47 protein-coding genes and 1 pseudogene (2 of these 48 cut by a window edge) are annotated in these 57,671 nt (G+C 72.4%); 27 read left to right on the top strand and 21 right to left on the bottom strand.

What is annotated here, in order from left to right; translation table 11 throughout:
• Window positions 1-532 carry the 3' portion of a helix-turn-helix transcriptional regulator gene (locus tag AB0N90_RS00500; protein WP_361669462.1) on the top strand. Its footprint begins 347 nt before the window's first position, so 532 of the gene's 879 nt are visible here — the last part of the coding sequence; its start codon lies off the left edge, out of view; the stop codon is at window positions 530-532.
• 21 nt (window positions 533-553) lie between these two features.
• On the opposite strand, the gene AB0N90_RS00495 is transcribed toward AB0N90_RS00500, so the two are convergent.
• A complete protein-coding gene (locus AB0N90_RS00495; protein ID WP_361669459.1) occupies window positions 554-1,339 on the bottom strand; it encodes an SAM-dependent methyltransferase in 786 nt (261 codons plus the stop codon).
• Between the two features lie 245 nt (window positions 1,340-1,584).
• A complete protein-coding gene (locus tag AB0N90_RS00490) occupies window positions 1,585-1,809 on the bottom strand; it encodes a DUF397 domain-containing protein (RefSeq protein WP_365192067.1) in 225 nt (74 codons plus the stop codon).
• Window positions 1,810-2,333: 524 nt separating this feature from the next.
• Here AB0N90_RS00490 and AB0N90_RS00485 point away from each other — a divergent pair.
• Entirely contained in the window at window positions 2,334-2,654 is a 321-nt protein-coding gene (locus AB0N90_RS00485; RefSeq protein WP_365192066.1) for a helix-turn-helix transcriptional regulator, read from the top strand.
• A 386-nt stretch (window positions 2,655-3,040) separates the two neighbouring features.
• Here the strand turns inward: AB0N90_RS00485 and AB0N90_RS00480 are convergent, their stop codons facing one another.
• Window positions 3,041-4,258: an MFS transporter gene (locus AB0N90_RS00480; RefSeq protein ID WP_365192065.1), complete on the bottom strand. Its 1,218-nt coding sequence runs from the start codon at window positions 4,256-4,258 to the stop codon at window positions 3,041-3,043.
• A gap of 46 nt (window positions 4,259-4,304) precedes the next feature.
• Here AB0N90_RS00480 and AB0N90_RS00475 point away from each other — a divergent pair, with 46 nt between their 5' ends.
• A complete protein-coding gene (locus AB0N90_RS00475; protein WP_365192064.1) occupies window positions 4,305-5,720 on the top strand; it encodes a PLP-dependent aminotransferase family protein in 1,416 nt (471 codons plus the stop codon).
• Here AB0N90_RS00475 and AB0N90_RS00470 read toward each other — a convergent pair whose 3' ends face one another.
• From AB0N90_RS00470 to folP, 3 genes are all read right to left on the bottom strand, one after another.
• Window positions 5,721-6,689: a lyase family protein gene (locus AB0N90_RS00470; protein WP_365192063.1), complete on the bottom strand. Its 969-nt coding sequence runs from the start codon at window positions 6,687-6,689 to the stop codon at window positions 5,721-5,723. It lies immediately after the preceding gene.
• Window positions 6,690-6,790: 101 nt separating this feature from the next.
• Entirely contained in the window at window positions 6,791-8,896 is a 2,106-nt protein-coding gene (gene pabB, locus AB0N90_RS00465) for an aminodeoxychorismate synthase component I (RefSeq protein WP_365192062.1), read from the bottom strand.
• On the bottom strand, window positions 8,893-9,750 hold the full coding sequence (gene folP, locus AB0N90_RS00460; protein WP_365192758.1) for a dihydropteroate synthase: 858 nt from the start codon (window positions 9,748-9,750) through the stop codon (window positions 8,893-8,895). Before folP ends, pabB begins: the two co-directional genes overlap by 4 nt.
• A gap of 338 nt (window positions 9,751-10,088) precedes the next feature.
• On the opposite strand from folP, the gene AB0N90_RS00455 reads away from it, so the two are divergent.
• The 11 genes from AB0N90_RS00455 to AB0N90_RS00405 all read left to right on the top strand — a co-directional run bounded on the left by AB0N90_RS00455 (window position 10,089) and on the right by AB0N90_RS00405 (window position 20,615).
• Window positions 10,089-11,555: an AMP-binding protein gene (locus AB0N90_RS00455; RefSeq protein ID WP_365192061.1), complete on the top strand. Its 1,467-nt coding sequence runs from the start codon at window positions 10,089-10,091 to the stop codon at window positions 11,553-11,555.
• Window positions 11,552-11,827: an acyl carrier protein gene (locus tag AB0N90_RS00450; RefSeq protein WP_365192060.1), complete on the top strand. Its 276-nt coding sequence runs from the start codon at window positions 11,552-11,554 to the stop codon at window positions 11,825-11,827. Before AB0N90_RS00455 ends, AB0N90_RS00450 begins: the two co-directional genes overlap by 4 nt.
• A 25-nt stretch (window positions 11,828-11,852) precedes the next feature.
• Window positions 11,853-12,230, top strand: coding sequence for an ectoine synthase (locus AB0N90_RS00445; RefSeq protein WP_365192059.1), 378 nt, complete (start codon window positions 11,853-11,855; stop codon window positions 12,228-12,230).
• Window position 12,231: 1 nt separating this feature from the next.
• Entirely contained in the window at window positions 12,232-13,407 is a 1,176-nt protein-coding gene (locus AB0N90_RS00440) for an acyl-CoA dehydrogenase family protein (protein ID WP_365192058.1), read from the top strand.
• Window positions 13,404-14,117: a transglutaminase-like domain-containing protein gene (locus AB0N90_RS00435; RefSeq protein WP_365192057.1), complete on the top strand. Its 714-nt coding sequence runs from the start codon at window positions 13,404-13,406 to the stop codon at window positions 14,115-14,117. The genes AB0N90_RS00440 and AB0N90_RS00435 overlap by 4 nt, the downstream gene beginning before the upstream one ends.
• Window positions 14,118-14,131: 14 nt before the next feature.
• Window positions 14,132-15,499, top strand: coding sequence for a TrpB-like pyridoxal phosphate-dependent enzyme (locus tag AB0N90_RS00430; RefSeq protein WP_365192056.1), 1,368 nt, complete (start codon window positions 14,132-14,134; stop codon window positions 15,497-15,499).
• Window positions 15,496-16,755: an ATP-grasp domain-containing protein gene (locus tag AB0N90_RS00425; RefSeq protein ID WP_365192055.1), complete on the top strand. Its 1,260-nt coding sequence runs from the start codon at window positions 15,496-15,498 to the stop codon at window positions 16,753-16,755. Before AB0N90_RS00430 ends, AB0N90_RS00425 begins: the two co-directional genes overlap by 4 nt.
• Before the next feature lie 52 nt (window positions 16,756-16,807).
• Entirely contained in the window at window positions 16,808-17,326 is a 519-nt protein-coding gene (locus tag AB0N90_RS00420) for a hypothetical protein (RefSeq protein WP_365192054.1), read from the top strand.
• Window positions 17,327-17,402: 76 nt separating this feature from the next.
• Window positions 17,403-17,894, top strand: a complete 492-nt coding sequence (locus AB0N90_RS00415) for a cobalamin-dependent protein (RefSeq protein WP_365192053.1) — start codon at window positions 17,403-17,405, stop codon at window positions 17,892-17,894.
• Window positions 17,891-19,258, top strand: coding sequence for a methylaspartate mutase (locus AB0N90_RS00410; protein WP_365192052.1), 1,368 nt, complete (start codon window positions 17,891-17,893; stop codon window positions 19,256-19,258). The genes AB0N90_RS00415 and AB0N90_RS00410 overlap by 4 nt, the downstream gene beginning before the upstream one ends.
• Before the next feature lie 121 nt (window positions 19,259-19,379).
• The gene (locus tag AB0N90_RS00405) at window positions 19,380-20,615 is read left to right on the top strand and encodes an ATP-grasp domain-containing protein (protein ID WP_365192051.1); all 1,236 of its coding nucleotides are present in this window, start codon (window positions 19,380-19,382) and stop codon (window positions 20,613-20,615) included.
• Here the strand turns inward: AB0N90_RS00405 and AB0N90_RS00400 are convergent.
• On the bottom strand, window positions 20,605-21,342 hold the full coding sequence (locus tag AB0N90_RS00400) for a response regulator transcription factor (RefSeq protein ID WP_361669420.1): 738 nt from the start codon (window positions 21,340-21,342) through the stop codon (window positions 20,605-20,607). The two genes, AB0N90_RS00405 and AB0N90_RS00400, sit on opposite strands and share 11 nt — an antisense overlap.
• A gap of 523 nt (window positions 21,343-21,865) precedes the next feature.
• Here AB0N90_RS00400 and AB0N90_RS00395 point away from each other — a divergent pair.
• From AB0N90_RS00395 to AB0N90_RS00380, 4 genes are read left to right on the top strand one after another with little or no spacing between them, the layout of a single operon-like run.
• A complete protein-coding gene (locus AB0N90_RS00395; protein ID WP_365192050.1) occupies window positions 21,866-23,536 on the top strand; it encodes an aromatic amino acid ammonia-lyase in 1,671 nt (556 codons plus the stop codon).
• Entirely contained in the window at window positions 23,520-24,980 is a 1,461-nt protein-coding gene (locus AB0N90_RS00390) for an AMP-binding protein (protein WP_365192049.1), read from the top strand. Before AB0N90_RS00395 ends, AB0N90_RS00390 begins: the two co-directional genes overlap by 17 nt.
• Window positions 24,980-26,815, top strand: a complete 1,836-nt coding sequence (gene asnB, locus AB0N90_RS00385) for an asparagine synthase (glutamine-hydrolyzing) (RefSeq protein ID WP_365192048.1) — start codon at window positions 24,980-24,982, stop codon at window positions 26,813-26,815. The genes AB0N90_RS00390 and asnB overlap by 1 nt, the downstream gene beginning before the upstream one ends.
• 29 nt (window positions 26,816-26,844) lie before the next feature.
• Window positions 26,845-27,546 (top strand): alpha/beta fold hydrolase, encoded by a 702-nt coding sequence (locus AB0N90_RS00380; RefSeq protein WP_365192047.1) that lies wholly within the window; start codon window positions 26,845-26,847, stop codon window positions 27,544-27,546.
• 77 nt (window positions 27,547-27,623) lie between these two features.
• Here the strand turns inward: AB0N90_RS00380 and AB0N90_RS00375 are convergent, their stop codons facing one another.
• Window positions 27,624-28,670 (bottom strand): NADPH:quinone reductase, encoded by a 1,047-nt coding sequence (locus tag AB0N90_RS00375; protein ID WP_365192046.1) that lies wholly within the window; start codon window positions 28,668-28,670, stop codon window positions 27,624-27,626.
• 112 nt (window positions 28,671-28,782) lie between these two features.
• Entirely contained in the window at window positions 28,783-29,760 is a 978-nt protein-coding gene (locus AB0N90_RS00370; protein WP_365192045.1) for an LLM class F420-dependent oxidoreductase, read from the bottom strand.
• A gap of 225 nt (window positions 29,761-29,985) precedes the next feature.
• Here AB0N90_RS00370 and AB0N90_RS00365 point away from each other — a divergent pair, with 225 nt between their 5' ends.
• The 3 genes from AB0N90_RS00365 (at window position 29,986) to AB0N90_RS00355 (ending at window position 33,468) form a co-directional block, all read left to right on the top strand.
• Complete coding sequence (locus AB0N90_RS00365; RefSeq protein ID WP_365192044.1) at window positions 29,986-31,191, top strand: cytochrome P450; 1,206 nt, start codon at window positions 29,986-29,988, stop codon at window positions 31,189-31,191.
• Window positions 31,192-31,245: 54 nt separating this feature from the next.
• Window positions 31,246-32,604, top strand: a complete 1,359-nt coding sequence (locus AB0N90_RS00360) for an MFS transporter (protein ID WP_365192043.1) — start codon at window positions 31,246-31,248, stop codon at window positions 32,602-32,604.
• A 147-nt stretch (window positions 32,605-32,751) separates the two neighbouring features.
• The gene (locus AB0N90_RS00355) at window positions 32,752-33,468 is read left to right on the top strand and encodes a methyltransferase domain-containing protein (protein ID WP_365192042.1); all 717 of its coding nucleotides are present in this window, start codon (window positions 32,752-32,754) and stop codon (window positions 33,466-33,468) included.
• Between the two features lie 69 nt (window positions 33,469-33,537).
• On the opposite strand, the gene AB0N90_RS00350 is transcribed toward AB0N90_RS00355, so the two are convergent.
• The 4 genes from AB0N90_RS00350 to AB0N90_RS00335 form a co-directional block, all read right to left on the bottom strand.
• Complete coding sequence (locus tag AB0N90_RS00350; protein WP_365192041.1) at window positions 33,538-34,779, bottom strand: MFS transporter; 1,242 nt, start codon at window positions 34,777-34,779, stop codon at window positions 33,538-33,540.
• Window positions 34,780-34,927: 148 nt separating this feature from the next.
• Window positions 34,928-35,551, bottom strand: a complete 624-nt coding sequence (locus AB0N90_RS00345) for an SIS domain-containing protein (protein ID WP_361669395.1) — start codon at window positions 35,549-35,551, stop codon at window positions 34,928-34,930.
• Between the two features lie 86 nt (window positions 35,552-35,637).
• Window positions 35,638-36,876, bottom strand: coding sequence for a glycogen/starch synthase (locus tag AB0N90_RS00340; RefSeq protein WP_365192040.1), 1,239 nt, complete (start codon window positions 36,874-36,876; stop codon window positions 35,638-35,640).
• Window positions 36,877-37,078: 202 nt separating this feature from the next.
• Entirely contained in the window at window positions 37,079-37,399 is a 321-nt protein-coding gene (locus tag AB0N90_RS00335; protein ID WP_365192039.1) for a hypothetical protein, read from the bottom strand.
• Between the two features lie 68 nt (window positions 37,400-37,467).
• Here AB0N90_RS00335 and AB0N90_RS00330 point away from each other — a divergent pair.
• Window positions 37,468-38,841: pseudogene (locus tag AB0N90_RS00330) on the top strand (carbamoyltransferase C-terminal domain-containing protein).
• A 339-nt stretch (window positions 38,842-39,180) separates the two neighbouring features.
• Here AB0N90_RS00330 and dnaK read toward each other — a convergent pair.
• The 6 genes from dnaK to AB0N90_RS00300 all read right to left on the bottom strand — a co-directional run bounded on the left by dnaK (window position 39,181) and on the right by AB0N90_RS00300 (window position 45,542).
• A complete protein-coding gene (gene dnaK, locus AB0N90_RS00325; protein WP_365192038.1) occupies window positions 39,181-41,088 on the bottom strand; it encodes a molecular chaperone DnaK in 1,908 nt (635 codons plus the stop codon).
• 90 nt (window positions 41,089-41,178) lie between these two features.
• Window positions 41,179-42,402, bottom strand: a complete 1,224-nt coding sequence (locus AB0N90_RS00320) for an FAD-dependent oxidoreductase (RefSeq protein WP_365192037.1) — start codon at window positions 42,400-42,402, stop codon at window positions 41,179-41,181.
• Window positions 42,399-42,593: a ferredoxin gene (locus tag AB0N90_RS00315; RefSeq protein WP_361669351.1), complete on the bottom strand. Its 195-nt coding sequence runs from the start codon at window positions 42,591-42,593 to the stop codon at window positions 42,399-42,401. The genes AB0N90_RS00320 and AB0N90_RS00315 overlap by 4 nt, the downstream gene beginning before the upstream one ends.
• Before the next feature lie 62 nt (window positions 42,594-42,655).
• On the bottom strand, window positions 42,656-43,885 hold the full coding sequence (locus tag AB0N90_RS00310) for a cytochrome P450 (RefSeq protein ID WP_365192036.1): 1,230 nt from the start codon (window positions 43,883-43,885) through the stop codon (window positions 42,656-42,658).
• A 111-nt stretch (window positions 43,886-43,996) separates the two neighbouring features.
• Window positions 43,997-44,650 (bottom strand): TetR/AcrR family transcriptional regulator, encoded by a 654-nt coding sequence (locus AB0N90_RS00305; protein WP_365192035.1) that lies wholly within the window; start codon window positions 44,648-44,650, stop codon window positions 43,997-43,999.
• Window positions 44,651-44,762: 112 nt separating this feature from the next.
• Window positions 44,763-45,542 (bottom strand): alpha/beta hydrolase, encoded by a 780-nt coding sequence (locus AB0N90_RS00300; RefSeq protein WP_365192034.1) that lies wholly within the window; start codon window positions 45,540-45,542, stop codon window positions 44,763-44,765.
• Window positions 45,543-45,909: 367 nt separating this feature from the next.
• On the opposite strand from AB0N90_RS00300, the gene AB0N90_RS00295 reads away from it, so the two are divergent.
• Entirely contained in the window at window positions 45,910-47,709 is a 1,800-nt protein-coding gene (locus AB0N90_RS00295) for a hypothetical protein (protein WP_365192756.1), read from the top strand.
• A 10-nt stretch (window positions 47,710-47,719) separates the two neighbouring features.
• Here the strand turns inward: AB0N90_RS00295 and AB0N90_RS00290 are convergent, their stop codons facing one another.
• Both AB0N90_RS00290 and AB0N90_RS00285 read right to left on the bottom strand, forming a co-directional pair.
• Window positions 47,720-50,119 (bottom strand): NB-ARC domain-containing protein, encoded by a 2,400-nt coding sequence (locus AB0N90_RS00290; protein ID WP_365192033.1) that lies wholly within the window; start codon window positions 50,117-50,119, stop codon window positions 47,720-47,722.
• A 129-nt stretch (window positions 50,120-50,248) separates the two neighbouring features.
• Complete coding sequence (locus AB0N90_RS00285) at window positions 50,249-50,584, bottom strand: hypothetical protein (RefSeq protein WP_361669339.1); 336 nt, start codon at window positions 50,582-50,584, stop codon at window positions 50,249-50,251.
• Between the two features lie 245 nt (window positions 50,585-50,829).
• On the opposite strand from AB0N90_RS00285, the gene AB0N90_RS00280 reads away from it, so the two are divergent.
• The 4 genes from AB0N90_RS00280 to AB0N90_RS00265 form a co-directional block, all read left to right on the top strand.
• A complete protein-coding gene (locus tag AB0N90_RS00280) occupies window positions 50,830-51,321 on the top strand; it encodes a hypothetical protein (protein WP_365192032.1) in 492 nt (163 codons plus the stop codon).
• A gap of 272 nt (window positions 51,322-51,593) precedes the next feature.
• Window positions 51,594-54,191 (top strand): Pls/PosA family non-ribosomal peptide synthetase, encoded by a 2,598-nt coding sequence (locus AB0N90_RS00275; RefSeq protein WP_365192031.1) that lies wholly within the window; start codon window positions 51,594-51,596, stop codon window positions 54,189-54,191.
• A 13-nt stretch (window positions 54,192-54,204) separates the two neighbouring features.
• Complete coding sequence (locus tag AB0N90_RS00270; protein WP_365192030.1) at window positions 54,205-57,456, top strand: amino acid adenylation domain-containing protein; 3,252 nt, start codon at window positions 54,205-54,207, stop codon at window positions 57,454-57,456.
• A gap of 42 nt (window positions 57,457-57,498) precedes the next feature.
• Window positions 57,499-57,671, top strand: partial view of a TauD/TfdA family dioxygenase gene (locus tag AB0N90_RS00265; protein WP_365192029.1) — the start only. The gene runs 832 nt beyond the window's last position; the window shows 173 of its 1,005 coding nt (coding positions 1-173); its start codon is at window positions 57,499-57,501; the stop codon falls past the right edge of the window.

Here is a 57,671-nt window from a genome sequence, read left to right as displayed (position 1 = left end):
CAAGGCGTACAGCAGCGATCTGCTGCACGGACTGGCGCAGACGCCGGCGTACGCCGAGGCCCTGATCAGACGTGGCCGCGGTGAGCGCGGCACCCATGACGCGCTGCTGGGGCTGCGCAAGGAGCGCCGGGCGCGGTTCGAGGCCGCGCCGGGCAAGAAGCTGATCATCGTGGTCCACACCGCCGCGCTGCTCAATCGGGTGGGCTCCCCGGAGATCATGGCCGACCAGATGGAGCATCTGGCCGGTCTGTCCGAGCGGCGCAACTACCAGCTGCGGCTGGTCGATCCGGCGCATCACTACGATCTGCCGGTCGAGCTGGGCACCACGACGATCTTCGACTTCGAGGGCCGGGTGCCCAAGGTCGCCTACGCGGAGAACCTGGACGGCGTTCTGTTCATCCAGGACGAGGATCTGGTGGACCACCGTGAGGTCGTCTTCGACGAACTGCGCTTCAAGGGGCTGGGTCCGGACGCGGCGCGGCGCAAGCTCAATGATCTGGCGCGCATGTACCGGAAGTTCCAGGCCCCTTGATGTGCGCTCGCGCCGCGTCGGTCACGGTTTGCGGGCGACTCCGGTGTAGAGGGACACCTGTCGCTCACTGAGGACACCGGGTCCGCTGCCGAGCCGCGGATGCCACTGATGGGCGAGGACCACGCCCGGGTCGACCAGTTCGAGCCCGTCGAAGAAGCGCCGCACCTCCGTCCGGCCGCGCACCTGGACGGAGGTGCCGGCCTCCGCGTAGGTGTCGATGATGGCCTGCCAGGCTTCGGGGTCGAACTCCCCGGTGCAGTGGCTCAGGCTCAAGTACGAGCCGGGCGGCAGCGGTTCCAGAAGCCTCCTGACGATCTCGTACGGCTCCTGGGAGTCCGTGACGAAGTGCATCAGGGCGTGCAGGCTGAGGGCGACCGGGAGTTCGGGGTCGAGGATGTTCCGTTCCCGTACGGCGGCCCAGACTTCGTCCGGCTCGGTCGCGTTGGCCTGGACATAGGCCGTCCGCCCCTGCGGGGTTCCGTCGAGGAGTTCGTCGGCGTAGACGAGGACGATCGGGTCGTTGTCGACGTAGACGACCCGGCAGTCCGGGGCGACCTCCTGTGCCACGTCGTGGAGGTTGGGCGAGGTGGGAATGCCGGTCCCCACGTCGATGAACTGCCGGATCCCCTGCTCGGCGAGATAGCGGACGGCCCGGTGCATATAGGCCCGGTTGACCTTCGCGACGGTCTCGATCGCCGGGAAGACCCGGATCACTTCCTCGGCGGCCTCCCGGTCCACGACGTAATTCGTCTTCCCGCCGAGGTAGTAGTCGTACATGCGTGCACTGTGGGCCCTGTCCTGCCCCAAGTCCGTGTTCGTACCGCCCTGTCCTTGTGCAGGCACAGGCTGTTCCGCCACGGCACACCCCCAGGTATCCGCTGATCATCCGTCCCCGCCGGAGACGGAATGCACTTGCATTGTCCCTATGCATACTGGCCGGTCACCGGCGCTGTCCAGAGCTGCTCGATTTCTTTGACGGAGCATCAAGTCTCTTTCACGGCCGGGCGCGTCGTCCGCTGTCGCGGACGGCACGCCCGGCGGTGGTCGTCGCCTCAGATGTCACCGCGGCGCACGGCGGTCACGAAGGCGACCGCGGCGGCCGTGGAGACCTCCACCACTCGGCCCTTACGGACCTTCGAGTCGTCGAAGAGCACCTGCGCACCCGACGGCTGTGCGACTTCGACGCACTCCCCTTCCGGATAACTGTGCGAACTCTTGCGCCACATCACTCCGGCGTCGTCCGCGTCCTGCCGTGACACATACATCGACTTCCGCACCGAACTTCCTCCCGCGGTGAACGAACACCCCGTCGTCGAGATGCAATTGCATCTCACCCGGCCAGGTCAGGATCGCCCCGGAGCCGGTGATGTATGCGTGCTTAAGGCAACAATGTCTCGATTCAACCCTTGCCCGCGCATGCAAGTGCAGCCGTCGGACCACCGGTTCATCGCACCGCCGGATCGCGGCGCGGCCGGGGTGGCGCGTCGGCGCCGTCCATTCGCACGCGGGCTGCGGCGCGTTTACCGCGTGGCGGCCCAAGTAAGCCTTTCAGCAGGGATGATCGATAAAGTCCGCCGGTCCATGGACCCGTCAGGTGAATCGAACGGCGGGCAAGCGGTCGAGTGCAACTGAAGGCCGCTGAACAGGCGTTGCCGAGGCACTGCGCCGGATCCGGGTGGAGAAAAAGGAAGATGTGACGCCTTTCCGCGCCTAGCGTCATTCCCGCACCAGTCCGAACACCTCCCCTGACCGAGCTCCAGGCATGAACCAGCACGTCCCCAGAGCCCAGCGGAGCCCAGCAATGTCCGATACACGCAACCGCCCGCTGACGGGTCCCACGCACATCGGTGTCGTTCTCGAACGAGTGCGCCGGCAAGCGGGCATCCAGCACGAGATCCTGGCGCACCGGACCGGAGTCGGCGTCGACTACCTCGCCAGAGTCCTCGGCGGCACCCGCTTCCCGCCCCGCCGCTTCATCCTCCTGTACGCGCGCACCTGCGGCGCCGACCCCCAAGTCCTGCTGAGGGTCTGGGAGGACGAGCACGAACGGCTCTCCGCGGGGCCGGGGCAAGGAGGCGGGGAGCGTCCGTCCCCGGACCGTCCGTCCCCGGGCGGCGGCTGACCGCCGCGCTCTCGGCCGCCGCTACGGCGAGCATCCCGCGGCTTCGGCCGGATCGCGGCGGCGAAGGGCGCCGGACCGGGGCAACCGCGGTCTGTACGGCCTCGGCGGCATCGCCCGCGAGGCCGTCCGCGACGGCTCCGCGCCGCACCGGCCCCCGCGCGTCGGTCCCGCGCGCCGTATCGCCCGTGCCGTATCGCCCGTGCGGCGAGCTTCCGGTCCGGCGGGACCTCGTCCCGGCACCGCCCCGCCGGGGACGAGAGTTCATGCGGGCGCCGGACGACCGACCGGCCCGCGACGCCGCGTCCGACCCGGCACCAACGCCGGCCCCGACCCCGCGGCCGGGTCTCGGCCTCTACCCGTCCATCAGGAGAAAGCGCCCGCCGGCCTCAAACCGCCGCCTCCTCGGCCTCCCGTCCCCGCGCCCCCGGCCGGTCCCGCCATGCCGACGGGAGGGCGACGACGATGAGGGCGGCGGTGCAGACGAAGCCCCAGGGGTAGCCGACCTGTTGGGCGAGGACGCCGAAGCAGACGGCGCCGATGCCCATTCCGGCGTCGTAGGCGATGTTCCACAGGGCGCTCACGGTGCCGTAGCCGGAGGCGGGGACGCGGGAGTACATCAGGGTGATCGTGGAGTTCTGGGCGATGCCGAAGCCGATGCCGAAGACGGCGACGCCGACGACGACCGCGACGGCACTGCTGGTGTACGCGGTGATGAACATGCCGGCGGCGGACACCAGGAGTCCCGGGAAGACCAGCCGGGAGGAGCCCTTGCGGTCGCCCAGACGGCCGGCCACCAGGCGGGCCACGGCCGCTCCGGCGGGCTGTACGAACAGGGCCACGGCCACCAGGCCCGTGGACGCCGAGGGCACGGCGAGCGGCAGGAAGGTCACCACGATCCCGGCGGCCAGCGCCGTGACCGCGAAGAGGACCGCGGGCCGGGCTATCGCGCGGTCGCGGATGCCGTCCAGGATGCCGATCCGCCGTCCGGCGATGTACTCCTTCTCCGGCAGCCCGGGTATGGACAGGATCGGGGCCAGCGCGCACACCCCGGCGGCCACGCCGACCGGCGCGTACCCCACCTCGGAGACCAGCCAGACGCCGAGCGGCAGCCCCAGCAGCGAGGGCACGCCCGAGACGATGCCGACCAACGCCAGCCCCTCGCCCCGGCGTTCGGAGGGTATGAAGGAGGCGGTGAGCGCCCCGCCCGCGACGACGGTCAGGGCGAAGCCCGCGCCGCGCAGCAGGCAGACCACCGTGATCCAGGCGACGCCGGAGAACATCGTCAGCGCCAGCGACGGCACGCCCATCAGCAGCAGGCCCGCGCCCAGGGTGACCCGGTGGCCGAAGCGTTCGATGAAGCGGGGTGCCACGATCTCGCCGGCGACCGTGGCCAGCATCAGGGCGCCCGTGGTCGCTCCGGCGCCGTTGCCGCCGGCCCCGGAGTGCTTGGCGTAGAGCGGGACGACCGACAGCAGCAGGTAGAAGCTCGCCGAGGCGCCGAACACGCTGACGAAGCGCAGCAGCAGCGGACGCGACACCAGCGGGGGCCGGTCCTTGGGCCCGGTCGTGGGCGGCGGGGAATTCCGCGGATCAGTGGTGGTCATGGTCGCACCCTAGGGAGCGATCAGCTCACCGGTAAGCTCCAATTCCATGTCTTCCCAGTGGTCCAATGCGTCGTCGGACCTGCTCTTCGCGATCGACCGCGACCGCGACGAGCCCCTGCGGTCCCAGCTGGAACGGCAGGTCCGCGAGGCGATCCGCACCGGCCGGCTGCGGGTGGGCGAGCGGCTGCCGCCCTCGCGCGAACTCGCGGGCGCGCTCGGCCTGTCCAGGGGCCTGGTCCAGGACGCGTATGCGCAACTGCTCGCCGAGGGGTATCTGGTGGCGCGGGTGGGTTCGGGCACCCGGGTGGCCGCCGGTGCGTGCCCGCCGGCCGCGCCGCCGGTGCCGCGACGGCCCGCCGGACGGCCGCCGCTGCTGGCCGATTTCCGGTGGGGCGTACCCGACTTGGGCGCGTTTCCGATGCCGGACTGGCTGTGGGCGGTGCGGGAGGCGGCGCGCCGGATGCCGGTGGCCGAGCTGGACTACGGCGATCCCCGGGGCAGCGCGGTGCTGCGCGAGGTGGTCGCCGGGTACGCGCGCCGGGTACGCGCGGCGGCGGCCGACCCCGAGCACATCGTCATCTGCTCGGGGTACGCCCAGGGCCTGTCCCTGACCCTGGCCGCGCTCGCCCGCAGCGGGGTGCGTCGCGTCGCGTACGAGGATCCCGGTTCGCCCGCCTCGGTCCGGGCGGCGGCGGCCGCGGCGGGCCTCGCGGCGGTGCCCGTGCCGGTGGACGAACAGGGCATCGACGTGGGCGAGTTGACGGCGAGCGGGGCGCGGGCGGTCGTCGTCACCCCGGCGCACCAGTGGCCGACCGGGGTGGTGCTCGGACCCGAGCGGCGGCTGGCGCTGATCGCGTGGGCGGCCGCACACGACGCGGTGGTCATCGAGGACGACTACGACGCCGAGTTCCGCTACGACCGGGAGCCGGTCGGCGCCCTCCAGGGGCTCGCCGCGGACCGGGTCGTCTCGATAAGCACCGTCAGCAAGTCCCTGGCACCGGCGCTGCGCATCGGCTGGCTGCTGTGCCCGCCGGCGCTCGCGGACGCCCTGGTGTCGGTCAAGCACATCAGCGACCGCGGCTCGCCCGTCCTCGATCAGCTCGCCCTCGCCAGGCTGATCGAGTCGGGCCGCTTCGACCGGCATCTGCGCCGGATGCGCGGCACCTACGCGGCCCGGCGCACCGCCCTGCTGGCCGCGCTCGCGGAGCACGCCCCGGGCATCGCCGTGAGCGGTCTCGCCGCCGGCTTCCACGCGGTCGCCCAGCTGCGGGAGACGGCGGACGAACGGGATCTCGTGGCCGCCGCCCGCGCCCGCTCGGTCGGCCTGTACGGGATGAGTACCTGCCGTACCTCGCAGGCGACCGCGCCGCCCCGGCTCGTGCTCGGGTTCGGCAATGTCGGGGAACGCGCCGTCACCGCCGGGATCTCCGCGATCGGCGACCTGCTGCGGGAGCGGGGCTGATCACCGGGTGGAGGCCCGCGCCGGGGTGGTGGTCGGGGGCGTCGCGGCCAGGTCCTCGGTGAGCCGGGCCGCCGTGTGGGCCGCGCCGCCGGTCAGCCGGATCGCCTCCCGGAGCGGCTGCCATACGGCGTACCGGGCACCCGACGTGGAAGGCGGTGGCTCCAGGATGGTGCAGAGCGCGGGGACTTGGAGCGCGGCGCCATGGATCAGCTCCGCGGGTCCGCTCGTCCGCGCGCGGAAGCCGGCCAGGGCGGAGCCGGTCCCCGCTGCCGCGAACGCGTCGACGGCGGTGGCCAGTTCGGCCAGGGCGCGGACCGTGCGGGTCAGGGCCCGCCCGACCTCGGGGAGCGAGCCCGCGGGTTCGGTGTGCGCTCCGGCGGCCGCGGCCGTCAGTCCGGTCTCCGCGGCGAAGGCCGCGCTCAGGGCGCCGTCCGCGCCGTGCAGTACGACGGTCAGCGCGTCCCCGGCCAGCAGGGCGAGCCGTCCGTCCGCCTCCGCCACCGCCCGCTGTCCGTCGAGCGCCCAGCCCCGGCGGCCGGGCAGGGCGGTCCGCACCCGTTGCAGGTCCCGCCGTACCAGCGGCAGGGCGCGCCCGCACACCAGCATCGCCGCGGTGGCGAGGATGTCCTGGCTCGTCGCCCCGCGATGCACGTACGGCGCCGCGTCCGGGTCCAGTTTGGCGACGACCCGGGTGAACGCCCCGATCAGCTCGGCGACGGTGTCGGCGCTTCCCCGGGCGCGGACCGCGATGTCCCGGGGGTTGACGCTCTCCGCCCTGGCCGCGGCGGTGATGGCCGCCGCGGCCTGCTCGGGCACCGCCCCGAGCCGGGCCTGCGCGCGGGCCAGCGCGGCCTCGGTGTCCAGCATGGCCTGGAGCCAGGCCTGGTCGCTGACCGCGCGCTCGACGGGTGTTCCGGCCCGTACCGGGGAGAGCAGACCGGTGTCCCGGTCGGCCGCTGGGCTCTTCATCCGAGAAGCTCCTTCACTGCTCGCCGTACGGGGACACCGCCACCGCCCGCCGCGCCGCCCGCTTCCGGCGCGGGCCGGCACCGCGTGGTTCCGCTCGCCGCCTACTTCCGGCACATCGGGGTGAGGGCGCGGCGCGGTTCCGGGCGGCTCAGGGTGAGCGCCGTCGCCATCGCACGGGCCTTCACCATGGTCTCGGCGAACTCCTCCACCGGGTCGGACAGGGCGACGACGGCACCGCCGACGCCGTAGCGGACGGAGCCGGGTGTGGCCACGATGGTGCGGTTGACGACGCTGAGTTCGCAGCCGCCGCCCAGGGAGAACCAGCCGATCGCCCCCGCGTACACGCCGCGCGGGCCCTGTTCGAGGCGGTCGATGATCTCCATGGTGCGCAGTTTGGGCGCGCCGGTCATGGAGCCGGGCGGAAAGGCCGCCCGTACGCAGTCGACCGTCGAGCGTCCCTCGCGCAGGGTGCCGCGGACGGTGGAGACGAGATGGTGGACCTGCGGGAAGGTCTCCACCCCGCACAGCACCGGTACGTGGACCGAGCCGGGGCGGCAGACGATGCCGAGGTCGTTGCGGACGAGGTCCACGATCATCAGGTTCTCGGCACGGTCCTTCTCACTGCCGCTCAGGGAGTCCCGCAGCCGCCTGTCCTCCGTCTCGGTGGCACCGCGCGCCCTGGTGCCCTTGATCGGCTTCGAGGTGACGGCTCCGCCCGGGGCGACGGCCAGGAACTGCTCCGGTGAGGCGCTGAGCACGGCCACGCCCGGGAAGTCGAGCAGCGCCCCGTAGGGGACCGGGCTGACGCGCCTGAGGGCGGAGTAGGTGGTCAGCGGGTCGATGCCCATCTCGGCGACCGCCGTGTTGGACAGGCAGATCTCGTACGACTCCCCCTGGCGCAGTTCCTCCAGGCACTCCCCGACCATGCGGAGGTAGGCGTCCCTGCTGTGGCGCAGTTCGACCGGTACGGGGGCCGTGTCCGCCACCTCAACGCCTGCGGAGGGCGCGGGCGTTCGTGGCAGTGCGCGCAGCCGCTCGCCCACCGTCTCCAGCCAGGCGGTGACCTCCGGATCGTCCTGGTGCCGGCTGAGCCGCAGCAGAAAGCAGGTGCGCTCGGCGTGGTCGATCACCAGCGCCCGGTCGGCGAAGACCAGGGCCGCGTCTGGGGTTTCGGCGCGGTGGGTGGTCAACGCGCCCGAGTCCGCCTTGAGTTCGTAGCCGAGATAGCCGACGTACCCGAGCCGGAATCCGAAGGGCAGGTCGGTGCCGCCGTCGACGCGGCGGGCGCCCAGTTCCGTGTCGAGGTACTCCAGGAAGGTGCTCCGGATCCGCCGCCCGCCCGGCTCCACCCGGACGACCTGTTCCGCGGCCCGGTAGGTGACGTACTCGCCGAGCGGACCGGCGCCGTCGCCCATGACGGAGAAGCGCCCCTGCCGCGGTGCGCTGCCGCTGTCCAGCCAGAAGCTGTGCCGGGCGGCGGCGAAGACCTCCTCGTAGGCGGCCTCCGGGTCCGGCGCCCAGGGCAGGCGGCGGACATGCAGCCGGTACGGCGGGGCGTCGTCCGGCGCCGGGGCATCGTCCGGAGCCGGGCCGAGCGCGCGGCGGTGCCATGCGTGCGTGAGGTCGCGGAAGTTGGCGAGCAGCTCATGGCCGTACTGCGTGCTGACGGACTCCGGATGGAACTGGACCCCCCACAGCGGCCTGCTGCGATGGCGGACCCCCATCAGGACGCCGTCCTCCGACCAGGCCAGCGCCTCCAGTTCCTCGGGCAGCGCGGTGACGGCGAGCGAGTGGTAGCGCACCACACCGAACGGCGAGGGCAGTCCGGCGAAGAGGTCGCGGCCGGTGTGGGTGACCAGGGAGAGGCGGCCGTGCCGGGGCTCGGGCGCGTGCCGCACCTCGGCACCCAGCAGTTGGCAGATGCCCTGGTGGCCCAGGCAGACCCCGAGGACCGGCAGGTCCCACTCCAGGATCGCCCGGGAGCCGATGCCGAAGTCCTCGTGCCGTTCGGGCCGGCCGGGGCCCGGGGAGATCACGACGTTGTCGAAGTCCCGTGCGTCGAGCGCGGACCAGTCGGCGTCGTTGCGGACGACCAGCGGCTCCCGGCCGTTCACCTCCGTCAGCAGCTGATGGAGGTTGTAGGTGAAGGAGTCGTAGTTGTCGATGAGGAGTGTGCGCGTCACCTGGACCTGTCCCTGGATGCTCATCGCCCGGACAGCACCGTGGCCTGTTCGGTGACCGCCCGCAGGACGGTCAGGGCGTCGTGCAGGGCGCCGACGTCATGGGTGCGGATGTAGTCGGCGCCGTCGAGGGCCGCGTGGATCTCGGCGGCCAGTGTCGCGGGTCCGCTCTCGGTGATCGCGCGGCCGGTCACGGAGCGCAGGAACGACTTGCGCGAGGCCGAGATCATGACCGGCAGCCCGAACTCCTCCTTCAGCGACCGGACTGCGCCGAGCACGGCGAAGGACGTCTCGGGGTTGCTGCCGAGGAAGTAGCCGAGCCCGGGATCCACGACGAGCCGGTCCCGGTCGATCCCCGCGTCCCGCAGGGCGGTCAGCCGCTCGGCGAAGAACTCCAGGATCCCGTCCCAGACTTCGGCCGGGTCGGTCGGTACCCGGGTGGCGGGCCCGAGGCGCTGCACCGAGTGCATGACCACGAGCCCGCAGCGCGCCGCCGCCAGCTCCCCGTAGGTCTCCGGGTGCGGGAAGCCCTGGATGTCGTTCAGGTAGGCGACCTGGCGGGCGAGCGCGAAGCTCTGGGTCTCGGGCAGGAACGAGTCGACCGAGCACGGGATGTCCTCGGCGGCCAGCCGGTCCAGGACCGGCGCGAGGCGCGCGCACTCCTGCTCGGCCGGTACCCGCGCGGAGTCCGGATTGCTCGCGGCGGGCCCGAGTTCGACGATGTCCGCCCCCTCCGCCCGCAGCCGCAGCGCCTGCCGCAGTGCGGCCTCGGCGTCCAGGTAGCGGCCGCCGTCGGAGAACGAGTCCTCGGTGATGTTGACGATGCCGACGAGCAGCGGTCCACGGCGGTCGCCCGCCGTCGAGGACGCACCGGGGGCCATAGGGGGCATGAGACTTCTCCGTCCTTCAAAAGCGGTTCGGCGCAGCAAGGTTACGCATCCGAAGGGCCTTTGGCGGAAGATTCTCCGGCCGTGAGGGCGGTCACTCGGCAATATCTTTCCCACCTCGACGCACCCGACCGAGTCTGCGCGCCCACCGGTGCGGCGTCTTCGGATCCAGGTCCAGCTCATGGCCGCGGCGCCCCGGCCCGGAGTACAGGTGCGGCCCCGCCGCCGGACCGAAGACGGGGCGCAGGACGGGGACGCAGACTCCTCGGCGACGGTGACCGATGGCCGAAACCGACCGTCACCGCATCGCCATCCAACGGACCGGGGGACCTGTGTCGGGAACACTCGCGAGCGATATCCTCGCCGCCGCACGGCTGCGCCCGGCCGCGGTGGCGCTGGCCGAAATGCCCGGGGAGGACGCGGACGTCAGCTACGGGGAACTGGCCGCGCTGGCCGAACGCACCGGGCGGACGCTCGACGCGATGTTCGCCGGGGGTCGCGGGTCGTGCGGTCACCGTCCGCTCGCGCTGGTCGCCGCCAAGACGCCCGCCTCGATCGCCCTGATCCTGGCCTGTCTGTCGGCCGGCCGCCCGCTGCTGCTGCTCTCCCCCGACCTCGGCGAGGACACCACCGCCACGCTGGTCCGGCGCGCCGGAGCACAGGCACTGGCCACCGTGGACGGGGACCGGCTCGCCTGGACGGCCCTGCCGGACGGGGCGGAGAGCGGCCCGGCGGTGCCCGAGGGGACCCGGCTGGTGCTGACCACCTCCGGCTCCACCGGGGTGCCCAAGCTCGTCCCGCTGACCGCCGGGGCGCTCGACGCCTTCACCGCGTGGGCGGGCGAGTTCCTCGGTCTGGACGCGGACAGCCGGGTCCTCAACTACGCGCCGCTCAACTTCGACCTGTGTCTGCTGGACATCTGGGCCACCCTGCGCCATGGCGGCCGGGTGCTCCTGGTGGACCCGGCGCGGGCCGCCGAACCCGCGTATCTGGCCCGCTGGGTGCGCCTCGGCCGGCCCCATGTCGTGCAGGGTGTGCCGCTGCTGTTCCGGCTGCTCGCCGAGTCGGGTGCGCGGCTGCGCGGGGACGCCGTCCGGCATGTGCTGCTGACCGGCGACCATGTGCCCCGGCAGATCCGAAGGCAGCTGCCCGAGCTGTTTCCGCACGCCCGGCTGCACAACGTCTACGGCTGCACCGAGACCAACGACAGCATGGTCCACGGCTTCGGGGCCGCCGAGGCGGCGGACGGCGAGATGCTGCCGCTGGGCGAGCCGGTGCGGGGCACCCTGATCGCCGTACTCGACGGGGAGCGCGAGGTCACCGGGCCCGGCAGCGGCGAACTCCTCGTCTCCACACCGTTCCAGACACCCGGGTATCTGGCCGAACCCGCGGCCCCGGACCGGTTCCGGGAACGCGACGGCCGTACCTGGTACCGCACCGGCGACCTCGTCGAGCGCGGCGCGGACGGCCGGATCCGGCTGGTCGGCCGGACCGACTTCCAGGTCAAGGTGCGCGGTGTCCGCGTCAATGTGGAGGAGGTCGAGCGGGTCCTCACCGACCGGCCCGAGGTCGCCGAGGCGGCGGTCGTCGCCCTCCCCGATCCGGACGCCGGGGTCGCCCTGCACGCCTTCGTGCGCACCAGCGGCGCCGAGGTGACCGGACTCCAGCTGCGCACCCTCTGCGCCGCCCGCCTGAACCGGGTGGCGATTCCCAGCCGCTTCCATCTCATGGCCGGTCCGCTGCCCGTGGGGCCGACCGGAAAGGTGGACCGTCGCCGTCTCCAGGAGCACCTGACATGAGTCTGAACCAAGAGATCACCCGGCACATCGTGGACGAGTACCTGCCCGGTACTCCCCCCGAGGAGCTGGAGGACTCCTACGACCTGCTGCGCAACGGGGTGGTGTCCAGCCTTCAGTTGCTGCGGCTCATCGCCTGGCTCGGCAACCACTACGACGTTCCCTTCGACGAACTCGACGTCACCCCCGACGACTTCCGTTCGGTGGCGGCGATCGTGGAGCTGATCGACCGGCACCGCCGGGCCCTCGGCACGTCATCCATCCCAGCCAACTGATCCGAGACGAACGGGGGTTCGCGACATGTTCATTCGTGACAAGAGAGCCATCGAGCCGGTCGAGTGGGGCAACGGCCTCAGCTACCGCATGGTCGTGGAGAACGACCGGATGGGGTTCACCGTCTGCCACACCGTCGTACGGGCGGGCACCAAGTCGAAGCTGGAGTACAGCCGCCATCTGGAGGCCTGCTACTGCATCTCGGGCTCCGGCCGGGTGGAGACCGCCGACGGCAGCGTGGGCGAGGACATCAGGCCCGGCATGCTCTACGCGCTCGACCGGCACGACGCCCACTTCCTGATCGCCGACCCGGCCGGCGACATGGTGCTGATCAGCGTCTTCAACCCGCCGCTGCGCGGCGACGAACGGCATGACCTCGGCGCCGACGGCTTCTCCCACTACTGAGATGCCCGACAGCGACGAGCAGCGCGAACTGCTGCGCGCCATCCGCGAGGTGGCCCGGTCCGCCGGGCAGGGCCACATCGAGCGGGACCCGGCCGGCGAGTTCGACACCGAGGGCTGGAAACGGCTGTGCGACGTCGGCCTGTTCGGGCTGCCGTTCGGCACCGAGTGGGGCGGCCTGGGCCAGGACCTGGTGACCACGGTCGCCGTCCTGGAGGAACTCGGCTACGGCTGCCACGACACCGGGCTGACCTTCTCCGCCACCACCCATCTGGTGAGCACCGGCGTCCCACTGCACCGGTTCGGCTCGGCGGCACTCAAGTCCCGCTACCTCCCCGGCATTTGCGCCGGAACCACGATCGGCGCGCATGCCGTCACGGAGCCCGGCGGCGGCTCCGACATGACCGCCATGCGGACGAGCGCCGCCCGGGACGGCGACGCCTTCGTGCTCAACGGCAACAAGGCGTTCGTCAGCAACGGGCCGCTCGCCGACCTGATCGTGGTGTACGCCCGCACCGGCGAGAGCGGTGACATCGGGGGCCTGACGGCCTTCCTGGTGCGCCGGGACACCCCGGGCGTGAGCGTCGGGCAGCCGGTGGGCAAGCTCGGACTGCGGACGTCACCGCTCGCGGAGGTGTTCCTGGAGGACGTCCGGGTGCCCCGCGACCATGTGCTCGGCGGGGTCGGCGCGGGATTCCTCGTCTTCGACCACGTCATGCAGTGGGAGATCCTGTGCGGTTTCGCCGTCACCACCGGCGAGCTGCGCAGACGGCTGGAGCGCTGCGTCGAACACGCCCGCAGCAGAACGCAGTTCGGCGTCCACATCGGCTCCCACCAGGCCGTCTCGCACAAGCTCGTGGATCTGCGCATCGATGTGGAGACCGCCCGCAAGTGGCTCCACGACACCGCGCGCCGGGCCCAGAACCGCGAGGACGTGGCCGCCGACATCGCCACCACCAAGCTGATCGTCAGCGAGGCCAACGTCCGTTCGGCGCTGGCCGCGGTGCAGATCTTCGGCGGCTACGGCTACACGACCGAGTACGGCCTGGAGAAGGAGCTGCGGGACGCCGTGGGCGGCACGATCTACTCCGGCACCTCGGAGATCCAGCGCGAGCGTCTCGCCGTACTCATGGGGCTCGACCGTCCCCTCACCACGACCAGGAAGAAGGGGCGGACATGACAGCGAGCCAGGAACCGACGCTGGCACCGACCGAGTTCCTCGACCACACCTCCGCGGCGGTCCGGGCGTTCGTCGCCGAGGTGCTGCCCGCCGCGGACGTCTTCACCGGCGGAGGCGCCGACCCCGACGCCGAGCGGGCCCGGCGCAACGCGGTCGCGCTGTACTACGCGGTCCGCGACGCGATCCCGTACGAGGTCTACGGCGCCGACCTGACCCGCACCGGGCTCAGCGCGAGCGGCGTCCTCGCCCATGGCTTCGGCTTCTGTGTGCACAAGTCCGCGCTGTACGCGGCGGCCGTGCGCGCGGTGGGCGTGCCCAGCCGGGTCTACTACGGCGATGTCCGCAACCACCTCGCCTCCCCGCGGCTGCGCGAACTGGTCGGCGGTGACGTCTTCCGCTTCCACAGCCTGGCCGTGGTGCGGCTGGACGGCCGCTGGACCAAGGCCACCCCGGTGTTCAACAAGATGCTGTGCAAGCTGTACGGCATCAAGCCGCTGGAGTTCGACGGGCGCGCCGACAGCATGTACCACCCCTACGACGAGCAGAACCGCCGGCACATGGAATTCCTGCACGTCCACGGCGAGTTCGACGACGTTCCCTACGACCTCGTCTACGAGGGGATCAGGACGGCGCACCCCAGGCTGTTCGCCGGCTCGCACACCACCACTCCCGGATCGCTGGCCGCCGAGGCGGCCGGTGCGGCGCTCTGAAAAGGACCTTCAGCATGGACAGGACGCGCTTCTCGCTCGGCGAGAACGATGCTCCGACGACCTGGTACAACCTGGCCGCGGATCTGCCCGGGGCCCCGCTGGCGCCCGCGCTCAACCCGAAGACCCATCAGCCGCTGACCCGCGCGGAGATGGCGCACACGATGCCGGAGCCGCTCATCGAGCAGGAGCTGAGCACCGAGCGGGAGATCGAGATCCCGGACGCGGTAAGGGAGTTGTACGCGCTGTGGCGGCCCTCCCCGCTCTTCCGCGCCCGCCGCCTGGAGCGCGCGCTGGGCACTCCGGCGCGTATCTACTACAAGTACGAGGGCGGCGCGCCGACCGGCAGCCACAAGCCCAACACCGCGATCCCGCAGGCGTATTACAACAAGCTGGCCGGGAAGACCGGACTGGTCACCGAGACCGGTGCCGGGCAGTGGGGCAGCGCCACCGCGCTGGCCGCGTCCTTCTTCGGGATGACGGCCAAGGTCTACATGGTCAAGGTGAGCTTCGAGCAGAAGCCGTACCGCCGGGCCCTGATGGAGACCTACGGCGCCCGGTGCACACCGAGCCCGAGCACGGAGACCGAGGTCGGGCGCAAGATCCTGGCCGACGACCCGGACTGCCCCGGCAGCCTCGGCATCGCCACCTCGGAGGCGCTGGAGGCGTTCGCCCAGGACCCGGACCTGGGCTATGTGCTCGGCAGCGCGGCCAACCATGTGCTGCTGCACCAGACCGTGATCGGCCAGGAGGCGATCCGGCAGATGGAGCTGGCCGGCGACTACCCCGACATCGTCGTGGGCTGCTCCGGCGGCGGCAGCAATCTGGCCGGCCTCTCCTTCCCGTTCCTCGGCGAGCGGCTGCGCGGCGGCCGGGACGTGCATGTCATCGCCGTGGAGCCGGCCGCCTGCCCGACCCTCACCCAGGGCACCATCGCCTACGACTACGCGGACACCGGCAGGCTCGGCCCGCTGTTCCGGATGCACACCCTGGGCCATGGCTTCGTGCCCCCGGCCGTGCACGCGGGCGGGCTGCGCGCCCATGGCATCGGCCCGCTGGTCAGCCGCTGTGTGGAGGACGGGCTGATGGAGGCGCGGGCGGTGCCCCAGACCGAGTGCTTCGAGGCGGGTGTGCGGTTCGCCCGCACCGAGGGCATCGTGCCCGCCCCGGAGTCCACGCACGCCATCCGGGTCGCCGTGGACGAGGCCCTGCGCTGCCGCGAGGAGGGCACGGCCAGGACCATCCTGTTCGGCCTGTCCGGCCACGGCCACTTCGATCTCGCCGCCTACGACCGGTACTTCGCGGGCACGCTGGCCGACGACCGCCCCGACGAGGCGCTGCTGGCCGACGCGGCCGACGGCATTCCGCAGGTGGGCCGGGGATGACCGGGCCCCGCACGGTCGCCGTGGTCGACGCCGACGGCATCGGCGCCCATCTCCCGGGCGCGCTGCGCCGCGAGGGCCTGGGCTGCGTCGTCGTACGCTCCGACACCCCGTCCGCCAGCTTCGCCCACGACCGGAGCGAGAGCGGCGCGGACGTCGTGCACACGGGCGACCTGTCGGCCACCGCCGCGGCGCTGCGCGGGCTCGGCGTGGACTTCGTCGTCGCGGGCACCGAGTCCGGGGTGCTGCTGGCCGACGCGCTGTCGGCCGCGCTCGGGACCCCGGGCAACGGCATGTCCGTGCCCACCGCCCGCCGCGACAAGTACGCGATGGTCCGGGCCGTGGCGGCGGCGGGCCTGGCCACGGCGGACTCGCTCGTCACCGGCTCGCTGCCCGAACTGCGGGAGTGGGTACGACGGCGGGGCGAGTGGCCCGTGGTGCTCAAGCCGCGGGCCAGCGCCGGTACCGACCAGGTCCACTTCTGCCACGACGAGCAGCAGGTGGACACGGCGTTCGCGGCCGTCATCGCGGCCACCGACCACTACGGCACCCGCAATACGACGGTGCTCGCCCAGCGGTATCTGCACGGCGAGGAGTACTTCGTGAACACCGTCAGCCGCGACGGCGCGCACCATGTCGTCGAGGTCTGGCGCTATCACAAGGCGCTGATCGCCGGGACCGTGCCGATGTACGACTACGAGGAGCCCGTACCGGCCGACGACCCGGGGGTGCGCCGGGTCGCCGCCTACGCGCTGGCCGTCCTGGACGCGCTGGAGATCCGCAACGGGTCGGCGCACACCGAGGTCATGCTGACCGCCGAGGGGCCGGTGCTCGTGGAGTGCGGGGCGCGGCCCGGCGGCGCGCACACCCCGGAGGTGGTCTCCCGCTGCCTGGGCACCAATCAGATCGACCTGCTCGCCCGGGTGATCGCCCGGCCCGGCGAGCTGGCCGACGGCACCCTGCCGCGGTACCGGATCGGCACCCCGCTGCGCTATGTGTCGCTGATCAGCCAGGTCGACGGTGTCGCGCCGGACGCCGCGCGGCTGGCCCCGGTGCGCGCGCTGCCGTCCTTCGTGGAGCTGGTGCTGACCGCGCCGGAGGGCTCGCCGGTCCGCCCCACCGTGGACCTGAACAGCTCCCCCGGCTACGTCTACCTCAGCGCGCCGGACCCCGCGCAGGTCGAGGCCGACTACCGGCGGCTGCGCGAGCTGGAGCGCACCGGGCTCTACGCGGCACCGGTGCCCACCGGCGGCCACTGACTCTTCCCCCTTCATACGAACAACGACCGTCCCTTGTCGAGGAGTTGAAACGATGTCCGTTGAGACGACGTCCGTGCTGAACCTGGCCGAGGTGGCCGCCTACCCCGCCGGCTGGCAGCACGCCGAGAAGCGCATCCACCCCGGCGAGCATCTGAGCCTGCCGGGCGCCCTGCTGAAGTGGTACGACATCCGCACCCCGGAGCAGGAGGCCACGCCCGAGGTCACCGAGGAGGCCCGCGCCTTCCTGCGGGCCGAGGCGGCCGCGGGGCGGCTGGAGTTCCGGGGCGAGATGGGCTTCGTCCTCAACCACCGGTGCGACGACAAGTACTTCATGATCGTGTGCGTGTGGCGCAACAAGAACGAGATGTGCCAGGCGATCTTCGCCCGCGACGCGTCGGGGTACGGCCCCTACCAGGCCGCGCCGGGCACCCTGCGCGCCACCCAGGAGGTCGTGGAGCTGGACGCCACCTCGCACGAGCGCCGCGGCTGGTCGCGCTTCCTGCAGTCCGCCCGCGACGACGCGGCCAAGCAGGCCTACCTGGACGACGCCTGCACGGGCCAGCTCATCTGAGGGGTCCGGCCCCCGTCGTCGTACCGCCGAAGTGACACGTCGTACCCCCTGAACCGTCTCCATGGAAGGAGCAGTCGTGACAGGTCCCGCCCACCGGGGGCACCGCGCCGACGCGGGATCCGGACGCAGGCTGGTCGTCCTCGGCGTGGCCGCGAGTGACAGCCATGCCGTGGCCAACCATTTGATCGCCCATGGCCTGCGGGCCCAGGGCTTCGACGTGGTCAACCTCGGGACATGCACCCCGGTCGCGGAGTTCGCCGCCGCGTGCCGGGAGCATCCCGAGGCGGAGGCGGTGCTCATCGGCAGCATGAACGGGCACGCCTACGAGGACCTCAGGGAGCTGCCCGCCGCGCGGGCCTCGGGGGCCGTGCACTGCCCGGTGGTCCTCGGCGGCAATCTGTCGGTCGGCAGCACGAAGGACGCGGCCGCGACCGAGCGGCTGCTGGCGCTCGGCGTGGACCGTATCGTCACCGATCCCGCGCTGCTGCCGGCCGTCCTGGACGAACTGCGCGCCGAGCGCGCCCGCACGGCCGGCCGGGTCCGGGGCGACGGTCTGGGTGCCGCGTGAAGCGGACCCTGCCGCCGGGCGGAGCACCCGTGCCGCCGCCGCTGCGGGAGTCGGCGGCGTACATCGAGGGGCTGGGCAAGCCCACCGTGGCGCAGGTGCTGCGGCGGGCGCACGAGTCGGGGCGGGTCGCCGTCCAGCCGCGCTGCGGGGTGGGCGGGCACGAGGAGATGAAGCGGCTGCTGACGACGCTGGAGGAGCGGGCGGCGCCCGATGTCCTCACCCTCACCATCGACTCGCACACCCGGCTGCTGCGGTTCGGGCAGGCCCGGCGCGCGCTGCTGGACGACCCCGCGGACCTCAACGGATATCCGCTGGTGACCCATGGCTGGCGGCGCGGCCGGGAGCTCAACGAGGCGGTGGCCGCGCCCCTGGAGGTGCGGCACGGCTCGCCCGATGCCCGGCTGCTGTTCGAGACGGCCGTGGCGTCCGGCATCACCTCGTTCGAGGGCGGCGGCATCTCCTACAACCTGCCCTATTCCAAGGCGGTTCCGCTGGCCGATTCGCTGGCGGCGTGGGAGGAGGTCGACCGCCGGTGCGGTGAGCTGGCGGAGCTGGGGGTGGTGGTCGACCGGGAGCTGTTCGGGACGCTGACCGCCGTACTGGTGCCGCCGTCCATCAGCCTGGCCGTCAGCGTCCTGGAGGCCGTCCTCGCGGTCCGGGCGGGCGTCCGCTGCGTGTCGATCGCCTATCCGCAGGGCGGGCAGGTGATCCAGGACGTCGCCGCGCTGCGCGCGATCCCCGAGCTGGCGGCCCGGTACCTCGGCCCGGACGTCCTGGTGCCCCCGGTGCTGCACGAGTTCATGGGGGTCTTCCCGCGGCAGCGCGGCCACGCGGAGGACCTCATCCTCTACGGCGCCCTCGTGGCCCGTCTCGGCGGGGCGTGGAAGGTGATCTCCAAGACCCGTCAGGAGGCCGCGGGCATCCCGGACACCGAGGCCAACGCCGAGGGCATCCGGCTGGCCGACCGCGCCAACTCCCCGCTGCTCGACTTCGTGACGGTGGACGAGCAGCGGGTGGCGGCCGAGCGGGAACGCATCCTGGTGGAGGTGGACGAGCTGGTGGCGCCGGTGCTGGGCCGGGGCGGCGATCTGAAGGCGGCGATCGTGGACGCGTTCGCCGAGGGCACGCTGGACATCCCGTTCAGCGCGAGCCGCCACGCCCGCTCGGAACTCATCCCGGGCCGGGACCGGGAGGGCGCGATCCGCTATCTGTCCGCCGGCTCGCTGCCGTTCTCCCGGCGCACCCTGCGGCACAACGACGAGCTGCTGGACCGCCGCGGCGAGGGACGCATCGGGGAGATGCTCGACGCCGTCACCGCGGACATCTACTACTTCCCCGATCTGTTCGGGGAGCCGCGCTCCTGAACCGCCCTCCCCTGACAACCCGCCCTCCCCCGGCAACTCGCCTTTCCCTGAATCGACTTGACCACGGCATCCACCCGATCACGGATCAGCCAGGATCCGCAGTGAGAAAGCGACACATCCCATGACGCCAGCCAAGCGCCTGCTTCTCGTGGGCGGTTCCGCCACCCATCTGTCCAAGGCACGGGCCAGCGGTGCCGACATCCTCTGGGTCCGGCTGCCGGACGAGACCGGACCGGTCGACACCGGGGACGGCGTCGAGGTCGTCCACGCCGACTACGCGGACGTGGAGACGCTGCGCCGACTGGCCCAGGAGGCGCACGCGGTAAGGCCGTTCGACGCCGTGGTGTCCCTGACCGAGCCCGGCCTCGACCCCGCCGCCCGGGTCAACGACCAACTGGGCCTGGCCGGTACCGGATTCGAGGTCGCGCACCGGTTCACCGACAAGTACCTGATGCGGCGGCGGCTGGCGGAGGCGGCGGCGCCCGGGATCCGGCTGGTCGCCTGCGCGCTGGTCGAGGACGAGCGGAGCCTGCGGGACTTCGGTGCCGCGCACGGCTACCCGTTCATCGTGAAGCCGACCTGCGGCACGGCGAGTTTCGGGGTGCTGAAGGTGGACGCTCCCGAGCTGACGGCGGCGGCCTGGGCGGAGATCGGCCGGCTGCGCGCCTCCGACCATCCGCTCGTCCACGCCTACGACCTGGGCGAGTTCATCATGGAGGAGTACATCGACGGGCCGCTGTGCAGCGCCGAGGCGTTCAGCTTCGACGGGCACCATGTGGTCGCGACCGTCACCGAGGCCATCACGGAGGAGAGCAACCACGTCCATGTCGGCCATGCCATTCCGGCGCGCGTGAGCCCGGCCGTGGAGGCCGACGTGGTGCGGGTGACGGCGGCCGTCCTGGACGCGCTGGGCTACCGCGACGGCGCCACGCACACCGAGTTCAAGCTGACCCCCGAGGGCCCCGTGCTCATCGAGACCCAGGCCCGGGTCGGCGGGGCGCTGCTCAACCAGCTGATCGGCACGGTCTACGGCCTCGACCTCCAGGAGCTGGCCTTCAGCTGGCCGCTGGGCGTGGCGCAGGCGGTGGCGGAGCGGCCGAAGCCCCGTGGCGGCGCGGCGAGTTGGCTCATCGTGACGGAGCCCGGGAAGGTGCGGGAGGTCCGGGGTCTGGACGAGATACTGGCCAAGCCGGACACGGTGGGCGTCGACCTGTGGGTGGGTCCGGGCGATGTGGTCCGGTCCTTCGACGGGCAGTGGGACGGGCTCGGTCATGTGGCGAGCAGGGGCGACGACACCACGGATGCCATCGAGCGCTGCCGGCGGTCCCTGGCCGAGCTGCGCATCCTCACGGATTGACGCACGGAGCGGGGCCCGGCAGCAGACGGCGGTCCCGCGCGTAGACGATGGCCTGCGTGCGGTTCCGCACCCCGAGTTTGCGCAGCAGGTTGGAGACATGGAACTTGATGGTCCGCTCGCTGAGCACGAGGGTCTCCGCGACCTCCTGGTTCGACATGCCCTTGATGACCAGCTCGAAGATCTCCTGCTCGCGCGCGGTCAGCGCGGCCATCTGGTCCTGGGCGGGCATCGCCGGCCTGCGCACCCCGACGAGGTCGACGAGCCGGCGCGCGAGCGGCGGGGGCACCACGGCGTGTCCCGCCGCGACCGCCCGGATCGCGGTGGCCACCTCGGCCGGCGCGTCGTCGTTCAGCACCACTCCGTCGGCGCCGTCGCACAGATAGGCCAGCGCGTCGTCCAGCGCGCCGGCGTCGGCGAGGATCACCACGCCCACCCGGCGGCCGGCGTTCTCCCGCAGTCCGCGCAGCACCTCCGCGGTGTCCCAGGCGGGATCGGCGTCGTCGAGCAGCAGGGCCTGCGGGCGTTTGACGGCGACGGCGTGGTTCAGCTGAAAGGGAGTGGTCGCCTCGGCGACTATCTCCACTCCGGGGGACTGCGCCATGACGGTGCGAAGCGCGATGCGCGTCAGTGCCCGGCTGGCCAGGACCGCCACCTTGACTTCTTTGCGCGCGGAAGTGTTCTCGTCATCGGTTCGTTCGGTTTCGGGCAGTGCTTTGTGCAAGAGCATGGAGTCCTGTCCTTGTCCCGTCATGAATCGTGTCCACGGGCGCGAGAATTGAGTTAAAGATTCCTTGGCACGCGCGCTTCTTCGTGGGAAGCGGTATGCATCCGTAAATCCCTTACCCCTAAAGGAAAGGTGCTCTTGCGGCTCTTCCGGCCCCCCGGACCGCACTCACCGGACCACTACGACACTCCATGTCAACAAGCCCCCCGTCTCCGTGTGCACGCCGCAGCATGTGTGATGAATCACGCTGTTTCGGTAAACACCCCGGCAGTCAATTGAACGTCAAACAGCAGTCCTCTGACCGGCATCGAGCCTACGCGAACACGTGGACGACTGTCCAGAACGTTACTGACAAAGAAACAGCTAAATACGCGTCGCATATCTTGACATTGAGAGCCGAAGCCGATGTGCGCAAATAAGGAAACCGTCCCTGCGGACAGGGTGGAAAACCCGTCGTCGGGCGGAAGGCGGGGGAACGTCCGGTGGCCGAGGGTGAGGGCCTGTCGTCATCACACGGGGGTCGCACGTGTCGGGTACACCGGGCAAGGCCAGCAGTACGACGCTCACACTGGACGGTGGTTCGCTCACCCCCACCCAGGTGGCGGCGCTCGCGCGCGGCGCCGCCGGCACAGCACGGGCGGAACCCGCCGCGGGGGCCGTCGAGCGGATGCGGGCGTCGGTCGCCCTGAAGGACTCGCTGCTCGCGCAGGACATCCCCATCTACGGCGTGACCACCGGGTTCGGGGACAGCTGCATCCGGCAGATCTCCGGGGACAAGGCCCATGATCTGCAACGGCACCTGGTGCTGTACCACCTGAACGGGGTGGGTCCCGCCGCGCCGGACGAGGTGGCACGGGCCACCATGCTGATCCGGGCGAACGCCCTGTCCCGCGGGCCCTCGGCGGTGCGCCCCGAGGTGGTGCGGACGCTGCTGGACTGCCTGGCCGCGGACATCCTGCCGATGATCCCCGAGCGGGGCTCGCTCGGCGCCAGCGGCGATCTGGTCCCGCTGTGCTATCTGGCCGCCGCGCTGATCGGCGAGGGCGACGTCAGGCACCGGGGCGAGGTGCGCCCGGCCCTGGACGCGCTGCTCGACGCCGGGATCCGGCCACTGTCGCTCGAACCGAAGGAGGGCATCGCCCTCATCAACGGCACGTCGTTCACCGCCGCGTTCGGCGTACTGGCCGCCTGGGACGCCCGCGAACTGGCCTTCGTCGCCGATGTGGCCACCGCGATGACCCTGGAATCGCTGCGCGGCAACATCTCGGCGATGCACCCGTTCGTGCACGCGAACAAACCACATCCGGGACAGATCGAAAGCGCCCGTACGATCCGCGCGCTCCTTTCCGGATCCGGCCTCGCGACCTCCTTCGAGGACATCCTGACGCGCCGGGAACCGCTGGCCGGGCGCGGCTATCTGCAACTCGACGACCGGATCCAGGACAAGTACTCGGTGCGCTGCGCCCCGCAGATCGCCGGCATCGTGCGGGACATGCTCGACTGGGTGGACCGCTGGCTGGAGACCGAGATCAACTCCTCCAGCGACAATCCGCTCTTCGACACCGAGGAGTCCCGGCTGCACCTGGGCGGGAACTTCTACGCGGGGCACGTCGGGCACGCCATGGACAGCCTGAAGGTCTCCGTGGCCGGGCTCGCCGATCTGATGGACCGGCAACTCGCGCTGGTCGTGGACGAGAAGTTCAACGGCGGGCTGCCGCCGAACCTGATCGTGCCGCGCTCGGCCGACGATCCGCAGGCCGGACTGCACCACGGGTTCAAGGGGATGCAGATCGCGGCGTCCGCGGTCACCGCGGAGGCCCTCAAGCAGACCGGGCCCGCCTCCGTCTTCTCCCGCTCCACGGAGGCGCACAACCAGGACAAGGTCAGCATGGGCACCATCGCGGCCCGGGACGCGCGCACCGTGAACGTCCTGGTGCGCGAGGTGGCGGCGATCCATCTGCTGGCGCTCGCGCAGGCGGTGGAGCTGCGCGGGATCGAGTACTGCGCGCCCGCGACCCGCGCCGTGCACGCGCTGCTGCGCGAGCACTCCGCGTTCGTCAGCCGCGACCGCCGTCTCGACGGCGACATCGCGGCGGTGATCGGGCTGATCGAGAGCGGGGCCGTGCGGCGCGCCGCCGGCCTCGCCGACTCCGACTTCGTCACAGGCAGGGGGCTGGCAGATGTTGTTGCTGCGTGACCGCGAGCAGAACACGGCGGTCGGAAAGCTGGTCGAGGAGCACACCCGCCTCGTCCGGGAGACCCACGCGGGCACCGGAGACCTCACGGCGGTGCACGCGGCCAAGCTCGCACGGGCCCTCGGCCACGCCGCGGGCAGCGCCCTGTACCGGCACACCGCCGACGCCTCGGTGCGAGCCGACTGGCCGACGGCCGAACTCCGCGATCCGCGCGCGGTGTTGGGGGAGCTCTTCCCACGGCTCCCGCTGCTCGGCAAGGCCGAGCTGTCCGCGCACGGCGAGGAGGCCTTCACCCGGCCACTCGCCGAATTCCTGCACTACTACGAGTCCTCCGGCACCACCGGCAACCCGGTCGCCGCGCCCAAGGCCGTCGACGACCTCGTGATCAACACCATCAACATCGGTGAACTGTGGGCCCAGTTCCTCCAGCCGCGCGATGTCGCCCTGATCCTGATCAACGCCCCGTTCGCGCCCGCCGCCTACCAGTTCGAGAAGGTGCTGGAGTACGTGGGAGTGATGTCGTTCCGCCCCTGGGTGGACAACATCACCGGCGACTACGGCAGGGTGCTGCGCCTGATCGAGTCCCTGAACGCCAATGTGTTCGTGGGCCCGCCCTCCCGGCTGCTGGAGATGATCCAGTTCGCCCACCGGAGCGGCCTTTCGGCCCCGCGCTTCGACCGGCTGCTGCTCATGGCCGAACAGACCGGACCGAGTTTCGTACGCCACCTGGAACGGCTGACCGGCGGCACCGCCTACGTCTGCTCGTACGGCTCCTCGGAGACCGGCACGACGGCGGTCACCTGCCGGGAGCGCAATCTGCATCTCCAGACCCAGAGTTATCTGCTGGAGCTGCGCGACGACACCGGCATCCGGCCGGTCGACGGGTCCGCCGACCGCGGTGAACTCGTGGTGACCACCCTGGACCTGCCGGCCCGGCCGCTGCTGCGCTACCGCACCGGCGACCGTGTGGAGATCACCGGCGAGGAGTGCGCCTGCGGGGTGCGCACCCCGGTGCTGCGCACGCTCGGCCGGGAGCAGGACGTCGTGGCGCTCTCCGGCAACGGGGTGCGCCAGAACGACCTGGAGGCGGCCCTGTGGTCCACGGAGCTGCCCGGACACACCGTCTTCAACTACATGCTGGTGGTGCGCGACCGCGGTGTGGTCCTGCTGGTGACCACGGACGGCACTCCGGACGAGGCCTGGAACGCGGTGGTGGCGCGGCGACTCGCGCCGCTGTTCCCCGGTCTCGCGGTGTCCGTGCGCCCCGTGGAGACCCTGCCCCCGCTCGCCTCCCTCGGCCAGTACCTCGGCTGGAAGCTGTCCCGGGTCCTGGACCTCAACGACGAGCGCAACTGGGCGCGCCTGCCGGAGCCGATCAACGCCGTGGTCGCCGAGTCCCTGCGCCAGCTGGAGACGGACTCCGACGCGCCGGAAGGAACTCGCTGATGTGCGGCATCACCGGATGGGTCGACCACACCCGCGATCTGTCGGGCCAGGGCCCGCTGCTGACCGCGATGGCCGCCACGATGGCCCCGCGCGGCCCGGACGGCGCGGGCGTCTGGCTCTCCCCGCACGCCGCGCTGGGACACCGGCGGCTCGCCCTGATCGACCTGGCGACCGGGGGCCAGCCGATGACCCCCGCGGGCCCGGCCGACCCGGCGCCGCCGGCCGTCCTCGTCTTCAGCGGCGAGGTGTACAACCACGGCGAGCTGCGCGCCGAACTCGCCCGGCGCGGGCACGCGTTCCGCGGCAGGTCCGACACCGAGGTGGTGCTGCGGGCCTATCTCGAATGGGGCGAGGGGGCCTTCGACCGGCTCGTCGGCATGTACGCCTTCGCGCTGTGGGACACCCGCACCGAGACCCTGCTGCTGGTGCGCGACCGGCTCGGCATCAAGCCCCTGTACTGGACCCGGCGTGGCAGCGGAGTGATCTTCGGCTCCGAGCCCAAGGCGGTCCTGGCCCATCCGGAGGTGCCCGCGGAGGTCGATGCCGAGGGCCTGGCCGCCCTGTTCACGGTGGCGATCAAGCCCCCGGGCCAGGGCGTCTACCGGGGCCTGGACGAGGTACGCCCCGGCCATGTCGTACGGGTGGACCGCGACGGCGTGCGTCACCGGCGCTATTGGGAGCTGACCACCGCCCCGCACACCGACGACCTGCCCACCACCGTCGCCGAGGTGCGGCGGCTGCTGGGGGACGCGGTCGGCTCCCAGCTGGAGTCCGATGTGCCGCTGATCGCGCTGCTGTCCGGCGGCATCGACTCCAGCGCCATCGTGGCCCTCGCCGCGCGGCGCCTCGCCGAGGACGGCGGCGGCCGGCTCGCCACCTACGCGCTGGACTTCACCGGCAGCGAGACCGACTTCAAGCCGGACGCCCTGCATGTCAGCAGGGACGCACCGTTCGTCCGGGCGGTCGCGGGCCATGTGGGCACGGACCACACCGATGTCTCGGTCGAAACGACGTCCCTGGTGGGCGAGTTGGGCCCGGCACTGCGCGCCCGGGACATGCCCGGGGTCGGCGACCTCGATGTGTCCCTGCTGCTGCTCTTCCGCGAGGTGCGCCGGCACGCCGCCGTGGCCCTGTCCGGGGAGGGCGCCGACGACTTCTTCGGCGGCTACCCCTGGTTCCGCGCCGAGGCGGAGCGCCCCACGGACAACTTCCCCTGGTCGGCCGGGGTCAAGGACCGCAACGCCCAGCTCTCGCCGCAGCTGCGCGAGGCGCTGGACCTGGACGCCTATGTCGCCGACGCCTACCGCACGGCGCTCGCCGAGGTGCCCCGGCTCGACGGCGAGAGCGGCGCGGACCGGCGGATGCGCGAGGTGTTCCACCTCCAGATCACCCGCTTCCTGCCCTTCCTGCTGGACCGCAAGGACCGGATGAGCATGGCCAACGGCCTTGAGGTACGGGTGCCGTTCTGCGACCACCGGCTGGTCGAGTACCTGTGGAACGTGCCCTGGGAGTTCAAGCGGACCGGCGGCCAGGAGAAGGGCCTGCTGCGCCAGGCGGTCGCGGATCTACTGCCGGACGAGGTGGTGCGGCGGCCCAAGAGCGGCTTCCCGTTCGGGCACAGCCCCGCCTACCTCGACGCGATCCGCCGTACCGTGCGGACCATCGTCGCCGACCCCGCCGCGCCGGTCCTCGACCTGGTCGATGTGCCCGCCGTGCGGGCCATGGTGGACAGCGACGCCTGGTTCAGCGGTGACTTCACCCCGCCGCCCTGGCTGCCCCGGCTCATCCAACTCGACCAGTGGCTAAGGGAGTACGGCGTCCGGGTCGTGCTGTGAAACCCGTGAGCGGAAGGAACGAACCCTCGATGGCACAGCTGCACATCGAACAGTGGGGCGACGGTGACCGCACCGCCGTCCTGGTGCACGGCATCACCGCCGACACGAACAGCTGGTGGCGTACGGCACCGGAACTCGTCCGGCAGGGCTATCGCGTCGTCGCGGTCGACCTGCCGGGCCACGGCCGCAGCCCGCGCTGGGACGCGTACGGCCTCGACGCGATGACGGACGCGATCGCCGAGGCCCTGCCCGAGCGGCCCGATCTGGCTCTCGGCCACTCGCTGGGCGCCCTGCTGCTGGCCGGTGCGCTGGACCGGCTGCGGCCACGGCGCGTGGTCCATGTGGATCCGGCGTGGGCGGCGCCGCCCGACGAGGCGACGGCCAAGGTGATGACGGACGCGCTGCGCGTCCAGAAGGACTGGAGCGAGGAGCGGATCCAGTCCTCGCTGGCACGCTGGGAGCCGCGGGCGCGGGAGCACAAGTCGGCCGCGCTGCGCCGCTGGGACCCGGCGACCCTCGACGCGTTCGACGGCTTCGGCGGCTACGATCCGCCGGCGCCCGAGGTGCCCTCCCTGATCGTCCTCGCCGACCCGAGCCACAACGTCCCGCCGCCGTGGGCCCGGAAGTTGGGCGAGCGGGGCTTCACCGTGCGGGCTGTGCCGGACACCGGGCACGTCGTGCACAACGAGGACTTCACCGGCTTCTGGGCGGTGCTGGAGGAGTGGCTCTGATCGCCTGACGCGAGAGCGGAGACGAAAACGGGAGCGGGGCGCCGGGATTCCGGCGCCCCGCTTCTTCGCATGTGCGCTCAGAACTCCCCGATGTCCACCAGGACCCGCCCGATCGTGCCGTCCTGCACGGCCCGTTGGGCCTCGGCCGTCTTCTCCAGCGGGTAGCGGTGCAGCGGCAGCCCGGCCGCCTCCCCCACCCGCAGGGCACCGGCCCCGACGGCCGCGGTGAGGTCGGCCACCGCCTGGGCCTTGGCCTTCGGCGGAACGGCGTACACCAGCAGGCCCTGCCAGCGGGTGCCCGCGATGAACTGGTCGAAGACCGGCAGGGTGAGGGTGTTGCCGCCGTCGTTGGAGTAGTAGACGACCGTGCCGCCGAAGGCGAGCACCGCCTGGTCCAGCTCCGCGTTCACCGCGGGCGCGACCTCGACGACCAGGTCCACCCCCCGGGGCGCGACGGCCCGAATGGCGGAGGCGGCGTCCTCGGCGCGGTAGTCGACCACGTGCTCGGCCCCGGCGGCGCGGGCCAGCCGGGCCTTCTCCGGGCTGCTGACGGTGGTGATCACCGTGGCACCGGACCAACGGGCCAGCTGGATCGCCGCGTTGCCCACCGCGCCGGCGCCGCCCGCCACCAGGACCGTACGGCCGTCCCAGGTGCCGGGGCCCAGCCGCTCGGGTCCGCTGCCGGGCAGGGTGAGGGCGCGGTGGGCGGTGAAGCCGGGGATGCCCAGGCAGGCGCCGAGGTCGTAGGAGGCGTGATCGGGCAGCGGCACGGCCTGGGCCGCGGGCAGCACGACGTATTCCTGCGCGGTGCCGTCGGGGCGCATCCAGGCGGCCTCCCAGATCCAGACCCGGCGGCCCAGCAGCCCCGCGTCGACGCCCTCGCCGACGGCGTCGACCAGACCGGCGCCGTCCTGGTGGGGGACCTGCGGGGCGGGCAGGGCCTGGCCGGGGGCCGCGCCCTTCCAGTCGGTCGGGCCGCCGCCGCGGGCCTTCCAGTCGGTCGGGTTGACGCCCGAGACGCGGACCCGTACCCGCACCTCGCCGGGCCCCGGTCCGGGTATCGGCCGTTCGACCAGTTCCAGTACGTCCGGTCCGCCCCTGCGGGTGTATGCGATCGCCTTCATGGCTGTCGGGGCCGCCGGGCCGAGCCCGACGCCCCTCCCCCTCTCCGTGTCGTTCTCGGTCGAATTCTGCGTACAGCGGGCTTGTGACGCGGCGTATCGGGCTCTTGCCCCGTCACCGGGCGGGCGCGAGGGCGCGCAGCGCGGTCAGCGCCCCCTGCGGTCCGGTGCCCGTCTCGGGCGCGGGCAGCAGATGGAGGAACGGTGTGTCGATGCCGGCCGCGACGAAGCGGGCGATGTGCGCACGGCACTCCTCCGGGTCCCCGTGGATCAGCAGGTCGTCCACCAGCTCGTCCGGTACGGCGGCCGCCGCGCGCTCCGGGTCGCCCTCGGCCCAGGCCCGCCAACTGGCGTCGAGGACGTCCGCCCGGCCGAGCCAGGCGTGGAAGGCGGCGTACGTCCGCGCGTTGAGGATGCCCACCAGCATCCGGCGGCCGATCCTGCGCGCGTACGTCCGGTCGCGGGTCGGGCACACGTACAGGCGGGCGACGAGTTCCCGGTCCGGCCGTTCGGGCCCCAGCGCGTCCGCCACCACGGGTACGTCCTCGACCGCGAGGAAGTTGGTGATCGCCCCGTCGGACTCCTGGGCCGCGAGCCGCAGCATGCCGGGCCGCAGGGCGCCGATCATCACCTTGGGCCGGGGTGCGGGCGGCCGCGGCAGCCGGAACCCGTCGATGGTGAAGCTGTCGAAGCGGCCCCGTACCGTACGCCCGTCGAAGGCCTCGCGCAGAAAGCGTGCCGTGTCCCGCACCCGCCGGTACGGCTCGGCGGAGGAGATGCCGTTGATCCGGTCGACGAACGGCGGCCCCGAGGAGCCGATGCCGACGACCACGTCCCCGCGCGCGGCCTCCGCCAGGGTGGCCGCGGTCATCGCGAGCAGCGCCGGGCCTCGGGTGAACGCGGGCACCACCGCCGTGCCCAGGCGCATTCCGGGCACCCAGGCGGCGGCGAGGGCCAGCGGGGTGAACCCGTCGTGTCCCGCCGCCTCGCCCGTCCACAGATCGGTGTAGCCCAGGCCGGGCAGTTCGCGCAGCACGGGCGCGTGGTCGGACAGGGGGACGCCGGGCAGCGGAAGGTTGACCCCGTAACGCACGATGACGGGCCTCTGGATCGCCGGGGACGGATGGTCACGGTGAGCCTAGTGAGCGCGCCCCACCCGGTGACCTGGCCGCGGGGCGGGGAAGCGGCCCGTCCGCCGGTACGGCCCGGCGGCGGGCCATCCCCGTCCCAGACCCGAAGACCGGCCCGGCCGGGCGCCCGCAGACTGGGGGCAACCGACGGGGTGCCCGCAGGGACGCCCGGCTGAGGGGGAGTCTCCATGAGCAGCAGTGCGCAGGACCCGACCGCCTTCCCGTTCCCGCCCGGCCCGCTGGGCGAGCCGCCCACCGAGCTGTCCGGGCTGCGGTCCGCGTGCCCGGTCAGCCGGGTGACGCTGCCCAGCGGCGACGAGGCGTGGGTGGTGAGCGGCTACGACGAGGTGGTCACGGCGCTCACGGACCGCCGGCTGTCCCGGGCCGCGCTGCGCACACCGGGCGCGCCCCGGATGGTGAAGGGCCCGGACTTCGGCGACAACCCGTACAGCATCTTCAACCTCGACGGCGCCGACCACGCCCGGCTGCGCCGGCTGATCGCGGGCGCGTTCGCACCGCGCCGGGCCGAGGAACTGCGGGCCCGGGTGCAGGAGATCACCGACGAGCTGATCGACCGGGTGGCGGCGCTGCCCCAACCGGTCGACATCTACCACGAGTTCTGCACGGTGCTGCCGATCTGGGTGGTCTGCGAGATCGTCGGGGCGCCGCTGGCGGACCGGGACCGGATCAAGACCTGGACCGAGACGCTGATGAGCGTCGGGCCCAATGAGCGGCGGCTGGCCACGCGGGAGGCGATGACCGCGTACGTCCGGGAGCTGGTGGCCGCGCGCCGGGCCGAGCCCCGGCACGATCTGCTCAGCGCCCTGGTCCAGGCCCGGGACGCCGACGACCGGCTGTCCGAGGCCGAACTGTCCTGGCTGGGCGCCGAGTTGCTGCTGGCCGGTCATGACACCACGGTGAACACGATCGGCCGGGGCGTCTTCCAGCTGCTGCGGCACCGGGACCAGTGGGAGCTGCTCACCGCCCGCCCGGACGAGCTGACCGAGCCCGCCGTGGAGGAGGTCTTCCGGTACGCCCCGCCGTCCGATGTGGGCCTGCTGCGCGTGGCGTTGGAGGACGTGGAGCTGGCGGGCACCTCGATCGGCAGGGGCGAGGGGGTCATCCCGCTGATGCACGCCTCCTCGCGGGACGAGCGGCAGTTCGCGGAGCCGGAGCGGTTCGACATCACCCGCGCGGACAACCGCCATCTGGTGTTCGGCTACGGCCCTCATCACTGCCCCGGCGCGGGTGTGGCCCGGATGGAACTCCAGGTCGCCTTCGGCACGTTGGCGCGCAGGCTGCCCGGTCTGCGGCTCGCGGTGGACCCGGAGGAGGTCAAGTGGATCGGTGGCCACATCACGCTGCGCACCGAGGGGCTTCCGGTCACTTTCTGAGGCCCCGCGCCGATTCACGGGACGTCACCGCCGCCCGGATGATCAGGTAGGAACGTGCCCACCACCTCCCGCCCCCTGGCTCTTACGGTCCTGCTCGCCTCCACGTTCATTCAGCTGCTGGACACGACGATCGTCAATGTCGCCGCGCCCGCCATCGGAGCCGACCTGGACGCGGGCAGCGGCCGGCTGGTCCTCGTCTCGGCCGTCTACACCGCCGCGCTCGCCGCGACGCTGCTGCCGGCCGGGCGGCTGGGCCACCGGCACGGTCCCCGGCGGGTGTTCGCCCTCGGTGTCGCGCTGTTCACGCTGGCCTCGGCGGGCTGCGGCCTTGCGCCGACGGTCGACGTGCTCATCGGCATGCGGCTGATCCAGGGCGTCGGCGCCGGGGTGATGGTCCCGCAGGCCCTGTTCGCGATCTCCGCCCTGTGGCAGGGCCCGGCCCATCGCCGCGCCCTCGGCTGGTACGGCGCCACGATGGGCCTCGCCTCGGTCCTGGGTCCGGTGCTGGGCGCGCTGCTCAGCGAGTCGGACGTGGCCGGCCTCGGCTGGCGGGCGATCTTCGCGGTCAACGTCCCGGTCGGGGCCGCGGTGCTGGGGGCCCTCCCCCGCTGTGTGCCGGTGCTCGCACGCGACCCGGAGCAGCGGGTGGGCTGGTCGACCGCGGCCGGGCTGGCCGCCGGGGTGCTGGGCCTCGTCCTGGCGATCTCGCTGGCCCGCACCGTCGGGGGCGTCCTGCCCTGGCTGTGCGGGGCGGTCGGCGCCGCGGTGGTGGTGTGCGCCCTCGTGTTCCAGGAGCGGCACGGACGTCCCGTCACCCTGCCCCTGGAGCTGTGGCGCGGGCCGAGGTTCCGTGCGGGGAGCACGACCGCGGCGGCGTTCTTCCTCGCGGTCACCCCGTTCTTCTTCCTGTTCAGCCAGTGGCTGCAGACGGTCCGGGAGCTCAGCCCGCTGCGCGCCGGGCTGCTCCAGATCCCCTGGGCGGTGGGCGCGATCGCCGGCTCCACCCTCGCGGGGCGCCGGGCCCGCTCCCCCCGGCACAGTGTGTACGCCGCCGCCCTGGTCGCGGCGAGCCTGCTCGTGGTCGCCGTACTGCTCCCCCGGGTCCCGCCGGTCGCGCTGAGCCCCGCGCTCCTTACGGCCGGGATCGGCTACGGCGCCTTCGTGGCCCGGGTGTTCGCGGACACGCTCGACGGAATCCGGCCGGACCTGCGGGGCGCGGCCTCCGGTGCCCTGCCCGCGATCCAGCAGCTGTCCGGGTCCCTGGGCCTGAGCTGCGCGGGCCTGGTCTTCTTCCCGGCCGGACGGCTCGCGGGCACGGTGTACGCGTACAGCCTGCCGTTACTGTGCCTCGCGGTGCTCGCGTCCCTGGCGCTGGTGCGCACCTACACCCGTACCGAGAGCGTTACGGCCTAGCCGCGCCGACGCCCGTACCACCGTTCTCCAGCCTTCGAACACCCGCCCGTGCGGCCGAAATCATTCGGTGTGGGCGAGCACCTCGTCCGTGTCTCCCCCGTCCGTGCTGTCATGACCCGGGACGAACTGCCGGGGGAAGGAACCCAGATGACGGAGCGCACCAGCTACGAGCGATCCCTCGAACGAAGCCGCGCGGCTTCGAGCCGACCGGACCGTCCGGACACCTTCACCATGGCGGGCCTCGAATGGGACCTGCTCGACGATGTCTTCGCGCCGCCCTTCTCCAGGACAACCGAGACGGCGATGGACATCCTCGGCCTGACCGGCACCGAGGCGCCCCTGCTGCGGGCCGGCGGTTCGTTCCTGGAGGTCGGCTCAGGCACCGGGATCATCGCGGTCATGGCCACGCTCCGGGGCGCCGCACGGGTGGTGGCCACGGACATCAACGCGCGCGCCGTGGAGAACACCCGCCGCAACGCCGGGCGCCACGGTGTCGGCGACCGGCTGCGGGCCGTACACAGCGACCTGTTCGCCGCGCTCGACGACGGCGAGCGTTTCGACTGCGTGTACTGGCACTCCAACTTCGTGCTGGCCCCGGACGACTACCGCTATCGCAGCGACCACGAGCGCGCCTACATCGACACCGGCTACCGCGCCCATGAGCGCTACCTGGTGGAGGCCCCCCTGCGGCTCGCCCCCGGCGGCAAGGCCCTCCTCCAGTTCAGCGACCGCGGCGACCTCCCCCGCCTGACCGCCCTGGCCACGGCGCACGACCGCCGGCTGAAAGTCCTGCGCCGGCACAGCTTCCTGGAGGGTACGGAGACGCTGGAGCACATCCTGCTGGAGATCCGCGGGGCGTCCTGACGTCCCTCGGGGAGCCGATCACGGGACGGGCGCGGGTCCACCGATCACGGCCGGGCCCGCGCCCCCGTCTCACACCTGCTGCCCGAGTTCCGCCGTGTCCTTGGTGAGGGCCGGGGTCTGGGTGGCGGTGACGCTTTTGCGGAGGCGGCCGAGGCCGGCGGCCGCGGTCAGCAGGGCCAGGGTGGCGGCACTGACCGGGAGCAGGTAGCTGTTCCCGGCGTCGAAGCGCTCCACGGACCAGCCCGCGAGCATGCTGCCGAGGGAGGAGCCGCCGAGGAGGCTGGTCACGGCCAGGGTCATGCCCTCGTTGATCTGGGAGCGCGGGATCAGTTCCTGGACCAGGCCCATGCCGGTGATCATGGTCGGCGAGGTGGCCATGCCCGCGATGAACATCAGCGGCACAAGGGACCACAGGCCACTGGCGAGGGTCAGCGGGAGCATCAGTACGGCCATGCCGCCGACGCCCATCAGGAAGCGGGTGGTGCTGGAGCCGCGCAGGGTGAGCATGCCGAACAGCAGGCCCGCGAGCGCGGAGCCGACCGCCTGGAGGGCCAGGACCAGACCGGCCGAGGACTTGTGGTGCAGGGAGTCGGTGAACGCGATCGTGACGACTTCGAGGGAGCCGAACAGGGAGCCGGTGAAGAGGAAGACGAGCATCATCACCTGCAGGCCCCGGTTGGTGAGCGGGGAGCGGGAGGCCGAGGGGTCGGCGGGCTGGACCGGCGGTTCGGTGCCGCGCTGGAGGGAGAAGAGGACGGTGCCGCCCAGGGTCAGGATCAGCGGTGCGATCCGGCCCGCCTCGGGGGCGATGCCGGTGGCCAGGCCGACCACGATGATGGGGCCGAGGACGAAGCACATCTCGTCCAGGACCTGCTCGAACGAGTTGGCCACATGCATGCGTTCGTCGTCATTGCCGTAGAGCTCGGCCCAGCGGGCGCGGGCCATGCCGCCGACGTTCGGCGCGGTGGCGGACAGCACGTTGGTGACGAACAGGGTCCAGGTCGGTGCGTCGGTGGCGAGGCAGATGACCAGGGCGGCCGACATGGCGGCCGACCAGATGGCCGCGGGGATGGCCGTACGGGACTGGCCGTAGCGGTCGACGAGGCGGCCGAGGAGCGGGATGGTGATCAGGGTGGCGGCGAGGGACGAGCCGCCCACGGCGCCGGCCAGCGCATAGGAGTGGCGCATGGCGGCGACCATCACCACGGTGCCGACGCCGGACATGGACAGGGCGAGCCGGGCCAGGAAGCCGGTGGTGGTGAAGCCGACGCTCCCCTTGGCGGAGAACAGTCTGCGGTACGGGGCGAACATGTGTGGTCTCTCCATTGCGGGGCCGTGGGGGGAGGACTGGACGGACAAAAGGGGGCGGGCCGCGGTCACCGGGTGCGCGAAGGGGCTCGGGAGTGCGGCGTCGTGGTCCTCAACGCCCCGCACAAAGGCTGGAGTTGAGGATAGTGCCTTACCGAACCCGGGCTGTTGTCGCGCCGGTCAGCTCGGCGGTGGAGGCGCCCACGAACGCCCGCATGTGGCGGGTGAGGATATGGGCGAGGGACATATGGATGTCCTCCTGTTCCTCGATCGAGTCGGCGGGCGCGAGGACGTAGGCGTCGCACAGTTCGCGTGCGAGGCCCCCGTCGGGTCCGAGCAGGCCCACGGTGATCAGGCCGTTGGCCCGGCCGTAGCGCAGCGCCTCCAGCACATTGGGCGAGTTGCCGCTGGTGCTGATGCCGACGACCAGGTCGCCGGGCCGGGCGAGGCCCGCGAGCTGGCCCGCGAAGACCTGGTCGTAGCCGAAGTCGTTGGCCCACGCGGTCAGCGCGGGGACGTGGTCGACGAGGGAGACCGTGCGCACCGGGGGCCGGCCGGTGGTCCTGGTGTTCTTGGAGAGGTCGACGGCGAGATGCGAGGCGGTGGCGGCGCTGCCGCCGTTGCCGCAGACGAACAGGGTGCGTCCGGCCAGGTATGCCTGCTCGAAGGTCTCCGCGAGCCAGGTCAGATCGGTGGTGGACACCCTGGCGAGGGCCTCTTGCATCCGGGAGAGATAGGACGTGATCTCGGTCTGCCGGTCGAAGGCTTCGGCCATGAGTGGGGAACCCCGTTCGCATGTCTGGTGGCGGTGGTGAGAGGGAGGAGGCGGCGGTGGAAGAGGTGGAGGGCGGGCGCGATGGGTCACGGTCGGCGGGTGTAGAGCGCGGCCGTGTCCCGGGCGGCCCGTGACCAGGACCAGTCGCGGGCCATGGCCCGGCGGCGCCCCGCGGTCACCTCGGCGCGCGGCCCGGCGAGCCAGTCCATGGCCCGGAGCATGGTGTCGCGGAGCCCGTCGGCGGTCAGCTCTGCCAGGGTGAATCCGGTGCCGTGGGCCGGGTCCGCGGCGAGGTCCGTGACCGTGTCGCACAGTCCGCCGACCGCACTGGCCACGGGCAGGCAGCCGTAGGTCATGGCGATGAGCTGGTTGAGGCCGCAGGGCTCGACGCGGGAGGGCATCACGGTGAAGTCGGAGCCCGCGTAGGTGAGCCAGGCGGAGTCCTGGTCGAAGCGCGGGACGTGGGCGACGGCGGCGGGCCGGGTCCGGGCGAGTGCTCCCAGCCCGGTGACGAGGGCGGCGTCGCCCTGGCCGACGACGACCAGTTGCGCGGAATGGTCGCGGGTCAGCTCGGTGGCGGCCTCGATGAGGAGGTCGACGCCCTTTTCGGGGACGATACGGGTGCACACGCCGAACAGCGCGGCGTCCGGGTCCTCCTTGAGGCCGAGGCGCCGTTGCAGCAGAAGCTTGTTGGCGCGTTTGCCCTCATCGACCGTGTCCGGTGTGTAGGGGCTGGTCACGCGGCCGGTCGCGGCGGGCTGCCACAGCCGGGTGTCGATGCCGGCGACGATCCCGGTCAGCGGGAGCCGCTCCAGCGCGGCGCCGATGGCCGTGCCCGCCAGCTGGGCGAGGAGTTCCGTGGCGTAGGTGGGGCTGCCCGTCGTCGCGGTGTCGGCGGCGAGCAGTCCGAGCAGCAGCAGGCTCGCCTCCTCGCCGTGGTCCGCCAGCGCGCTCTGCCAGGCGGCGGGAAGGGCCAACTCGCCGATGTCGGCGGGCTCGACGCGGCCGGTGTACCACGCGCTGTGCACATTGGCGAGGAGCACGGGCGCCGGGGCCGTACCACGCAGGGTGCGCAGCTGGGCCAGGGCGGGGCCGGACTGCCAGTCGTTGCCGTGGACGACGTCGTAGCGGCGGCCCGAGTCGGCGAGCCAGCGGGCGACGCAGGCGCCGTAGAAGGCGGCCCGTGCGGTGGCGTCCGTGAACTCCACGTAGTGCGCGTCGCGGTAGAGGCCGGGGCGGTCGTACCAGTGGTCGGCGCGCAGCAGGAACACCTCGCCCTGGCCGTCGCGGCCGAGGAGCCGTTCGACGCGGGCGGGTGAGTCCACCCCGGCGACCGGCAGCGACGGGCACCGCCACACGGTCTCGGTCCCAGGCCGTGCCGCTCGACGAGCCAGGGGTAGTACGGGACGACCAGGTCATGGACGATGCCCAGGTCCTGTTCCAGGGCGCGTGGGAGGGCCATGGCGGTCTGGCCGAGGCCGCCCTCCACGAAGTAGGGGGCGAGCTCCTGGGTGAGGTAGAGGCATCTCATGGCTGTTCCGTCCGCTCGGGGCGGGCCGGCAGCAGCCACAGGCCCATGATGTGCATGTCGGGGTTGACCGGGAGGGTGATGCGGGCGCAGCGCGCCGGGGGGCTCAGCACCGACTCGGCCTGCCACAGGCGGGGTTCGGCGCCGGGCTCGGGGCGGCCGCCGACGTCGTAGAGGAAGGAGCTGTGGGCGAAGCAGGTGTCCTCGAAGGCGGGCTCCCGGGAGAGGAAGTCGCTGAGGCGGACGCGGACGGGGGTCGTGGCGTCCTCGTGCTCCAGGGTCAGGATCTCGCTGACCGTGCCGCCCGAGCCGGCCCCCACGACGCGCAGGGCGGTGGCCCGCAGCGGCGCGGCGAGGTGGAGGGTCTGGCAAGGCGGGTTGGACGGACGTGGCGGACCGCTTCCGCCCGGTCGACCACCATCTCGCGCACGCGGCCTCCGCCTACTACCCGAGCGGCTTCGACTCCGCCCTGTGCGTGGTGTCGGACGGCATGGGCGAGACGGAGTCGCTCTCCGTCTACCAGGCCCGTGCAGGGGAGTTGAAGAAGCTGCACAGTCAGCCGATCTCGCAGTCCCTGGGCTTTCTGTACTCCATCTGCACCCGGTTCCTCGGCTTCGCCTCCAACTCGGACGAGTACAAGGTGATGGGGCTCGCCGCCTACGGCGATCCGGAGCCCTACCGTGCGTTCTTCGAGCGGCTGGTCACCTTCGACGCCGCCACCGGCTCCCTCGCGGTCGACTGGCCCAACGGGGCCTTGCGGCAACCCGAGTCGGGCTATCCGAGGGCCATGCGGTACCTGGCCGAGGCCGCCTTCCCGCCGCCCACGCAGAGCGGTGAGGTCGTACCCGCGCACGCCGATTTCGCGGCCGCCCTCCAGGCCCGTCTCACCCAGGTACTGGTCGCCCTGGTCTCGCACTGGCTGGAGCGCACCGGCGAGACCTCGCTCTGCCTGGCGGGCGGCACCTTCCTCAACTGCCGGGCGAACCAGTCGATCTGCGATCTGCCTGCGGTCGAGCGGGCCTTCACCCAGCCGGCGTCCGGGGACGACGGGACGGCGCTCGGGGCGGCCCTGCACATCAGCCACCGGCTGGGCGGCCGGTACGTCGGGGACGCGGCGGGATTCCAGCCGTACACCGGGCCGTCGTACACCGCCGACGAGGTGCGCGGTGCCCTGGACGAGCGGGCGGACGGCGTCACCTGGAGGTACGCCGGGCTCACTCCCGAGTACTACGCGGCGGCCGCCCGGGATCTCGCGGAGGACCGGATCATCGCCTGGTTCCACGGGCGGATGGAGTTCGGGCCCCGCGCCCTCGGCAACCGGTCCATCCTCGGGCTGCCCAGGGGGGAGCGGATCAAGGAGCGCATCAACAGCCTCGTGAAGTTCCGGGAGCCGTTCCGGCCCTTCGCCCCCGCGGTGCTCGCCGAGGACCGGGACCGGATCTTCACGACCCGGGCCCTCGCGCCGACCCGCTACATGCTCTGCACCGCCGGGGTACGGGACGAGCAGCGCGCCGCGGTGTCCGGCATCGTGCACGCGGACGGCACGGCCCGCATCCAGGACGTGCGCGAGGAGTAAAACAGCGTCTTCTGGACCCTGCTGCGGGCCGTCAAGGAGCGGACCGGCACGGGGTGTGTCGTGAACACCTCGTTCAATGTGAAGGGGCAGCCCCTGATCATGGATCCGGGGACGGCGATCGACACGTTCCTGCGCACCTCCCTGGACCGTCTCTACATCGAGGGCTTCGTGGTGGAGAAGCCCTGATCGGTGCGGCGGCCGGTGCGCAGGATCCCGGCGCAGGTCAACGGGCGTGCGTCCGGGGTGACATGACGGACGGGGGCTTCGTGTCCGAGGGGCTCCAGGCCCAGGGCGCCGAGCTGGGGCCCAGGGTCTCGGCGATGTCCGCGAGGCCGGATGCCAGGGGCTCGTGGGCGCCGGTGCGCTCGACGGTGCAGCCGGGGATCGGGGGCCCGGCCGCCAGGGCACAGTCCGGCGCGCCGTCCTCCGGCGCCCGTGCCGGGTCGTCCGCCGCCGCACGGCCACCGGACCCGGCACCGCCCCCGCGCGCGGGGGCCGCGGCCGGGGGCAGGTCCTCGTCCGTCGTCAGCCCGCCTCGGGCCGGTCGTCGTCGACGATCTCGGCGTCCACCACCTCGTCGTCCTCCGCGGCGGACCCACCGGGCGCCGAGTCACCGGACGCCGACCCGCCGGAGGCGCCCGCGCCCGCCGCCCCGCCCGTGCCCTGCTCGCCCTGGGCGCGGGACTGCTCGTACAGCGCCGTGCCGATCTTCTGGGCGGACTGGGCCACTTGGTCGGTGGCCCGGCGGAGGGTGGCGGTGTCCGTGTTCTCGTCCTTGAGCTTCGCCTTCAGTTCGGCGAGCGCCGCCTCGGTCTCGTGCCGCGCCTCGGCGGAGATCCGTTCGGGGTTGTCGCTGATGAGCTTCTCGGTCTGGTAGACGAGCTGTTCGGCCTGGTTGCGGGTCTCGGCGGCCTCGCGGCGCTGCCGGTCGTCCTCGGCGTGCTGCTCGGCCTCGCGGACCATGCGGTCGATGTCGTTCTTCGGCAGCGCGGAGCCGCCGGTGACGGTCATCTTCTGCTCCCTGCCGGTGCCGAGGTCCTTCGCGGACACATGCATGATCCCGTTGGCGTCGATGTCGAAGGCGACCTCGATCTGCGGGACTCCGCGCGGTGCGGGCGGCAGACCGGTCAGCTCGAACATGCCGAGCTTCTTGTTGTAGGCGGCGATCTCGCGCTCGCCCTGGAAGACCTGGACGGACACCGAGGGCTGGTTGTCCTCGGCGGTGGTGAAGATCTCCGAACGGCGGGTGGGGATCGTGGTGTTGCGCTCGATCAGCTTGGTCATGATGCCGCCCTTGGTCTCGATGCCGAGGGACAGCGGGGTGACGTCGAGCAGCAGGACGTCCTTGACCTCGCCCTTGAGGACACCGGCCTGGAGCGAGGCGCCGATCGCGACGACCTCGTCCGGGTTGACGCCCTTGTGCGGCTCCTTGCCGGTCAGCTCCTTCACCAGGCCGGTGACGGCGGGCATCCGGGTCGAGCCGCCCACCATCACCACATGGTCGATGTCGGACACCTTGATCCCGGCGTCCTTGATCGCGTTGTGGAACGGCGCCTTGCAGCGGTCCAGCAGGTCGGCCGTCAGCTGTTCGAACTGGGCGCGGGTCAGCTTCTCGTCCAGGTGCAGCGGGCCCTCGGCGGAGGCGGTGATGTAGGGCAGGTTGATCGTGGTCTCCGAGGAGCTGGACAGCTCGATCTTCGCCTTCTCGGACGCCTCCCGCAGCCGCTGCACGGCCATCTTGTCCTTGCCCAGGTCGATGCCGTAGTGGTTCTTGAACTGCTGCACCAGGTGGTCCACCACGCGCTGGTCCCAGTCGTCGCCGCCCAGGTGGGTGTCGCCGTTGGTGGCCTTGACCTCGATGACGCCGTCGCCCATCTCCAGCAGGGACACGTCGAAGGTGCCGCCGCCGAGGTCGAAGACGAGGACCGTCTGCTCGTCCCCCTTGTCCAGGCCGTACGCGAGGGCGGCGGCGGTCGGCTCGTTGATGATCCGCATGACGTTCAGGCCGGCGATCTCCCCGGCCTCCTTCGTCGCCTGCCGCTGGGCGTCGTCGAAGTAGGCCGGGAGGGTGATCACCGCGTCCGTGACGTCCTCGCCGAGGTACGACTCGGCGTCCCGCTTCAGCTTCTGGAGCACCCGCGCGGAGATCTCCTGGGCGGTGTAGTGCTTGCCGTCGATGTCGCCCTGGTCGGGGAAGCGCCAGGAATGATCGCCCATGTACCGCTTGACCGAGCGCGCGGTGCGCTCCACGTTGGTCACGGCCTGCCGTTTGGCGACCTCGCCGACCAGCACCTCGCCGTTCTTGGCGAACGCCACGACCGAGGGAGTGGTCCGCGCGCCCTCCGTGTTGGTGATGACGGTGGGTTCGCCGCCCTCCAGGACCGAGACCACCGAGTTCGTCGTCCCGAGGTCGATTCCGACCGAACGCGCCATGGTGAATCCTCCCTTGCCGGCTGCTCCCCCACCCGTGTTCCCCGGTCCTCCTCGCCTATAGGTCCTGCATGAAACGTGAGCTACCTCATGTCAAGTCTGGTCCGCTTCCGGCGGGCCGTCCAGGGCACGGGTCCACTCGGTTCCGGCCGCGAGCGCCGCACGCCAGGGGCGCAGCACGCGGGGCGGCATGCCCACGGCGAGCGCTCCGGTGAGTGCCGTACCCCTGCGGTAGGCGACGAGGAAGCCGCCGTCCGCCGGGTCGCCGTCGACCACCCGGGCCTCGTCGTGATCGCGCAGGTGTCCGAACGCCTGGATCCTGAGGTCGTACTGGTCGGACCAGAAGGACGGCACCGGCGCGAACGGTTTGGCCTGCTCGGGGGCGAGAAGGTTGCGGGCGGCGGCCATGCCCTGTTCGGCCGCGTTCGTACGGTGCTCCACGCGCATGTCGGTGCCGAAGAGCGGGTTGTGCCAGCGGGCCACGTCGCCCGCGGCGTAGATGCCGGGCGCGGCGGCGCTGTACCGGTCGCAGGCCACGCCGTCGGCCAGTCGCAGCCCGCTGTCCTCCAGCCAGTCGGTGTTGGGCTCGGAGCCGATGGCGATCAGGACGTCGTCGGCCGGGATCGTGCTGCCGTCGCTGAGCAGCACGCCGGTGGCCCGGCCCGCCCCGGTGGTGATCCCGGCGACCTTGGTCCCGGTCCGCAGATCCACGCCGTGATCGCGGTGGACCTGGGCCAGATGCGTGCCGACCTGCTGTCCGACGGCGTGCGCGAGGGGCACGGGGGCGGGTTCCACCAGGGTGACCCTCGCGCCGAGGGTACGCGCGGCGGCGGCGACCTCGGCGCCGAGGAACCCGGCGCCCACCACGACCAGCCGGCCTCCGGCGGTCAGCCGCTCGCGCAGGGCGACGGCGTCCCCGAGGTCCCGCAGGACATGGACGCCGGGTGTGTCGCACTCGGGCAGCCGGCGCGGCCGGACCCCGGTGGCGATGATCAGACCGTCGTACGTCAGGCTCGTGCCGTCGGCGAGGGTCACGGTGCGGGTCGCCGGGGCGAGGGCGGCGGCGGGCACGCCGAGCCGCAGGTCCAGGGCGAGGGCGTCCAGATCGGCCGGGCGGCGCAGATGCACCCGCTCGGGCTCCCAGGCGCCGGTGAGGACCTGCTTGGACAGCGGCGGCCGGTCGTAGGGCGGATGCGGTTCGCCCCCGACGAGGGTGAGCGAGCCGTCGTAGCCCGCGCGGCGCAGGGTCTCGGCGGCCGTCAGACCGGCCGCCGAGGCCCCCACCACGACGATGCGGCGTGGCGGGGCGCTCGTCACGCCTCCACCAGCCGGATCGCGGCGGCGGGGCAGATCGCGGCCGACTCCCGTACGTCCTCGTCGTGTTCAGGGCCGGGGTCGGCGTCCAGCAGCTGCACTATGCCCTCGTCGTCCTGGTCGAAGACCTGGGGTGCCACCAGGACGCACTGTCCGGAGGCGACGCATTTGGGCTGGTCGACTTCCACGCGCATGGGTTCCTCGTCTCATGGTTCGTGATGGTGCGGGTGTGCCGTGTGGTGCATGCTGTGAAGTGCTACCAGGAGATGGGTAGTTCATAAACGCCGTAGACGAAGCCATCGTGCTTGAACTTCAGTTGATCGAAGTCCGTGGCCAACGCCAGCGTGGGGATGCGGGAGTAGAGCGTGCTGTAGGCGACCTGGAGTTCGACGCGGGCGAGCGGCTGGCCGAGGCACTGGTGAATGCCGTAGCCGAAGGCGATATGGCGGCGGGCGTCGCGGGTGAGGTCGAGCCGGTCGGGGCCGGGGAAGACGCCGGGGTCCCGGTTGGCGATGTCGTTGGCGAAGATCACACCGTCACCCGCGCGGATCAGCTCACCGTCGATCTCGATGTCCTCCAGCGCGACGCGCCGCCGCCCGGAGTGGACGATGTTCAGATAGCGCAGCAGCTCCTCGACGGCGGCGGCGACCTTCTTGGGGTCCTCGCAGTCGCGCAGCAGGGCGAGTTGGTCCGGGTTGCGCAGCAGGGCCACGGTGCCGAGCGCGATCATGTTGGCGGTGGTCTCGTGGCCGGCCACGAGCAGCAGGACGCCCATCTCGGCGGCCTGGCGCCGGGTCAGCTCGCCGGTGGCGACGCGCTGGACGGCGAGCTGGGAGAGCACGTCGTCCTCGGGGTGCGCGAGTTTGGCGGCCAGGAGTTCGTCCAGGTAGTCGGTGAGCGCCTCGGACGCGGCCAGCAGCTCCTCGCGGGTGGAGGTGCTGCGCACCAGGACGCGGCTGTGGCGCTGGAAGAAGTCGTGCCGCTCGTACGGCACTCCGAGCAGCGCGCAGATCACCAGGCTGGGCAGCGGCAGTGCGAACGCCTCCACCAGGTCGGTCGGGTTGGGCCCGGCGAGCATCTCCTCGATCAGGTCGTCCACGATCCGCTGCACGGACGGCCGCAGGGCCTCGACCTTCCTGATCGTGAAGGGGGCCGTCACCATGCGGCGCAGCCGGGCGTGTTCGGGGTCGTCCATGGTGAGGAAGGTGGTGCGGGTCCGGTCGCGCTCCTGGGTCGCGGCGCTGCGGTGCGGGTAGCCGGGGCGCCGGGGGTCGGCGCTGATGCGCGGGTCGCCGAGCAGGGCCCGTACGTCCTCGTGGCGGGTGATCATCCAGGGGCTGCTGCCGTCCCAGATGCGCACCCGGGAGACGGGCCGCTCGCTCTGGAGGTCCTTCAGGGCGGGGGGCGGATCGAAGGGGCATCCGGTGGCGCGGGGCATGGGGTGCTCGGGGAGCCCGGTCGGCGTGTCCACGACTGTCTCGGTCACAGCTGCCTCCTCGGCAAGGGGGGCACCCAACACCCCTAACGGTGTTAGGTGCTTCGGGCAACTTTAGGGATCGTGGGGGGCACGTCAACGGTGCCCAAGGGTTCGCCGTCGCTATCCGGCCACGATGCGATCGAGCAGATCGTCCGCGCGCTGGATGAGTCCGCGGCGGTCGACCTCGTAGGGCAGCGCCATCGCGATGGTGACGATGCCGTGCAGCGCCGACCACAGCAGCAGCGCGTCCTGCCCGGTGCCCACCTGCCCGGAGCGGTCCGCGTCCAGCGCGGCCAGCGCCTCCTCCCAGGCGCCGAGCACCAGCCACACCGGGTGGCGCGGCGAGTCCTCGCGGGGGCCGACGATGCGCTCGACACCGAACATCAGCCGGAAGCGCCGGGGGTTCTCCAGCGCAAAGGTGCAATAGCGGTGGGCCATGGCGCGCAGGGCGGCGCGGGGGGTGTGGGGGGCGCGGGAAAGGTGGGGGGTGTGAGGGCCGTGAGGGGTCCTGCCGTCCCGTGCGTCCCGCAGCTCGGCGACCAGTTTCTCGTAGGCCCGGCGCGTCACCGTCGCGACCAGGTCGGAGCGGTCCTTGAAGTGCAGATAGACGCTGGGGGCGGCGATACCGACCTCGCGGGCGACCGCGCGCAGCGACAGCGCCTCCTCGCGGCCCGACTCGGCCAGCAGCCGGGCCGCGGCCGCGAGGATCTCCTCCTTCAGGGCGCCGCCCTCGCCCCACTGGCTCGGGGCGCGACGCTTGAACGTCTCGGTCACCTGTGCTCCCTCCGTTGCCCGCCTGCCGGGTGAAGCATTATCGGAGGTGGCCGAATATCTGTCGCCCCGGGTGCCGGCGTCCCCGTGCCCGGGAACGCCGGCACCGCTCGGCTCAGGCCCCCCGGACCGCCGTCGGCCCCAGGTGCCGGGCGAAGAAGCGGGCCGCGCTGTCCGACTCGAACCGGGGCAGCTCCTTGTGCCGCCCGGAGTTGGCGTGCAGCGTCTTCTCCTTCGAGGCGAACGCGTCGAAGAGGGCCAGCGCGGCGGCGCGCGGAATGTGCTCGTCGTCCCACTGCATGGCGTACTCGACGGGGATCGTGATCCGCCCTGCCGCCTCGGCCAGGGCGTCGGGCCAGTGCAGCCCAAAGACCGCCGCGGTGATCCTGGGATCGTCCGCCACGAACGGCACGCCGATCGCGGTGGCCATGTTCAGACCGAAGAAGCCGACGGGCCCGCCGGTGCCGATCTCCGGCAGTTCCTGGAGGGCGTCCAGGGCCGCCCGCCACTCGGGGACGGCGCGCTCGGCGAGTTGGGCGTTGTAGCGGACCACGATCGGACCTTCCGGCTCGCCCGCCTCCCGGGCCCGGTACAGCGCGGCGATCTCCTGCTCGTCGTACGCCGTGCGCGGCCGGTCGCCGTGGCCGGGCGCGTCGACGACGGCGACATGGAAGCCGCAGCCGGTGACGAGCAGCCGGGCGCGGCCCGTCATCGCAGGCCACCTCTTGTGCGTGCCGCCGCCGTGGCCCATGAACACGAGGGGCGCCCGCTCGGGGCCGGAGGCGGGCGACCAGAGCACGCCGGGGATGTCGCCCAGGACGAAGTCGCGCTCGATCACGCCATCGGCCGATGTCCGCGTGGTGAACTTCAGTGTGTGCGCAGAGTGTTGTCTCATCGGTTGCTGCCTTTCGGGAATGCCTTGTCGGTGCGGCGCTCCCGGCGGCAGCTACGTCAGCCGCTCGACCGTGACGAAGAGGGGAGCACCCATACGGATACCTCGGTCATGGGTCTCACCTCCTTTTCCTGGCGCACGGTCAGCGGAAAGCTATCAGCCCGATCGCCGCCCCGTCGAAGGGTTTTCGACGGGTGCGCCGCGGCTGCCCGCGGGGGCGGCGGCCGGATCGAGGGCGGCTCCCGTCCCCGCGGGCGCCGCGTCCCTGATCCCTGTGCGTGTTCCCGGAGTTACGGCTCGATAGCATCGGGTCTACGGCCGGAGGAACGCCGAATCGATCAGGCCGGGACGGGGATACGCGCCAGTGGTGATGGGTGGGGCGGCACGGTTGCGGGTGCCGGTGGGGGCGGACGCGGAGCGCTGGGTCACGCGGGCGGGGTGCCGCCGGGTGCTGCTCGTGGTGCACAACGTGACGTCCGCGACCCGGCTGCTGGATGTGCTGCCCCTGTTCGGCGGGGACGTACGGCTCCAGTTGTTCGCCACGTGCACCGGGTCCTCGCCGTTCCTCGCGGGGGTGGTCGAGCTGCTGACGGGCATGGGGCTGCCCGTCCTGCCGTGGGAGCAGGCCAAGGAGACCACGTTCGACCTGGCCGTCTCGGCGAGCTACGGCGGCGAACTGGACGAGATCCTCGGCGAGTTGGTCGTCCTGTCGCACGGGATGGGCTACAACAAGCGGCTCGCCGCACCGGACGCCGAACAGCAGTCGGCCGCACCGGTCTTCGGGCTCTCGCCGGACTGGCTGCTGCACCGCGGCCGTCCGCTCGCCGCGGCCACCGTCCTGTCCCACCCCGAGCAGCTGGAGCGGCTGCGCGCCTCCTGCCCGCAGGCCGCGCCCACCGCCGTACTGGCGGGCGATCCCTGCTACGACCGGCTCATCGGCGCGCTCCCGCAGCGCGAACTCTTCCGCCGCGCCCTCGGCGTGGCCCCCGGGCAGAAGCTGGTCGTCGTCAGCTCGACCTGGTCGTCGCGGTCCCTGTTCGGCGCGGCGCGGGCGAGCTCACGCGAGGCGGCCGAAGCGGACGATCTGCTGCCCTGGCTGCTGTCCCGGCTGTCCACTGAGCTGCCGGCCGACGAGTACCGCTCCCTCGCCGTGCTGCACCCGAACATCTGGTACGGGCACGGTCCCGGCCAGGTCAGGGCCTGGCTCGACCATGCCCGGCGGGCCGGCCTGGACGCCGTACCGCCGCTCGACTGGTGGCGGCAGGCGCTGATCGCGGCGGACTGTGTGCTCGGCGACCACTCCAGCGTCACCTACTACGCGGCGGCCATCGGCGCGCCCGTACTCCTCGGGGCGTTCCCGCAGGACGCGCTGGACCCGCACTCCCCGGTGGCCGCGCTCGGCCGTACGGCACCCCGTCTGGTCCGGCGCGGCAGTCTGCGCGCCCAGATCGACACGGCGATCGCCGCCCACGAGCCGGACCGCTACGCGCACTTCGCCGAGCAGGCAAGCTCCGCACCGGGCGAGTCCGCGGGGCTGCTGCGCCGCCTCTTCTACCGCCTCATGGACCTGCCGGAGCCCACCGGCCACACCGCGCTGCTCGATCCGCTGCCACTGCCGCCCCACCAACCGGCCCGTCGTACCACGCCCGTTCGGGTCTTCGCCGAGGTGACCGAAGGCCGGACACCGGAGGTGGTGCTCGTACGGCATCCGGTGTCCGGCGACGCCCCCGACCCGGCCGACGGACTCGCGGCGGCGCCCGAGGCGTACGCGCACACGGCGGTCGACGAGGAGACCCGCGAGGCCGGCCGGCTGCGCCTCGCGGACGTCGTCCTGCGCCACGCCCCCGCCGACGACCCGCGCCTCGGCCCGCCCGGCGCCTGGACCGCGGAGGCGCTGGCCCGGTACCCCTACGCCGCGCTGGCGGCCTACGCCGACGGCCCGGACCGCTGCGTCGTCCGCACCCGCCAGGGCGATCTGCTGCGCCTGTCCGCCGCCCCCGCCCCCGACGGCCGCCCGGATCTGTGCGACCCGGCCGCCTACGCCTCCGCCCTGCACACCTGGCTCACCACCGGCCGCAAACTCTCCGAGGCCATCCCCGAACTGACGGTCCGCACCGGCACGGTGACCCACCGGGTGACGATCGAGCGAATGCCGACGCGTCCGGCGTAGTCCGCGCCGCTCAGCCCGCCAGCGCGGCGAGCCGCTCCCGTACCCGCTCGGCGCCGACCGCGTCCTCCTGCTTCTCGTACCGCGCGGCGGCGGCCCGGAGGTCCTCGGCGGCCTCCTCGGGATGACCGGCGAGCCGGTGGCCCTCGGCCCGCTGCTCCAGCGCGTCGGCGAGCTGGAGGTCCGCGCCCTCGGCCGTCATGGTCTCGACGGCCCTGTCCAGGCAGACCAGGGCGAGTTCGGGGTCGCCCGCGCGCAGGTGGGTCTCGCCCAGGCTCATGTAGACACGGCCCTCGTTGTAGCTGTCCGCGCCCTCGGGCAGGGTGCGAAAGCGCACGAGCGCGTCGTTCAGCTTCGCCAACGCGGCCGGGAACGCGCCCTCTTGGGCGAGGGCGCGGCCGATGTGGTGCTCCAGGAGCGCGGTGGCGCGGGGGACGTCCCGCCGGCCGTCGTCGCCCTCGCGGATGCCGTCCAGGGCGCGCAGGGCCTCCTCGAAGCCGTGGCGTGCCTCGTCGTGGCGCCACAGCTTGAGGCGGAGCAGCCCGAGGGCTTCCAGGGCGGTCGCCCGGCCGCGGAGATGACCGCATTCCGTGTCGGCGGTGATCGCCGCCTCCAGGGCCTCCTCCGCCCGGTCGGCGTCACCGACTCCCATGTAGGCGAAGGCCAGTTGGACCAGCATGCGGCCCACCGCGCGCCGGTCGCCGAACTCCTCCGCGCCGCGCCGGGCGGCCTCGACCCCGCGCAGATGCGTCTCGATCCACTGGGCGTGGAAGCCGAGCCGCAGATGCAGGCTCCACATCGCCTCGCACAGCTGCCACACGAGGTCGTCGTAGCCGTGGTGTTCGGCCGCGTGGATGACGGCCGCGAGGTTCTCCCGCTCGGCGCGCAGCTCCCGCAACGCCCGTGCGCTGTCGCCCGGTTCGGGATGCTCCGGCGCGGTGAGACGGTCGTAGACGGGGCCGAGGTGCCAGCGGTGCGGGATCACCCGCAGGTCCGCGGCCGCCGCGAACCGCAAGTACGCGACCGCCACCCGGCGGACCGCCTCGCGCATCCGGCGGTCCCCGTCCTCGGCGACCGCCAGCTCACGGGCGTGCGCGCGGGCCAGGTCGTGGAAGCGGTAGCGCTCCTCCGCGACCTCCTCCAGCAGATGGACCCGGGCCAACCGCTCCAGCATGTCCCGCGCCCGGTCCTCCTCGACACCGGCCGCGTGCGCGGCGCACAGGACGCTCACGGTCGGCCAGGACCAGACCGCCAGCGCACGGTAGAACGCGGCGCACTCGGGGGTGAGTTCGCCGTACGACACGTCCTGGGCGAGCCGGACGGGGTCGGCGGGGGCGAGCGGGTCGGTGTCACCCATGGGGGCTCCTGTCTGCCGCGTGCCGTGGATCCGGTCGGAGAGTCCGCGTGCCACCCGGTCCCAGGAGAGGTGTTCCCGCACGGCGAGTCCGGCGCCGGTGGTGCACACCGCGAGCGGGATGCCGCCGGTGCCCTCCGCGACGGCCCGGACGACCTCCTCCGGGGCGGCCGACCGGTCCCGCCCGGCGACGCGGCGCAGCAGCAGGACGGAGTCCGCGGTCGACAGCGGCCGCAGGGTGAAGGGGTGCGCGCCGTGTTCGGCCACGAGCCGGCCGAGGCGGTGCCGGCTGCTCACCAGGACGAGGGAGCCGGGCGAGGCGGGCAGCAGGGGGAGCACCTGCGCGTCGTCCAGTGCGTTGTCCAGTACGACGATCATGCGGCGGTCGGCCGTGCAGTCCCGGAACAGGTCCCGCTGCCGTGCCTCGTCGCCGGGGACGGTGCCGGCCTTGAGGCCCTCCAGGAGACGGACGAGCGCCTCGGAGGGCGTGAGGGCGGTGCCTGCGGACGCGCCGGCCAGATCGACGAACAGGACTCCGTCCGGGAACCGCTCCCGCAGTTCGTGCGCGCACCGTACGAGGGTGGCGGTCTTGCCGATGCCGCCCGGCCCGGTGAGGGCGGCGACGACCGGTGCGCCGGGTGCGCGGTCGGCGTCGTCCAGCAGGCCCTTGATCCAGGCGAGCACGTCCTCGCGGTCGGTGAAGGCGGCGGTGGCGGGCGGCAGCATCTGCGGGCGGGAGGCACCGGGGGCCACGGCCGGCACCGGGCGGGGCGCCAGCCAGGACGCCTCGCGGACCCATTCGCGCACCTCGCGGGCGAACTCCGGTGAGCTGTGGGCGAGTTCCACGAGCTGTAAGGCGGCGGCCCTGCGTTCGTGCTCGGTGACGGGCAGGACGAGCACCTGCTGACCCGAGGGGGTGCCCGGCTCGGATCCCGCCCGGCCGAGCAGTCCGTGCAGCCGCTCGGAGATCCGCCTGCCCATCTCGCCGCCCGCCCCGGACAGCGCACCGGAGGCGACCGTGCCGACCGCCGAGAACACCAAGTCGATCAACGGTTCCACCCAGCACTCCCCCAACTCGCCATAACGGGCATCGTATCGACAAACCCGTAGGGAGAGTGGGCAGACGGACAAGGGGGATGCGCGCGTACGTGTGCCGCGAGGGGAGTCGGCGGTCGCGGCGGCCGGTCCTCACTCCGGTGCGAAGTCGAAGCTGTTCCACAGCCCCGTCGCCCGCACCACCTGGTCCGTCGCGCCGATGTCCACGAAGTCGTACGCGCCACCCGCGGGCACGGTGCAGTCGCGGGTCGTGTACAGGCGCAGGCTGCTCTGGGTCAGGTTGGTCACGTGGGTGACGCCACCGGGGAAGCGGTGGCAGCCCCTGACCGAGGGATTGGTGAGGGTCTGTACGACCCGTCCGTCGTTGCGTGCCACGATCTGACCGGACGCGTGGTCCTGGCAGGCGGTGAGCGCGATGCCGAGCAACGCGAAACCGGTGAGCGCGGCCAGCGGCCGTGAAGCGCGCATCGGGCCTCCTGTGCCAAGACGCCAGAACGAGTGCTGCCGGGGGAGCTGGTCCCCCCACCACTATCCGCCAGAGTGCGCCGAGCCGCCCGGCGAGGGCGCCCACGCCGGTCACATCGCCTGTTCAGCGGCGTCCTGAGGGCCTTTCGGGTGCCTGTGCGGCCCGGGTGTCGCACCCGGTGTGCGGGGTGCTGCCGCCCACCCTTCACTGAGGGGAACGAATCGCGGCGAGGGCACGGGAGTCACACATGGCAGGGCACGGCGGACGGGGTGCGGCGGGCGCGGTACTGGCCCTGGTCATGGTGTCCGCCGCCGGCTGCGGCACCGGCTCCCCGCACTCCCCCACCCCCGCCGAACAGGCCGCCTCGGCCGCGTCCGCCGCCGCCTCGCTCGCCTCCCGGGGCGGTGACGCGCTCGCCTCGGCCTCGGCGGAAGCAGGCCGCAGACTCGACGAGGCCAAGGGCGGCCTGAACGCCAAGGAGCAGGTGAGCCTCGGCGCCGTCACCCTCGACGGCGACGGGCGGGCCACCACCACCGTGACCGCCCGCAACACCGCCTCCGCCGCCAAGTCCTTCGCCGTCCAGGTCAACTTCACGGACGGCGGCGGCAATCTGCTCGACGTCGTCGTGCTGATGGTCAAGAACGTGCCCGCGCACGGCTCGGGCCACGGCACCGCGCGCGGCAATCGCCGGCTGCACGGCGAGGTGCGGGCGAACGTCGGCACGGCCCTTCGGTACTGACCCGGACGCGCCGCACCACAGGAAGCCCCCGCCGAACCCCCGCAAAACCTCCACCTGAACCCCCGACGCTGCCGCACGAGTGAACCGCCAAACGGGTGATCCGCAACGGCCGCCAGCCCTGGACGCCCAAGGATCACGGCTCCATCGGGCATTTCCGGCGAGTCGGGCGATTGGTTCGAAGTGACAGGCTTACGGTGCCCTGTCCACACTGAATTGGCGGTTCGTGATCAGGAATGAGCATCAACGATCCAGAACGTTCTCGAGGAGATCGAATGATGGAGCAGTCTTCCGAGATCGATATAAGCGGGCCGGACGCATCCGCCCTCTCCGTGAGCGGCGCCGGCCCGGACAGAACAGAGACCGAGAGCGGACTCGCGGACGCGCTGGCCGAGCTGGTGGGCAGTGAGCGGGTCCCGGTGGACAGCCACTTCTTCACCGACCTCGGCGCCAACTCCCTGGTCATGGCCCAGTTCTGCGCACGGGTGCGCAAGCGCCCCGACCTGCCGTCCCCGTCCATGCGGGACATCTACCGGTACCCCACCGTCCGGGAGCTCGCCGAGGCCCTCGCCCCGGTCGCTCCCCCGCCGGACGAGGCCGCGGGCACCACGGCGGCACCCGCGGCACCGGTGCCCGCCGCGCCTCCCGCGCCGCTGCCGCACACCAGTCGGCTGACCCATTTCCTGTGCGGGACCTTCCAGTTGCTCGCCTTCCTCGCCTACTCGTTCATCTCCGGTCTGGTGACCGGCACCGGCTACGAGTGGGTCGCCGACGGCAACGGGGTCGCCGACATCTACGTACGGTCGCTGCTCTTCGGCGGCACCGGGTTCATCGCCCTGTGCGTCTTCCCGGTCATCGCCAAGTGGCTGCTGGTCGGCCGCACCAGACCGGCCGACTTCCCCGTCTGGGGACTCGCGTACATGCGCTTCTGGCTGGTGAAGGTGCTGCTGCACGCGAACCCGATGGTCCTCCTCGCCGGCACCCCGCTGTACGTGCTGTATCTGCGGGCCCTGGGCGCGCGGATCGGCAAGGGGGTCACGATCCTCTCGCACACCCTGCCGGTCTGCCCCGACCTGGTGACGATCGGCGCCGGGACGGTGATCCGCAAGGACTCCTTCATCCTCGGCTACCGGGCGCACCGGGGCCGCATCCAGACCGGCCGGATCACCCTGGGCGAGGGGGTGTTCATCGGGGAGAAGACCACCCTGGACATCGACACCTCGATGGGCGACGGAGCGCAGCTCGGGCACGCCTCGGCGCTGCACCGCGGCCAGGCGGTCCCGGCCGGCGAGCGCTGGCACGGCTCCCCCGCGGAGCCCGCGGGGACCGACTACCTGCGGGTGCCGCCCGCCCGGTGCGGCACCCTGCGCCGGACCTGGTTCGGCCTCGGCACCCTGCTCCAACTGGTCTTCCTCTACATTCCGTTGGCCGTCGGCGGGATGTACATGCTGTTCACCGCGGTGCCGGCGATCGGCGACCGCCTCGACCCGGACACCGAGGACCTGGCGCCGGTCCAGCTGCTCGCCGACTCGGCCCTGCTCTCCCTGGTGCTGTTCGTGGGCTTCATCGTCGTGGGCCTCGGCGTGCTGTACACGCTGCCCCGGCTGCTGCGGCTGTTCGTCCGGCCCGACCGGGTCTACCCGCTCTACGGCTTCCACTACGCGCTGCACCGCACGACGGCCCGCCTGACGAACATCAAGTTCTTCGCCTGGCTGTTCGGTGACAGCTCGTTCGTCGTGCACTATCTGCGCGGCCTCGGGTACGACCTGTCGCACGTCGAGCAGACCGGCTCGAACTTCGGCACCGAAGTGCAGCACGAGACACCGCTGTTGGTGTCGGTGGGCAGCGGCACCATGGTGGCCGACGGGCTGTCCGTCCTCAACGCGGACTATTCGAGCACGTCGTTCCGGCTGTCCAAGGTGTCGATCGGGGCGCGCAACTTCCTCGGCAACAACATCGCCTACCCGGTGGGCGGCAGGACGGGCGAGAACTGCCTGCTGGCGACCAAGGTGATGATCCCGCTGGACGGCGAGGTCAGACAGGGCGTGGGACTGCTCGGCTCGCCGTGCTTCGAGATCCCCCGCTCGGTCGACCGCGACGCACGCTTCGACCATCTGCGCGAGGGCGAGGAGCTGGGCACCCGGCTGCGCGCGAAGAACCACTACAACCTGCGCTCGATGGCCTGGTGGCTGCTCGCCCGCTGGCTGCACGTCTTCGTGCTCACCCTGTTCGCGCTGGCCACGGTGGATCTGTACGGCATGGCGGGCCATGTGGTGATAGGAGCCTATCTGGCGCTCACCCTGGCCTTCTCCACCGCGTACTACATCGTGCTGGAGCGCTGCATGACCAGGTTCCGCGGGCTGCGGCCCCAGTTGTGCTCCATCTACGACCGGGACTTCTGGCGGATCGAGCGGCTGTGGAAGGTGCCGTCGCAGTGGCTCAACATCTTCAACGGCACGCCGTTCAAGAGCCTGGTCTGGCGGCTGATGGGGGTACGCGTGGGCCGCATGGTGTTCGACGACGGCTGCTACATCACCGACCGGACCCTCGCGGTCATCGGCGACGAGTGCACCCTCAACGCGGGCAGCAAGGTCCAGTGCCACTCGCAGGAGGACGGCACCTTCAAGTCGGACTTCATCAGGCTCGGCGCCGGTACCACGCTGGGCGTCTCCGCCCATGTCCACTACGGCGTGACGATGGGCGAGGGCTCGGTGCTGGTCTCCGACTCCTTCCTCATGAAGGGCGAGGAAGTGCCCCCGGGCGCGCGCTGGGGCGGCAATCCCGCGGTGGAGATGCCGGCGGCCGACGGTCCGCCCGGCACCCCCGTCCTGACCGCTTCTACAGCAAACGCCACTGCGGCGACCGTGAGTTGAGGAAGGCCATTCGATGGGAACGCGCGTGGAAGCGGACCGGGAGTTCTGGCAGCGGGTGCTGACCGCCGGCGGTGTCACCTCGGTGCCGCGCTGGGTGCGGGAGCCGGCCCCCGGGTCGGCCGAGCACGAGATGCCGGTGCCGGACGAGGTGGCGCGGGCGGTGCGCGAGCTGGTCGGGCGCCAGGGGGTGCCGGTGAGCGCGCTGCTGCTCGCGGCGCACGCCAAGGTGCTGGCCACGCTGTCCGGCGAGCCGGAGGTGGTCACCGGCTACACCACCGGGGTGCGCGGCGAACCGCTGCCCTGCCGGCTGACCGTACGGCCCGGCTCCTGGCGGGAGCTGGCGGCGGCGGCCGAGCACGCGGAGGCGGAGGTGCTGGCGCACCGGGAGTTCCCGGTGGAGAAGCTGCGCCGCGAACTCGGCCTGACCGAGCCGCCGTACGAGGTGGTGTTCGGGCCCATCGGGGCCGACGAGAACCACGCCGACGACGGTGTCCTTCAGGTGCGCTGGTCGGAGCGGGGCGGCCGGCTGCTGCTGCGCCTCGGCTACCGCAAGGACGTCCTGGACGCCGCCGCGGCGGCCCGGATCGGCGGCTACCACCTCACGGCCCTCGGGCTGCTGGCCGCCGACCCGGACGCCGGCCACGGCGCCCGGAGCCTGCTGTCGGACGACGAGGTGCGCGAGCAGCTGGAGGGGCTGGCGGGGCCGCACCGGCCACTGCCAGAAGCGCGGGCGCACGAGCTGTTCGAGCAGCGGGTGCGGACGCGTCCGGACGCGGTGGCGGTCGTACAGGGCGAACGGCGGTGGACGTACGACGAGTTGAACCGGCGGGCCAACCGGCTGGCGCGGGCGCTCGTCGAGCGGGGCGTCGGGCGGGAGGACGTGGTCGCCGTCGTCATGGAACGCGGCCTCGACTGGCCGGCGGCGACGCTCGCGGTGCTCAAGGCGGGCGGCGTCTATCTGCCGATCGAGCCGCACTTCCCGGCCGGGCGGATCGCGGCGACGCTGTCGCGGGCGGGCTGCCGGCTGGTGCTGACCGAGTCCGGCAGCACCGCCACCCTGGACGAGGCACTGACCTCGGTGGCCGGAGCCAAGCGGCTGCTGGTCGAGGAGGCGTACGCGGAGCCGCACGCCGAGGACGACCTCCAGGTGCGCGTGGACGCCGACCAGTTGGCGTACATCTACTTCACCTCCGGCTCCACCGGGGAGCCGAAGGGGGCGATGTGCGAGCACGCGGGGCTGCTCAACCACCTCTTCGCCAAGATCGACGACCTGAACATCGGCGAGGACTCGGTGGTGGCGCAGACGGCCCCGCAGTGCTTCGACATCTCGCTGTGGCAGCTGGTGTCCGCGCTCATGGTCGGCGGGCGGACGCTGCTGATCGGGCAGGACGAGATCACGGACGTGGAGCGCTTCGTCGGCACCCTGGCCGACGGACGGGTCTCGGTGGCGCAGCTGGTGCCCTCCTATCTGGAGGTCGTCGTCTCCTACTTGGAGCAGCGCCCGCGCGAACTCCCGGATCTGCGCTGCGTTTCGGTGACCGGCGAGGCCCTCAAGCGGGAGCTGACACAGCGCTGGTTCGCGATCGAACCGGACATCAAGCTGCTCAACGCCTACGGCCTGACCGAGACTTCGGACGACACCAATCACGAGGTGCTGGACCGGGTGCCGGAGCGGGTGCTGCTGGGGCGCGCGGTGAACAACGTACGCGTCTATGTGGTGGACGAGCGGCTGTCGCTGGTGCCACTGGGCGCGCCCGGCCTGATCGCGTTCTCCGGTGTCTGTGTGGGCCGGGGGTACGTCAACGATCCGGAGCGCACCCGGGAGGCGTACCGCACGGACCCCTACCGGCCCGGTGAACGGCTGTATCTGGGCGGTGACTGGGGTCGCTGGCATCCGGACGGCAAGCTGGAGTTCCTGGGCCGCCGGGACAACCAGGTGAAGATCCGCGGGTTCCGCATCGAGATCGGGGAGATCGAGAACGCGCTGCTGCGGGTGCCCGGGGTCCGGGACGCGGCGGTGGTGGTCACCGAGCGGGGCGGCGGCAGCAGGCATCTGATCGCCTTCTGCTCGGGCGCGCCCCGGCCGGTGGCGGAGCTGCGCGAGGCGCTCGGCGCGGTGCTGCCCGCCTATATGGTCCCCTCGGCCTTCCACTGGCAGGAGGCCCTGCCGCTGACCGCCAACGGGAAGATCGACCGCAAGGCGCTGACCGCGCTGGCGTCGGCGGCCGCCCCGGCCGCCGAGGAGAGCGCGACGGCGGACGTCCCGCTCGGTCCGGCCGAACGGCGGCTCGCCGCGGCCTGGGCGCAGGTGCTGGGTGTGTCCGTCGAACAGGTGCGCCGCCGCGACCAGTTCTTCGACTCCGGCGGCACCTCGCTGACCGCGGTCAAGCTCAGCATCGCGCTGGAGCGTGCGGTGTCCCTCAAGGACATCACCCGGCACCCGGTCCTCGCCGATCTGGCCGCGCTGCTGGACGGCGCGACCCGGCAGCACGGGGAGCTGCTCCAGCCGCTCGCGGAGGGGGGCGGCGCGGCCGGGGGCGCGCTGGTCTGCTTCCCGTACGCGGGCGGCAACGCGGTCAACTTCCAGCCGATGGCGAGCGCGCTGGCCGACAGTGGGCTCACGGTCCTCGCGGTGGATCTGCCCGGACACGATCTGGCCGCGCACCAGGAGCCGTTCGTCTCCATCGCGCAGGTGGCCGGGCAGGTCGCCGCGGAGATCGTCGCGCGCGGGCTGACCCGGGTGATGCTGTGGGGCCACTCCTCGGGGGCCGCGCCCGCGATCGAGACGGCCCGGCGGCTCATCGAGCGGGGGGTGCGGGTCACCCGGGTGTTCATCGGCGCCCAGCTCCTCGGCACCGCCGACGAACGAGGCGCCGCCGTCACCGAGTTGACCGGACTGGGCGATGCCGAGATCGCGGCGCGGCTCACCGCGGACAGCGGTTACACCGAGCTGGCGGAGCTGAACGAGGCACACGCCGAGCACATCGGCGCCGCCTACCGGCACGACTGCGTGGCCGCGCACCGCTACCTCCGCGCGGCCCTCCAGTCCCCGCCCCCCAAGCTGGCCGCGCCACTCACGGTGGTCGTCGCGGCCGACGACCCGCACACCGCGGGCGCCACCGAGCACCACCGGGACTGGCTGCTGCTGGCCGACCAGGTGGAGCTGCACGAACTCACCGACGGCGGCCACTACTTCCCCCGCACCCGGCCGGCCGAGGCGGCGCGGGCCGTGCTGCGGGCCGCCGTACCCCTGGCCACGTCCTGAGCCACGCGGACCCTCCAGACGGGCAACCGAAAGGAAACCGAGATGCCGTTCTCATCCCTGGCAGCGCCGCTCGAAGTGGAGCTGCGGCCGCACAGACCGGCGCTGCTGCGCGTCGACTCCCCGGGCGACGCCCCGAACTGGGCGGGCGAGCACCGCGAGGCGCTGCGCGCTCTGGTGACCGAGCACGGGGCATTGCTGGTGCGCGGTCTGGGCCT

Origin of the sequence: Streptomyces sp. NPDC093018, assembly GCF_040684035.1 — a bacterium.
Lineage (GTDB): Bacteria > Actinomycetota > Actinomycetes > Streptomycetales > Streptomycetaceae > Streptomyces > Streptomyces murinus.
Note: the sequence above shows the minus strand (reverse complement) of the source record. Positions and strands in the feature narration are given on the sequence as shown.

Coding starts and splice junctions, on each gene's coding strand:
- AB0N90_RS00485 (WP_365192066.1), top strand. CDS start 2,334: ATGTCCGATACACGCAACCGCCCGCTGACGGGTCCCACGCACATCGGT.
- AB0N90_RS00480 (WP_365192065.1), bottom strand. CDS start 4,258: ATGACCACCACTGATCCGCGGAATTCCCCGCCGCCCACGACCGGGCCC.
- AB0N90_RS00475 (WP_365192064.1), top strand. CDS start 4,305: ATGTCTTCCCAGTGGTCCAATGCGTCGTCGGACCTGCTCTTCGCGATC.
- AB0N90_RS00470 (WP_365192063.1), bottom strand. CDS start 6,689: ATGAAGAGCCCAGCGGCCGACCGGGACACCGGTCTGCTCTCCCCGGTA.
- pabB (WP_365192062.1), bottom strand. CDS start 8,896: ATGAGCATCCAGGGACAGGTCCAGGTGACGCGCACACTCCTCATCGAC.
- folP (WP_365192758.1), bottom strand. CDS start 9,750: ATGGCCCCCGGTGCGTCCTCGACGGCGGGCGACCGCCGTGGACCGCTG.
- AB0N90_RS00450 (WP_365192060.1), top strand. CDS start 11,552: ATGAGTCTGAACCAAGAGATCACCCGGCACATCGTGGACGAGTACCTG.
- AB0N90_RS00445 (WP_365192059.1), top strand. CDS start 11,853: ATGTTCATTCGTGACAAGAGAGCCATCGAGCCGGTCGAGTGGGGCAAC.
- AB0N90_RS00440 (WP_365192058.1), top strand. CDS start 12,232: ATGCCCGACAGCGACGAGCAGCGCGAACTGCTGCGCGCCATCCGCGAG.
- AB0N90_RS00435 (WP_365192057.1), top strand. CDS start 13,404: ATGACAGCGAGCCAGGAACCGACGCTGGCACCGACCGAGTTCCTCGAC.
- AB0N90_RS00430 (WP_365192056.1), top strand. CDS start 14,132: ATGGACAGGACGCGCTTCTCGCTCGGCGAGAACGATGCTCCGACGACC.
- AB0N90_RS00425 (WP_365192055.1), top strand. CDS start 15,496: ATGACCGGGCCCCGCACGGTCGCCGTGGTCGACGCCGACGGCATCGGC.
- AB0N90_RS00420 (WP_365192054.1), top strand. CDS start 16,808: ATGTCCGTTGAGACGACGTCCGTGCTGAACCTGGCCGAGGTGGCCGCC.
- AB0N90_RS00405 (WP_365192051.1), top strand. CDS start 19,380: ATGACGCCAGCCAAGCGCCTGCTTCTCGTGGGCGGTTCCGCCACCCAT.
- AB0N90_RS00400 (WP_361669420.1), bottom strand. CDS start 21,342: ATGCTCTTGCACAAAGCACTGCCCGAAACCGAACGAACCGATGACGAG.
- AB0N90_RS00390 (WP_365192049.1), top strand. CDS start 23,520: ATGTTGTTGCTGCGTGACCGCGAGCAGAACACGGCGGTCGGAAAGCTG.
- asnB (WP_365192048.1), top strand. CDS start 24,980: ATGTGCGGCATCACCGGATGGGTCGACCACACCCGCGATCTGTCGGGC.
- AB0N90_RS00380 (WP_365192047.1), top strand. CDS start 26,845: ATGGCACAGCTGCACATCGAACAGTGGGGCGACGGTGACCGCACCGCC.
- AB0N90_RS00375 (WP_365192046.1), bottom strand. CDS start 28,670: ATGAAGGCGATCGCATACACCCGCAGGGGCGGACCGGACGTACTGGAA.
- AB0N90_RS00365 (WP_365192044.1), top strand. CDS start 29,986: ATGAGCAGCAGTGCGCAGGACCCGACCGCCTTCCCGTTCCCGCCCGGC.
- AB0N90_RS00355 (WP_365192042.1), top strand. CDS start 32,752: ATGACGGAGCGCACCAGCTACGAGCGATCCCTCGAACGAAGCCGCGCG.
- AB0N90_RS00350 (WP_365192041.1), bottom strand. CDS start 34,779: ATGTTCGCCCCGTACCGCAGACTGTTCTCCGCCAAGGGGAGCGTCGGC.
- AB0N90_RS00345 (WP_361669395.1), bottom strand. CDS start 35,551: ATGGCCGAAGCCTTCGACCGGCAGACCGAGATCACGTCCTATCTCTCC.
- dnaK (WP_365192038.1), bottom strand. CDS start 41,088: ATGGCGCGTTCGGTCGGAATCGACCTCGGGACGACGAACTCGGTGGTC.
- AB0N90_RS00315 (WP_361669351.1), bottom strand. CDS start 42,593: ATGCGCGTGGAAGTCGACCAGCCCAAATGCGTCGCCTCCGGACAGTGC.
- AB0N90_RS00300 (WP_365192034.1), bottom strand. CDS start 45,542: ATGAGACAACACTCTGCGCACACACTGAAGTTCACCACGCGGACATCG.
- AB0N90_RS00295 (WP_365192756.1), top strand. CDS start 45,910: ATGGGTGGGGCGGCACGGTTGCGGGTGCCGGTGGGGGCGGACGCGGAG.
- AB0N90_RS00285 (WP_361669339.1), bottom strand. CDS start 50,584: ATGCGCGCTTCACGGCCGCTGGCCGCGCTCACCGGTTTCGCGTTGCTC.
- AB0N90_RS00280 (WP_365192032.1), top strand. CDS start 50,830: ATGGCAGGGCACGGCGGACGGGGTGCGGCGGGCGCGGTACTGGCCCTG.
- AB0N90_RS00275 (WP_365192031.1), top strand. CDS start 51,594: ATGATGGAGCAGTCTTCCGAGATCGATATAAGCGGGCCGGACGCATCC.
- AB0N90_RS00270 (WP_365192030.1), top strand. CDS start 54,205: ATGGGAACGCGCGTGGAAGCGGACCGGGAGTTCTGGCAGCGGGTGCTG.